Origin of the sequence: Flavonifractor sp. An91 (assembly GCF_002159225.1) — a bacterium.
In the GTDB taxonomy this organism is placed as follows: domain Bacteria; phylum Bacillota; class Clostridia; order Oscillospirales; family Oscillospiraceae; genus Flavonifractor; species Flavonifractor avicola.
The window spans coordinates 1-55,459 of record NZ_NFHA01000020.1; the positions used below are offsets into that span (position 1 = coordinate 1).

At 61.9% G+C, this 55,459-nt stretch carries 58 protein-coding genes and 1 riboswitch (1 of these 59 cut by a window edge); of the genes, 40 read left to right on the forward strand and 18 right to left on the reverse strand.

Features of this window, described 5'->3' with window-relative positions; translation table 11 throughout:
- The 4 genes from nagZ to asnS all read left to right on the forward strand — a co-directional run.
- Window positions 1-1,097, forward strand: a 1,097-nt coding sequence (gene nagZ, locus B5G42_RS11525; RefSeq protein ID WP_140399851.1) for a beta-N-acetylhexosaminidase, incomplete at its 5' end; no start/stop codon positions are given.
- 91 nt (window positions 1,098-1,188) lie between these two features.
- On the forward strand, window positions 1,189-1,575 hold the full coding sequence (locus tag B5G42_RS11530; protein WP_087270502.1) for a hypothetical protein: 387 nt from the start codon (window positions 1,189-1,191) through the stop codon (window positions 1,573-1,575).
- 55 nt (window positions 1,576-1,630) lie between these two features.
- Complete coding sequence (locus B5G42_RS11535) at window positions 1,631-3,079, forward strand: APC family permease (protein WP_087270505.1); 1,449 nt, start codon at window positions 1,631-1,633, stop codon at window positions 3,077-3,079.
- Between the two features lie 48 nt (window positions 3,080-3,127).
- Window positions 3,128-4,522, forward strand: coding sequence for an asparagine--tRNA ligase (asnS, locus tag B5G42_RS11540; RefSeq protein ID WP_087270508.1), 1,395 nt, complete (start codon window positions 3,128-3,130; stop codon window positions 4,520-4,522).
- Window positions 4,523-4,814: 292 nt separating this feature from the next.
- Here asnS and B5G42_RS11545 read toward each other — a convergent pair whose 3' ends face one another.
- From B5G42_RS11545 to B5G42_RS11575, 5 genes are all read right to left on the reverse strand, one after another.
- The gene (locus B5G42_RS11545) at window positions 4,815-6,098 is read right to left on the reverse strand and encodes a glycosyltransferase (protein WP_087270511.1); all 1,284 of its coding nucleotides are present in this window, start codon (window positions 6,096-6,098) and stop codon (window positions 4,815-4,817) included.
- A gap of 69 nt (window positions 6,099-6,167) precedes the next feature.
- Entirely contained in the window at window positions 6,168-7,424 is a 1,257-nt protein-coding gene (locus B5G42_RS18190) for a choice-of-anchor A family protein (protein ID WP_162611096.1), read from the reverse strand.
- Between the two features lie 107 nt (window positions 7,425-7,531).
- Window positions 7,532-7,828: a hypothetical protein gene (locus B5G42_RS11565; RefSeq protein ID WP_087270513.1), complete on the reverse strand. Its 297-nt coding sequence runs from the start codon at window positions 7,826-7,828 to the stop codon at window positions 7,532-7,534.
- 110 nt (window positions 7,829-7,938) lie between these two features.
- Window positions 7,939-9,708, reverse strand: coding sequence for a threonine--tRNA ligase (gene thrS / locus B5G42_RS11570; protein ID WP_087270516.1), 1,770 nt, complete (start codon window positions 9,706-9,708; stop codon window positions 7,939-7,941).
- 742 nt (window positions 9,709-10,450) lie between these two features.
- Window positions 10,451-11,809, reverse strand: a complete 1,359-nt coding sequence (locus B5G42_RS11575; RefSeq protein ID WP_087270518.1) for an MFS transporter — start codon at window positions 11,807-11,809, stop codon at window positions 10,451-10,453.
- A gap of 281 nt (window positions 11,810-12,090) precedes the next feature.
- On the opposite strand from B5G42_RS11575, the gene B5G42_RS18875 reads away from it, so the two are divergent.
- A complete protein-coding gene (locus B5G42_RS18875; protein WP_275532445.1) occupies window positions 12,091-12,219 on the forward strand; it encodes a hypothetical protein in 129 nt (42 codons plus the stop codon).
- A gap of 153 nt (window positions 12,220-12,372) precedes the next feature.
- On the opposite strand, the gene B5G42_RS11580 is transcribed toward B5G42_RS18875, so the two are convergent.
- The 5 genes from B5G42_RS11580 to B5G42_RS11600 form a co-directional block, all read right to left on the reverse strand.
- Entirely contained in the window at window positions 12,373-13,221 is an 849-nt protein-coding gene (locus B5G42_RS11580; RefSeq protein WP_343214223.1) for a 3-keto-5-aminohexanoate cleavage protein, read from the reverse strand.
- Window positions 13,222-13,341: 120 nt separating this feature from the next.
- Complete coding sequence (locus tag B5G42_RS11585) at window positions 13,342-14,352, reverse strand: cyclase family protein (protein WP_087187580.1); 1,011 nt, start codon at window positions 14,350-14,352, stop codon at window positions 13,342-13,344.
- Window positions 14,353-14,404: 52 nt separating this feature from the next.
- On the reverse strand, window positions 14,405-15,334 hold the full coding sequence (locus tag B5G42_RS11590; protein ID WP_087270521.1) for a 3-hydroxyacyl-CoA dehydrogenase family protein: 930 nt from the start codon (window positions 15,332-15,334) through the stop codon (window positions 14,405-14,407).
- A gap of 32 nt (window positions 15,335-15,366) precedes the next feature.
- A complete protein-coding gene (locus B5G42_RS11595) occupies window positions 15,367-16,176 on the reverse strand; it encodes an SDR family NAD(P)-dependent oxidoreductase (protein WP_087187582.1) in 810 nt (269 codons plus the stop codon).
- Between the two features lie 54 nt (window positions 16,177-16,230).
- Window positions 16,231-16,581, reverse strand: coding sequence for a cupin domain-containing protein (locus tag B5G42_RS11600; RefSeq protein ID WP_087187583.1), 351 nt, complete (start codon window positions 16,579-16,581; stop codon window positions 16,231-16,233).
- Window positions 16,582-16,992: 411 nt separating this feature from the next.
- Here B5G42_RS11600 and B5G42_RS11605 point away from each other — a divergent pair, with 411 nt between their 5' ends.
- The 9 genes from B5G42_RS11605 (at window position 16,993) to rsmI (ending at window position 24,024) form a co-directional block, all read left to right on the forward strand.
- Window positions 16,993-17,457, forward strand: a complete 465-nt coding sequence (locus B5G42_RS11605; RefSeq protein ID WP_087270523.1) for a winged helix-turn-helix transcriptional regulator — start codon at window positions 16,993-16,995, stop codon at window positions 17,455-17,457.
- A gap of 156 nt (window positions 17,458-17,613) precedes the next feature.
- A complete protein-coding gene (locus B5G42_RS11610) occupies window positions 17,614-19,536 on the forward strand; it encodes an NAD(+) synthase (protein WP_087270526.1) in 1,923 nt (640 codons plus the stop codon).
- Window position 19,537: 1 nt separating this feature from the next.
- Window positions 19,538-20,134, forward strand: a complete 597-nt coding sequence (locus tag B5G42_RS11615) for a chromate transporter (protein WP_087270528.1) — start codon at window positions 19,538-19,540, stop codon at window positions 20,132-20,134.
- Window positions 20,131-20,694, forward strand: a complete 564-nt coding sequence (locus B5G42_RS11620; protein ID WP_087270531.1) for a chromate transporter — start codon at window positions 20,131-20,133, stop codon at window positions 20,692-20,694. Before B5G42_RS11615 ends, B5G42_RS11620 begins: the two co-directional genes overlap by 4 nt.
- 59 nt (window positions 20,695-20,753) lie before the next feature.
- The gene (gene nrdG / locus B5G42_RS11625) at window positions 20,754-21,281 is read left to right on the forward strand and encodes an anaerobic ribonucleoside-triphosphate reductase activating protein (RefSeq protein ID WP_087270534.1); all 528 of its coding nucleotides are present in this window, start codon (window positions 20,754-20,756) and stop codon (window positions 21,279-21,281) included.
- Window positions 21,282-21,298: 17 nt separating this feature from the next.
- Window positions 21,299-21,925 (forward strand): CatA-like O-acetyltransferase, encoded by a 627-nt coding sequence (locus tag B5G42_RS11630; protein ID WP_087270537.1) that lies wholly within the window; start codon window positions 21,299-21,301, stop codon window positions 21,923-21,925.
- Entirely contained in the window at window positions 21,922-22,533 is a 612-nt protein-coding gene (locus B5G42_RS11635; protein WP_087270540.1) for an NUDIX hydrolase, read from the forward strand. Before B5G42_RS11630 ends, B5G42_RS11635 begins: the two co-directional genes overlap by 4 nt.
- Window positions 22,530-23,174, forward strand: coding sequence for a tRNA1(Val) (adenine(37)-N6)-methyltransferase (locus tag B5G42_RS11640; protein ID WP_087270543.1), 645 nt, complete (start codon window positions 22,530-22,532; stop codon window positions 23,172-23,174). The genes B5G42_RS11635 and B5G42_RS11640 overlap by 4 nt, the downstream gene beginning before the upstream one ends.
- A 4-nt stretch (window positions 23,175-23,178) precedes the next feature.
- Window positions 23,179-24,024 (forward strand): 16S rRNA (cytidine(1402)-2'-O)-methyltransferase, encoded by an 846-nt coding sequence (rsmI, locus tag B5G42_RS11645; RefSeq protein WP_087270546.1) that lies wholly within the window; start codon window positions 23,179-23,181, stop codon window positions 24,022-24,024.
- Window positions 24,025-24,256: 232 nt separating this feature from the next.
- Here the strand turns inward: rsmI and B5G42_RS11650 are convergent, their stop codons facing one another.
- Window positions 24,257-24,499, reverse strand: coding sequence for an AbrB/MazE/SpoVT family DNA-binding domain-containing protein (locus tag B5G42_RS11650; RefSeq protein ID WP_087187593.1), 243 nt, complete (start codon window positions 24,497-24,499; stop codon window positions 24,257-24,259).
- Window positions 24,500-24,715: 216 nt separating this feature from the next.
- On the opposite strand from B5G42_RS11650, the gene B5G42_RS11655 reads away from it, so the two are divergent.
- Together B5G42_RS11655 and B5G42_RS11660 are read left to right on the forward strand one after the other, a co-directional pair.
- Complete coding sequence (locus tag B5G42_RS11655; RefSeq protein ID WP_087270549.1) at window positions 24,716-25,294, forward strand: spore maturation protein A; 579 nt, start codon at window positions 24,716-24,718, stop codon at window positions 25,292-25,294.
- A 2-nt stretch (window positions 25,295-25,296) separates the two neighbouring features.
- Window positions 25,297-25,815 carry a spore maturation protein gene (locus B5G42_RS11660; protein WP_087270552.1) on the forward strand — a complete coding sequence of 173 codons (519 nt, stop codon included), beginning with the start codon at window positions 25,297-25,299 and terminating at the stop codon, window positions 25,813-25,815.
- Between the two features lie 46 nt (window positions 25,816-25,861).
- Here the strand turns inward: B5G42_RS11660 and B5G42_RS11665 are convergent, their stop codons facing one another.
- Genes B5G42_RS11665 through B5G42_RS11675 form a run of 3 tightly spaced genes read right to left on the reverse strand, consistent with a single transcriptional unit; the run spans window position 25,862 to window position 27,960 of the window.
- On the reverse strand, window positions 25,862-26,071 hold the full coding sequence (locus B5G42_RS11665) for a hypothetical protein (RefSeq protein WP_087187596.1): 210 nt from the start codon (window positions 26,069-26,071) through the stop codon (window positions 25,862-25,864).
- Between the two features lie 39 nt (window positions 26,072-26,110).
- Entirely contained in the window at window positions 26,111-27,301 is a 1,191-nt protein-coding gene (locus B5G42_RS11670; protein ID WP_087270555.1) for a nucleoside recognition domain-containing protein, read from the reverse strand.
- A gap of 59 nt (window positions 27,302-27,360) precedes the next feature.
- Window positions 27,361-27,960: a TetR/AcrR family transcriptional regulator gene (locus B5G42_RS11675; protein WP_087270558.1), complete on the reverse strand. Its 600-nt coding sequence runs from the start codon at window positions 27,958-27,960 to the stop codon at window positions 27,361-27,363.
- Between the two features lie 99 nt (window positions 27,961-28,059).
- On the opposite strand from B5G42_RS11675, the gene B5G42_RS11680 reads away from it, so the two are divergent.
- Window positions 28,060-28,938: a DegV family protein gene (locus B5G42_RS11680; RefSeq protein ID WP_087270562.1), complete on the forward strand. Its 879-nt coding sequence runs from the start codon at window positions 28,060-28,062 to the stop codon at window positions 28,936-28,938.
- A gap of 49 nt (window positions 28,939-28,987) precedes the next feature.
- Here B5G42_RS11680 and B5G42_RS11685 read toward each other — a convergent pair whose 3' ends face one another.
- The gene (locus B5G42_RS11685) at window positions 28,988-30,112 is read right to left on the reverse strand and encodes an AI-2E family transporter (RefSeq protein WP_087270564.1); all 1,125 of its coding nucleotides are present in this window, start codon (window positions 30,110-30,112) and stop codon (window positions 28,988-28,990) included.
- A 207-nt stretch (window positions 30,113-30,319) separates the two neighbouring features.
- Here B5G42_RS11685 and nifS point away from each other — a divergent pair, with 207 nt between their 5' ends.
- Both nifS and nifU read left to right on the forward strand, forming a co-directional pair.
- Window positions 30,320-31,519, forward strand: a complete 1,200-nt coding sequence (nifS, locus tag B5G42_RS11690) for a cysteine desulfurase NifS (protein ID WP_087270568.1) — start codon at window positions 30,320-30,322, stop codon at window positions 31,517-31,519.
- Window positions 31,520-31,538: 19 nt separating this feature from the next.
- Complete coding sequence (gene nifU / locus B5G42_RS11695; RefSeq protein WP_087270571.1) at window positions 31,539-31,979, forward strand: Fe-S cluster assembly scaffold protein NifU; 441 nt, start codon at window positions 31,539-31,541, stop codon at window positions 31,977-31,979.
- Window positions 31,980-32,015: 36 nt separating this feature from the next.
- Here the strand turns inward: nifU and B5G42_RS11700 are convergent, their stop codons facing one another.
- Together B5G42_RS11700 and B5G42_RS11705 are read right to left on the reverse strand one after the other, a co-directional pair.
- Window positions 32,016-34,136 carry a sensor histidine kinase gene (locus B5G42_RS11700; protein WP_087270574.1) on the reverse strand — a complete coding sequence of 707 codons (2,121 nt, stop codon included), beginning with the start codon at window positions 34,134-34,136 and terminating at the stop codon, window positions 32,016-32,018.
- A gap of 25 nt (window positions 34,137-34,161) precedes the next feature.
- Window positions 34,162-34,860, reverse strand: coding sequence for a response regulator transcription factor (locus B5G42_RS11705; protein WP_087270578.1), 699 nt, complete (start codon window positions 34,858-34,860; stop codon window positions 34,162-34,164).
- Window positions 34,861-35,201: 341 nt separating this feature from the next.
- Between B5G42_RS11705 and B5G42_RS11715 the strand changes: the two genes are divergently transcribed.
- From B5G42_RS11715 to B5G42_RS11730, 4 genes are all read left to right on the forward strand, one after another.
- Window positions 35,202-35,726, forward strand: coding sequence for a 4'-phosphopantetheinyl transferase family protein (locus B5G42_RS11715; protein ID WP_242958752.1), 525 nt, complete (start codon window positions 35,202-35,204; stop codon window positions 35,724-35,726).
- A 108-nt stretch (window positions 35,727-35,834) separates the two neighbouring features.
- Window positions 35,835-36,923: an MGDG synthase family glycosyltransferase gene (locus B5G42_RS11720; protein WP_087270585.1), complete on the forward strand. Its 1,089-nt coding sequence runs from the start codon at window positions 35,835-35,837 to the stop codon at window positions 36,921-36,923.
- Complete coding sequence (locus tag B5G42_RS11725) at window positions 36,923-37,996, forward strand: lysylphosphatidylglycerol synthase transmembrane domain-containing protein (RefSeq protein WP_087270587.1); 1,074 nt, start codon at window positions 36,923-36,925, stop codon at window positions 37,994-37,996. The genes B5G42_RS11720 and B5G42_RS11725 overlap by 1 nt, the downstream gene beginning before the upstream one ends.
- 90 nt (window positions 37,997-38,086) lie before the next feature.
- A complete protein-coding gene (locus B5G42_RS11730) occupies window positions 38,087-39,037 on the forward strand; it encodes an ROK family protein (RefSeq protein WP_087187607.1) in 951 nt (316 codons plus the stop codon).
- A 49-nt stretch (window positions 39,038-39,086) separates the two neighbouring features.
- Here B5G42_RS11730 and B5G42_RS11735 read toward each other — a convergent pair whose 3' ends face one another.
- Window positions 39,087-39,350, reverse strand: a complete 264-nt coding sequence (locus B5G42_RS11735; protein WP_087270590.1) for a hypothetical protein — start codon at window positions 39,348-39,350, stop codon at window positions 39,087-39,089.
- 139 nt (window positions 39,351-39,489) lie between these two features.
- Between B5G42_RS11735 and B5G42_RS11740 the strand changes: the two genes are divergently transcribed.
- From B5G42_RS11740 to B5G42_RS11820, 17 genes are all read left to right on the forward strand, one after another.
- Window positions 39,490-41,976, forward strand: a complete 2,487-nt coding sequence (locus B5G42_RS11740; protein ID WP_242961212.1) for a cation-translocating P-type ATPase — start codon at window positions 39,490-39,492, stop codon at window positions 41,974-41,976.
- Between the two features lie 2 nt (window positions 41,977-41,978).
- Complete coding sequence (locus B5G42_RS11745) at window positions 41,979-42,431, forward strand: GNAT family N-acetyltransferase (protein ID WP_087270679.1); 453 nt, start codon at window positions 41,979-41,981, stop codon at window positions 42,429-42,431.
- A gap of 48 nt (window positions 42,432-42,479) precedes the next feature.
- Window positions 42,480-42,663: riboswitch (cobalamin riboswitch) on the forward strand.
- Between the two features lie 94 nt (window positions 42,664-42,757).
- Entirely contained in the window at window positions 42,758-43,894 is a 1,137-nt protein-coding gene (cbiD, locus tag B5G42_RS11750; RefSeq protein WP_343286700.1) for a cobalt-precorrin-5B (C(1))-methyltransferase CbiD, read from the forward strand.
- A gap of 46 nt (window positions 43,895-43,940) precedes the next feature.
- Window positions 43,941-44,696, forward strand: coding sequence for a precorrin-4 C(11)-methyltransferase (cobM, locus tag B5G42_RS11755; protein WP_087270596.1), 756 nt, complete (start codon window positions 43,941-43,943; stop codon window positions 44,694-44,696).
- Window positions 44,696-45,682, forward strand: coding sequence for a cobalt-precorrin 5A hydrolase (locus B5G42_RS11760; protein ID WP_242959180.1), 987 nt, complete (start codon window positions 44,696-44,698; stop codon window positions 45,680-45,682). Before cobM ends, B5G42_RS11760 begins: the two co-directional genes overlap by 1 nt.
- The gene (cobJ, locus tag B5G42_RS11765) at window positions 45,679-46,416 is read left to right on the forward strand and encodes a precorrin-3B C(17)-methyltransferase (RefSeq protein WP_087270602.1); all 738 of its coding nucleotides are present in this window, start codon (window positions 45,679-45,681) and stop codon (window positions 46,414-46,416) included. Before B5G42_RS11760 ends, cobJ begins: the two co-directional genes overlap by 4 nt.
- Before the next feature lies 1 nt (window position 46,417).
- Window positions 46,418-47,158 (forward strand): precorrin-6A reductase, encoded by a 741-nt coding sequence (cobK, locus tag B5G42_RS11770; RefSeq protein ID WP_087270605.1) that lies wholly within the window; start codon window positions 46,418-46,420, stop codon window positions 47,156-47,158.
- The gene (cbiE, locus tag B5G42_RS11775) at window positions 47,155-48,348 is read left to right on the forward strand and encodes a precorrin-6y C5,15-methyltransferase (decarboxylating) subunit CbiE (RefSeq protein ID WP_087270608.1); all 1,194 of its coding nucleotides are present in this window, start codon (window positions 47,155-47,157) and stop codon (window positions 48,346-48,348) included. Before cobK ends, cbiE begins: the two co-directional genes overlap by 4 nt.
- Window positions 48,345-49,709 carry a cobyrinate a,c-diamide synthase gene (locus tag B5G42_RS11780; RefSeq protein WP_087270611.1) on the forward strand — a complete coding sequence of 455 codons (1,365 nt, stop codon included), beginning with the start codon at window positions 48,345-48,347 and terminating at the stop codon, window positions 49,707-49,709. The genes cbiE and B5G42_RS11780 overlap by 4 nt, the downstream gene beginning before the upstream one ends.
- Before the next feature lie 177 nt (window positions 49,710-49,886).
- Window positions 49,887-50,945 carry a nicotinate-nucleotide--dimethylbenzimidazole phosphoribosyltransferase gene (cobT, locus tag B5G42_RS11785; RefSeq protein ID WP_087270614.1) on the forward strand — a complete coding sequence of 353 codons (1,059 nt, stop codon included), beginning with the start codon at window positions 49,887-49,889 and terminating at the stop codon, window positions 50,943-50,945.
- A 45-nt stretch (window positions 50,946-50,990) separates the two neighbouring features.
- Complete coding sequence (locus tag B5G42_RS11790; protein WP_087187618.1) at window positions 50,991-51,512, forward strand: bifunctional adenosylcobinamide kinase/adenosylcobinamide-phosphate guanylyltransferase; 522 nt, start codon at window positions 50,991-50,993, stop codon at window positions 51,510-51,512.
- On the forward strand, window positions 51,509-52,276 hold the full coding sequence (locus tag B5G42_RS11795) for an adenosylcobinamide-GDP ribazoletransferase (RefSeq protein ID WP_087270617.1): 768 nt from the start codon (window positions 51,509-51,511) through the stop codon (window positions 52,274-52,276). The genes B5G42_RS11790 and B5G42_RS11795 overlap by 4 nt, the downstream gene beginning before the upstream one ends.
- The gene (locus tag B5G42_RS11800; RefSeq protein ID WP_087270620.1) at window positions 52,273-52,629 is read left to right on the forward strand and encodes a bifunctional adenosylcobinamide kinase/adenosylcobinamide-phosphate guanylyltransferase; all 357 of its coding nucleotides are present in this window, start codon (window positions 52,273-52,275) and stop codon (window positions 52,627-52,629) included. Before B5G42_RS11795 ends, B5G42_RS11800 begins: the two co-directional genes overlap by 4 nt.
- Window positions 52,620-53,216: a histidine phosphatase family protein gene (locus B5G42_RS11805; RefSeq protein ID WP_087270622.1), complete on the forward strand. Its 597-nt coding sequence runs from the start codon at window positions 52,620-52,622 to the stop codon at window positions 53,214-53,216. The genes B5G42_RS11800 and B5G42_RS11805 overlap by 10 nt, the downstream gene beginning before the upstream one ends.
- A complete protein-coding gene (cbiB, locus tag B5G42_RS11810) occupies window positions 53,213-54,190 on the forward strand; it encodes an adenosylcobinamide-phosphate synthase CbiB (RefSeq protein WP_087270625.1) in 978 nt (325 codons plus the stop codon). The genes B5G42_RS11805 and cbiB overlap by 4 nt, the downstream gene beginning before the upstream one ends.
- Before the next feature lie 39 nt (window positions 54,191-54,229).
- Complete coding sequence (gene cobD / locus B5G42_RS11815) at window positions 54,230-55,285, forward strand: threonine-phosphate decarboxylase CobD (protein WP_087270627.1); 1,056 nt, start codon at window positions 54,230-54,232, stop codon at window positions 55,283-55,285.
- Window positions 55,285-55,459: the start of a cobyric acid synthase gene (locus tag B5G42_RS11820; RefSeq protein ID WP_087270629.1), read on the forward strand. Its footprint extends 1,322 nt past the window's final position; only the first 175 of its 1,497 coding nucleotides appear in the window; its start codon is at window positions 55,285-55,287; the stop codon falls past the right edge of the window. Before cobD ends, B5G42_RS11820 begins: the two co-directional genes overlap by 1 nt.

Genomic DNA, 55,459 nt, shown 5'->3' on the forward strand with positions numbered 1-55,459 from the left:
CCCCGGAGCCTACCCCCACCCCTGACCCGGTGGCGGAGGCTCTGGCGGCCATGACCACCGAAGAGAAGGTGGGCCAGCTGCTGGTGGCGGGCATCGGGGGAACTGGGGCCGGTGAGGATGGCCTTCAGGCGGTCCAGGACTACCAGGTGGGCGGCGTGATCCTCTTTGGCCGGAACGTGGAGAGCGCCGACCAGCTGGCGGACCTGACCAACGAACTGAAAGCGCTCAACGGCGACAACATCCCCCTCTTCCTGTGCGTGGATCAGGAGGGGGGACGGGTGGACCGGATGCCCCCGGAGGTGGACGACCTGCCCTCCGCCTATGACTATATCGCCGGCGGAGGCGATCCTCTGGAGCGGGGGAAGGTGCTGTCCGCCCAGTGCGCCGCATTTGGCTTCAATCTGGACTTCTCCACCTGCCTGGACATCTGGTCCAACCCGGACAACACCGTCATTGGGGACCGGGCTTACGGCAGCGACCCCGACACGGTGACCCGGGTGGGGCTGGCGGTGAACGAGGGACTGGAGCAGGGGGGTGTGATCCCGGTGGTCAAGCACTTTCCCGGCCACGGGGATACCAGCACCGACTCCCATGTAGATCTGCCGGTGGTGGACAAGACGGCGGAGCAGCTGAAGGAATTTGAGCTGATCCCCTTCCAGGCAGCCATTGACGGGGGAACCCCCTGCGTCATGGTGGCCCATATCCTCATGACCCAGATCGACCCCGATTTGCCTGCCTCCCTGTCCCCAGAGGTGGTCACCGGCCTGCTGCGGCAGGAGCTGGGCTTTGACGGGGTGGTGTGTACCGATGATCTGACCATGGGCGCCATCTCCAATACCTACGGCATGGGGGAGGCCACCGTCATGGCGGTGGAGGCCGGGTGCGACCTGCTGCTGGTGTGCCATGAGGCGGACAACCTCACCGCCGCCCGGGATGCTCTGCTCTCGGCGGTGGACGCCGGCCGCATCTCTATGGAACGGCTGGATGAGAGCGTCTACCGTATCCTGTCCCTGAAGCAGGAGTACGGCCTTACCAACCACCTGGTGGGCCAGCCGGATGTGGAGACCCTCAACGTCCAAATTGAAGCCATTTCCTGAAGCAAAGTTCCATATGGCGGGGCCGTCTGTCCGAAAACTGTGGACAGACGGCCCTGTTTTCGTTATGATGGAGGTGAAAGGAGAGAGGAGTATGACACGTCGCGGCCCATCTTTTTTAAAATGGCGGGAGACCCTGCCCTATGTGCCCGTTATTCTGGCGCTCTGTCTGGGGGTGCCCTGGCTGCTCCGACAGCTGGAGGGCAGCGGTATGCCCCTGCTGAGCGGCGCCATCTACGCTCAGGTGCTGCTGCCCATTGGCTGTCTGGCTGTGGGGATGTTCCTGGGCAAACGTCGGGGTTTCTGCCCTCTCTACCCGGTACTGTGCGGGGCGGGGACCTTCGCTGCTGTTTTCCTGCTCTACCACCATGACCGCATGGTACTCCTTCTCTTCTGCGGCATTGCCGTGGCCTTCTCCCTGCTGGGAGTGGCGGCGGGGGCCTGGCCCCGGGAGGAGAAGAAGGGGAGGGGCGGAGGTTGAAAGCGCCCCACAACATGATATAATAGGTCTATCTAATGAAAAATGAGGGATCTGGATGGGAAAAACAGGGGGAAAGTCCATCAGCTTTTTCGGCCTGGTGGCCATGGGCATCGGCTGTATGCTGGGCACCAGCTGGCTGCTGCTTACCGGCACCTGGCTGGACACGGCGGGCGGGCCACTGAATCTGGCGGTGGCCTTTCTTTTGTGCATCATCATTGAACTGCCTTTTGCCTTCGCCTACATGGAGGCCATCCCCATGTTCCCCCTGCCGGGAGGCGAGGTGGTGTACTCCTACGCTGCCTTTGGCCCCAGAGGGGGCTTTGCCGTGGGCTGGGCGGGCATCCTCATGAACACCATCGTGTTCTGCTGGGTGGATCTGGCTGCCATCTCCCTGCTGGACGAGCTGTTCCCCGTTCTGAAGGAGACCGCCGTCCTCTACCATGTGGGGGACTTCCCAGTGACTCTGCCCAACCTGGTCCTCCAGCTGCTGCTGGCGGGGGCCATCCTGTGGGTGCAGATCAAGGGGGCCAATGTGTGCGCCTCCCTGGCCAAGATCGCAACCGTGGTGCTGCTGGTCATGTGCGCCGTCGGGCTGGCGGTGTGCTTTGCCCACTTCGACCCGGCAGTGTATGCTTCGGACGGAGGCATGGAGTTTGACTTTGCCGGTTCGGCCTCCCTGCTCTCCCTGTTGGTGTTCTCGGTGGCCGGGTGGGAGACGGTGTCCAAGGCCGCCGCCGACGCCACCGGCCCCGCCGCCCGCAAGGCGGGAGCCGCCCTCATCACCTGCCTGATCCTGGTTACCGGCATTTTGTGCCTGGTGTCCACCGCCGTGGCGGGCTGTATGCCCTGGACCGAGGCGGTGGGCCGCACCGCCCCCTTTGCCGACGTGCTGGTGTCCATCACCGGCCTGCCCTGGGTGCGGCTGTTGTTCCTGGTTACCGCCTTTGTGGGGGCGGTGGGCGTGATGAACTCCACCCTCTACTCCTCCGCCCAGATGCTTTACGGCCTGTCCCGCTTTGCCCTGGTGTCCCGGAAGTTTGCCGTCCTCCACCCCAAGTACGGTACGCCGGTGCGGTGCATCTGCTTCACCGCCGCCTTTGTGGTGCTCACCCCCTTCACCGGCAAGCTGTTCTTCATCCCCTTTATCAATGTGGCCTCTTTGACCACCATTGTCATGTGGGTCATGTCCTTTGCCGCCGTGCTGTGGTTGCGGAAAACCCGCTCCGGCCTCCGTCGGCCGGTGTCCATGCCCGGCGGGAAGGTGACGGCGGTGCTGGGCGTTCTGGCCTCGGTGTTCCTGGCGGGCAACATCCTGCTGCCCATGAGTCCCGGCGCCCTCAGCGGCCTGGAGTACGGCCTGGCGGCGGCTCTGGCAGTGCTGGGCTGGGTGCTCTACCAGTTCCGGGACCGGTCCGTGGGCGCCGCAGAGCAGGAAAAGCTGATTTTCGGGGATCTTCTGGCAGAAGAATTGCCCCCGACCCCTTGCAAAATCAGCAAAAAATGATATACTAATGCCCACTGAGACTATTTTGAGGAATCGAGGAATGTAGCCATGGAACGCACCAAAATCGCGCAGATTTTCGCGGACCAGGAGCAGTTCGGCGGCAAGGAGATCACCGTCTGCGGCTGGGCCCGTACCATTCGTGATATGAAGAGCTTCGGCTTTGTGGAGCTGAACGACGGCTCCTGCTTCAAGAATTTGCAGGTGGTCCTGGACGCCAATGTGCTGGACAACTATAAGGAGATCGCCGGTCAGAATGTGGGCGCCGCCCTCATTGTCACCGGTACCGTGGTCCTGACCCCCGAGGCCAAGCAGCCTCTGGAGATCAAGGCTGCCAAGATCCAGGTGGAGGGCACCTCCACTCCTGACTACCCCCTGCAGAAGAAGCGCCACAGCGTGGAGTACCTGCGTACCATCCAGCACCTGCGGCCCCGCACCAACCTGTTCTCCGCCACCTTCCGGGTGCGCTCCGTGGCCGCCCACGCCATCCACTGCTTCTTCCAGGACCGGGGCTTTGTGTACGCCCAGACTCCGCTGATCACCGCCTCTGACTGTGAGGGCGCCGGCGAGATGTTCCAGGTCACCACTCTGGACCTCCAGAACGTGCCCAAGAACGAGGACGGCACTGTGGACTATACCAAGGACTTCTTCGGCAAGAAGGCCAACCTCACCGTATCCGGCCAGCTCAACGCCGAGAACTTTGCTATGGCCTTCGGCAACGTGTACACCTTCGGTCCTACCTTCCGGGCGGAGAACTCCAACACCCAGCGCCATGCCGCCGAGTTCTGGATGATCGAGCCTGAGATGGCCTTCGCCGACCTGAACGACTATATGGATACCGCCGAGGCCATGATCAAGTATATCATCAACACCGTCATGGAGAAGTGCCCCGACGAGATGAACTTCTTCTCCTCCTTCGTGGACAAGGGCCTGAAGGAGCGGCTGGAGCACGTGGCCAACTCTGACTTTGGCCGCGTTACCTACACCGAGGCGGTGGAGCTGCTCAAGCAGAACAACGACAAGTTCGACTACAAGGTGGAGTGGGGCTGCGATCTGCAGACCGAGCACGAGCGCTATCTCACCGAGCAGATCTTCAAGCGCCCCGTGTTTGTCACCGACTACCCCAAGGACATCAAGGCATTCTATATGCGCCTCAACGACGACGGCAAGACCGTGGCTGCCGCCGACTGTCTGGTGCCCGGCATCGGTGAGATCATCGGCGGTTCCCAGCGTGAGGAGCGCCTGGAGCTGCTGGAGAGCCGCATCAAGGAGCTGGGCATGAACCCCGAGGACTACTGGTGGTACCTGGACCTGCGGCGCTACGGCTCCTGCCGCCACGCCGGCTTCGGCCTGGGCTTCGAGCGGATGGTCATGTACCTCACCGGCGTGTCCAACATCCGCGACGTGGAGCTGCATCCCCGTACTGTGGGCAACGCTGATTTCTAATTTCAAAGGAAAGAGGGCCCCTATGTGGTACTGTTTCGTGCAGCTCCACGTCGGGGCCCCATTTTAAATGGGGCGGCGCTTGCGCCGTACAAGTGTTTTGGCCGTGGGGCAAAACCTTGGCGCAGGGCGGATTCATTCCGCCCGCGCAGGATCAAAAGGGGTCCCCGGACACGCCAGCGTGTCCGGGGCGGAGCTGCATCCCAGAACGGTGGGTAATGCCGACTTCTAATTTCAAAGGAAAGAGAACCCCGATGGGTCGCTGCATCGAGCAGCGTCTCATCGGGGCTCTTTTTTATCCCTCCAGCAGAGGCAGCAGCTGATTGTGGCAGATCCACTCATCGTTGTACTGGTTGCGTACGATGGTTTTGGCGTTCAGGCTCCGGTCCTCCCGCATCAGATTGACGATGGCCCGCCCGTGCTCCTCATAGTAGGCCTGCTCGGAGGGAGAGTAGCTCTCGTGGGTGTCAAAGCCGAAGTTCCGGGCATCCCACCGCATGAAATAGGCCCCCAGGCTCTCTCCCAGCTCCTTCAGGGCGGGGACGGCCTGGTTGAGCACCAGGAAATTGCCCCGGCTGGCGGCCTCCAGCACGGTGAGACCGAAGGACTCGGAGTAGGAGGGGCAGATGAACAGGTTGGACAGCTGGAACAGCTCAAACACCCCCTGCCGGGGGAAGCCGTCGGGGAAACCGATGCCCGAGGTGAAGAGCAGGTCCTCGTCCCGCAGACCGTACTTTTTGCCCTCGGTGCGGATCATGGCCTTGTAGACTTTGGGCGGGATGTCGGCGCTGGGAAAGTCGCAGAAGATGACCTTGATGTCCTGTTCTGTGGCAGTGCGGATGGCGCCCGCCAGGGCGGCCACCTTTTCCAGCCGCTTGCCGGTGGTGAGCCGGGCGGGGTAGACCGCCAGCAGGTCGGGCCGGGTCAGATCCATGTGCCGGGCCACCGTCTGTACCGCCTCGCTCATGGAGGGGATCAGGGGCAGGGTATTGTAGACCACGGCGCACCGCCCCTCCGGCACGTCGTACTGCCGGGCCAGGGCCGGGATGCCCGAGCGGGTGGGGTAGACAAATTTGGTCCGGGGCAGGTCGGTAAACCGGGCGGAGAAGGGGTATTCCATCTCCTGGGGTCGGGCTGCCGGAAAGGAGTGGGTGAAGGCCAGAAACCGCAGGTGGGGCAGCTCCTGCTGTGCCTTGCGGACGGCGATGTTGTGGACCAGGTGCCAGCCCTGGTAGAGAATGTCGTGGAGGATGCACACGTCCACATCCTTTAAATGGGTCACAAAGTCTTTGGCGATGTGGTCGGCCTCCTCAAAGAAGGTGTCGTGAACCTGTCCGGTGGGGGAGGAGTAGTCGTGCCACTGGATGGGCTGCCCGTGGAGGGTGTTGGTGATTTTGACCCACTCCAGCCGCTCATCTGCAAAAATGCCGGTCCGCTCCCCATCGGGGCAGGTTTCACTGACCAGCATTTTCACCGACACCCCGGCCTCCAGCAGCATCCGGATCTGGTCCGCCGCCACATTCACCAGGGAGTAGGTGGGGGACAGGCCGGAAAACATGGTCAACAGGGCCACCTTCATACCAAATACCTCCTTGTCCAGATGGAAAACTGTGGCGCGGCAGAATCCTTTGCCGCGCCACGGTTGGATTTAGGGCATATCGCCGTCACAGAGGCAGTCGTCAAAGAGCTCCAGCTTCTGCTTCAGAATGAGTTCCAGACCGGAGACCGCGTCCACCATGGACTCCACAGACTTGTTGGCCTGCAGAATGGTCTCGGTTCTGAGATCCTCAAAAGATAAGATCTTTTGCAGCTTCTCCCCCTCGGCGTTGAGAATGTGGGACAGGGCCGCCTGCTGGAGGGCCACCGACTCAAACAGGTCAGTGATGGCCTGACTCCGGGGCTGCGGGACCGCCGTGGTGGTGGAAGTGGTGCTGGTGGTGGAAGTGGTAGTCGTAGTGCTGGTCGTGGTACTGGTCGTGCTGGTGGTCGTGGTCGTACTGGTAGTAGTCGTAGTCGTGGTCGTAGTTGTGGTGGAAGTGCTGCTGGAGGTGGTGGAGCTGGTGGTCACCAGACAGCCGGTGGGCTCGGGCAGCTCGCCCTCAAACAGCTCGTTGTGGCTCTCGGCGTTGCCGGCGTAGCTGTCAAAGATGATGTTGCCGTTGATCTGGCTGAAGGTGGTTGCCGCTGCGGCAAAGGGGGCCAGGACGGAGCCGTAGATGGCGGTGGTGCTGTTGGACCAGGTCAGGGCCTCAGGGAAGTTCCACAGGATCTTCCGGGCGTTCTCCCGGGTGGCGGTGATGCCGTTGCGGAAGATCTGGTAGCTGCCGTACAGGATGTTGGTGCTGGTCACATTGATGAGGATGGTGGAATTGATGGGGGCGATGATGTTGATGCCGTTGAGCTGGGCCAGAGACAGGCCGGAGCCGTACAGGTTGGCGCTGTCCAGCTGGAAGATGTTCAGAGTCTCATCGGTGCCGGTGAGGTTGAGCTGGCCGAACACCACGGTACCGGTACCGTTGGCCTCCAGAGAGCCCCAGAAGAGGGAAGCGCATTTCAGGTAGCGCTCCGCCTCGGCAAAGTCGATAGGCGTACCGGTGGTCAGGGCGCCGTTGGGGTTGCCCATGGTGTAGTTGATTACCGTGCTGGTGGGGCTGATGACGGTGTTGCCGCTGGCGTTGGAGCCGCCGGACACGTTGACGGCGCCGCCCACCACAAAGGACGGGTCGGTGCCTGCCGGAGGCAGAGGGGTGATGCCTGCGCCCACGCCGTAGTTGCTCAGCACGGCGTTGTCGCCCACGGCCACCCGGCCCTCTGCGTCGGTGTTGCTCAGGCTCAGATTGCCGAATACGAATACGTTATAGTCATTGGCAAGGCCAAAGTTGATTGCTATAATGGGTCCTCCCATGGTGTGGTATGAGGGTATCTCATGTGTGGTCCATGTTACGCGGCGTATCCCCGTTTGGTTCCAAAAAGGCGGGACTCCATGAAGGAGCCCCGCCTTTGGTGGATTGATTATTCCTGAACAGGCTCCTCGGCGGGCTTGCACAGGCAGCCGTCAAAGACGGACAGTTTGGAATGAAGGATCATTTCCAGTCTGGACACGGCGTTGACCATGGACTCCACCGACTTGTTGGTGGCAAGCAGCACATCGGGGGTGACGTCCTCCAGGGCGACCATCTTCTGGATCTTCTCACCCTCGGCATTGAGGATGTGGGACAGAGCGGTCTCCTGAAGCGCCACAGACTCGATGATATCGGTGATGGCCTGGGTACGGGTAGTGGTGCTGGAGGTGATAACGGGCATTCCCATAATAGCGTATGCTCCTTCAAGTGTATTGAGCGTCTGCTCGCAGTATGCCGGAGAGAAAGGGTGACAAAAAAGAGCGCCCTGCATGATGCAGAGCGCTCTCTGAAAGGGGATCAGATCTTCTGTTCAATGGACTTGGAGTCCACCTCGTCCTTCAGCTGCTGAGCGAAGGCATCCAGGGACATGACGGTCTGCTGGCCATGGCGGTTGCGGACAGCCACGTCGCCGGTCTCGGCTTCCTTGTCGCCCACCACCAGCATATAGGGGACTTTCTCCAGCTGGGTGTCCCGAATCTTCTTGCCGATCTTCTCGTTGCGGTGGTCGGTCTCCACACGGTAGCCCAGCGCATCCAGCTTGGCGGCCACCTGGTTGGCGTAGTCGGCAGCGCGGTCGGTGATGGGCAGCACCTTTACCTGCACGGGGGCCAGCCAGGTGGGGAAGGCACCGGCGAAGTGCTCAGTGATAACGCCGATAAAGCGCTCGATGGAACCCAGCACCACCCGGTGGAGCATGACGGGACGGTGCTTCTGGCCGTCCTCACCGGTGTACTCCAGCTCAAACCGCTCGGGCAGCTGGGAGTCCAGCTGGACGGTGCCGCACTGCCAGGTGCGGCCCAGGGAGTCAGCCAGGTGGAAGTCCAGCTTGGGGCCATAGAAGGCGCCGTCGCCCTCGTTGACCTCAAACTCCTTGCCCATATCGGTGATGGCCTCTTTCAGGATGTTCTGGTTGTGCTCCCACTGCTCCACGGTGCCGATGTGATCCTCGGGCATGGTGGACAGCTCGATCTTGTAGGGCAGGCCAAAGACGGAGTAGACCTCGTCAAACAGCTTGACCACGTTCTTGATCTCGTCCTTCAGCTGGTCCTGGGTCATGAAAATGTGGGCGTCGTCCTGGGTGAAGCAGCGCACCCGGAACAGGCCGTGGAGGGCGCCGGACAGCTCGTGGCGGTGGACCAGGCCCAGCTCACCCACCCGCATGGGCAGGTCCCGGTAGGAATGGGGTTCGCTGGAGTAGACCAGCATACCGCCGGGGCAGTTCATGGGCTTGATGGCGAAGTCGGTGTCGTCAATGACGGTGGTATACATATTGTTCTTATAGTGATCCCAGTGGCCGGACCGCTCCCACAGCTGCCGGTTGAGCATCATGGGGGTGGAGATCTCCACATAACCGTAACGCTTGTGGACCTGACGCCAGTAGTCGATCAGGGTGTTGCGCAGCACCATGCCCTTGGGCAGGAAGAAGGGGAATCCGGGGCCCTCGTCCCGCAGCATGAACAGGCCCAGCTCACGGCCCAGCTTACGGTGGTCCCGCTTCTTGGCCTCCTCAATGCGCTGCAGGTAGGCATCCAGCTCATCCTTCTTGGGGAAGGCGATGCCGTAGATACGCTGGAGGGTCTCCCGGTTGGAGTCGCCCCGCCAGTAGGCGGCGTTGCAGGCGGTCAGCTTGATGGCGTTGCCCTTGATGCGGCCGGTGGAGTCCAGGTGGGGGCCGGCGCACAGGTCGGTGAATTCACCCTGCTTGTAGAAGGAGATATGGGCGTCCTCCGGCAGGTCGTTGATCAGCTCCACCTTGAAGGGCTCCCCCTTCTCCTCCATGAACTTGAGGGCCTCCTCCCGGGGCAGCTCAAACCGCTCCAGCTTCAGCTTCTCCTTGCAGATCTTGCGCATCTCGGCCTCAATCTGCTCCAGGTGCTCGGGGGTGAAGGCGAAGGGAGCGTCCATATCATAGTACCAGCCCTCGTCGATGGAGGGGCCGATGGCCAGCTTCACCTCGGGCCACAGGCGCTTCACGGCCTGAGCCATCACATGAGAGCAGGTGTGCCAATAGGTCTGGCGGTATTCAGGGTTCTCAAAGGTAAATTCGTTCTTGACTTCTTCGGACATAAATAAAACCTCCTTGTAAATTGGGGCGGAGGGTAAAGAAAACGCCTCACCCCTGTCGGTCAGGGGTGAGGCGTAAAAAACGTCCCACGGTTCCACCCTGCTTGCATAGAGCGCGGAGGCACCCGGGAGCAGGTGACTAAGGCCGGAGCGAAGCGAAATACCAAAAAGCAAAAGGGCTTTTTGGTGTTTTGCGCAGTCGCAGGACTTAGGCGCCGTCGCGGAGGGCGCGCAGCGTGACTTCATGCCGCTTGTGACTTTCTGTAACGGGAAAGCCCCGGCCCGGTCGTCCCGGGCGGCTCAGGAGTGGTACAGCCGCTGCGTGTCGTGGAGCCCTTCCACCAAATGGACTCCTCTCTGTCCGCCGCTGTGCGGTTTCTTCTCCGTCGTTGCCATTTTAACAACGAAACTATAGCACCAAACCACACGGCTGTCAAGCCAAAATCGGGGAAAGAACCGGCGAAGGACCGGGAGAAAAATATGGGAATTGAAATTAACAGTTTATTCACAATGAATACACGATTTGGCCTTATTTACAGGGTATGATACAGACAGATTCAGAGATGAATCGAAAGCGAGACCATCCTCCCAAAACCAATTCCTCTCTTATCCCTCTCCAACACCTTTGCAACACACACAACACACACCCGAAAAGCCCCGGCCATACGGCCGGGGCTTTTCGGTATTATAAGAGAAAAAAGAGTGCGCCGCAGAGTAACTGCGGCGCACCCAAGAGAGGGTAAACTTACTTGCCGGGGTGAGCGGCCTTCCAGTCGCGGTTGAAGCGATGCTCGTTGACGATGAGCACCAGCACCACGTTGACCAGAGCCACGCCGGCGAACACCAGATAAGCCATCTTGATCTCGCCGCCGGTCATCTTCTGCACCATGCCATTGACCAGGAAGCACAGAGCAGTGATAGCGCCCTGGATGGGGAAGATCACGCTGTTCACCTTATCGAAGCCCTGACGGCCGAAGATGGAGGTGGGCAGGGAGGTGGTGAAGTTGGCGGAGCCGCCGATGCCCATGGCGATCATGAACAGGGAGACGTACACCAGGGGGGAGGAGCTGTCAGTGGCGCCGAAGTTGCACAGCAGGGCGATGGCATACCAGATGCCGAAGCCAACCATGGTCTTCTTGGTGCCGATCTTGTCATCGATGATGCCGATGATCCAGGAACCGACCACGCCGCCCAGGGCCAGGATGGTCATGACGTTCATAGCGGCCTGGGGAGTGAAGCCCAGCTGAATGTTACGGGTCACCAGCTGGCTCATAACGCCCACAGAGCAGATCTGGAAGAAACCGGTGGTGATAGCGGCCAGCCACAGCTCCTTGGTCTTGAGCAGCTTGCCGGTGGTCCAGCCGCCGTCGCCCTCCACGGCGTCGGTGGTATCGTACTCGTTCTTGTAGACCTCGTCGGAGACGTTGTCGGGGTTGATGCCGCGCTCCTGGGGAGTGTTGCGGATGAAGAGCATACCCAGGATGCCGAGCACGATGGCAGCGACGCCGATGGGCACGATGCCGCCGGGGAAGTTTGCGCCCACGTTGGACAGGTCAGCGCCGCCCACGCTGGTGGCAACAGCGGTGGGAGCGATCAGGATGGCAACCAGCTGCACATAGAAAGCGGAAGCGAAGTTGTGGCCCATGGTGGTGTAGCCCATGACCACGCCCTTCTTCTTGGGGAACCAGGTAGCAACCAGGGTGCCGCCAGCCACATAACCGGCGGACATGATGCTGCCGTACACGAAGCACATCGCAATGGTATATACGGCAATGTTGGGAGCGCTGCAGGCAATGATGTAGGTGATACCGGAGATAATACAGCACACGCCGGAGGTAATGCGGGCGCCAGCCTTGCGGTTGATCTGGCCCACCACGATGAAGAACACCACGCCGATGATACCAGCCAGGGAGTTCATGTTCATGATGTCGCCCTGCTCCAGACCCAGGCGGGCGGCTACGTTGGGGGCGGTGATGTTAGCGCCGTCGTTGCACATACCAACGTACAGGAAAAACATCAGCAGGCAATAGATGATGACAACCCAGCCTGCGCCGAAGTTGACGACGGAATTCTTATTACCGTCGCGGAGATTTTGTTTCGCCATTTATTTTCCCTCATCTCTAAATGGTTTGGATCAGGACAAGTGCCGGCAAGTCCATTCCTTGTTGCAGCTATACTTTATCGATTTGGAGGCTTTTGTGCAATCCCCACAAGTTGGTGAGTTACTAACCAATAAGTACATAGTAACCAAGAAGTAAGTATCTAATTTTGTGTAAATTATATAAAATAATAGTTAAAGATTTGACAAAGAGGTGCGAATAAATTTTAGTATAAATTATGGAATGTTCAGTATGCACAAATTTCGGATATAAAATTTGGAGGCGTATGGCGGCAAACCTGCATAACATGAGGGCGGCGCAAAAAAACGCACAAAAGAAAGCGGTACAGTTGGTCATTGTGCAATGTGTTCAGAAAGAGCGTGAAGGCGCTGTAAACGCGGAAAAAGCCAAATGAGTCATTCTATACACGGGGCGGAAAAACGGCGTACAGAGGCGCTGCGGGCCTCACGGAGAGGACAACTGATAAAAATAAGAAAAGGACCGGGAAACCGGCGCGGCTCCGCCGCGTCGGTATGTTCCCGGTCCTTTTGCAGGAAAACTTGTGAAATTACTTCAGGCTGAGGATCTCGCGGGCCTCGTCGGGCGTGGCAACCTGCTTGCCGAACTCCTCAATGACGCGGCGGGCACGGTCCACGAACTGGACGTTGCTCTGAGCCAGCTGGCCCTTGGCGTACATGACGTTGTCCTCCATGCCCACGCGGATGTGGCCGCCCAGGGCCACAGCGCCGTACAGCATGGTCATGGCGGAGTGACCCACGCCGAAGCAGCTCCAGGTGGAGCCGGGGCAGAGGGACTCCATGGTCTCCTTCATGAAGATCAGGTTCTTCATGGTGCCGGGGATGCCGTTGGCGCAGCCCATGCAGAACTGGAAGTGGAGGGGCCCCTTGAGGACGCCCTTCTTCAGGTAGTACTGGGCGTTGGCGATCATGCCGGGGTCAAAGGCCTCGATCTCGGGCTTAACGCCCCACTCCTGCATATTCTTGCCCAGCTCCTCCAGGAAGGCGGGGGGGTTGAGGAAGAGGGAGGTGTGCAGCCAGTTCATGGAGCCGCAGTCGTAGGAACCCATCTCGGGGCGCAGCTCCTTCAGGTGGATCTGGCGGGTCTCGTCGGTGGCGTTCAGGTCGCCGGAGGTGGTCATGTTCAGGATGATGTCACAGTCGGGGTGGTTGGAGCGGAGCAGCTCCACGGTCTGGCGGAACTTCTCCTTGTCCATGGTGCCCTTGCCCTGGTCGTCGCGCATATGCAGGTGAGCCACAGCAGCGCCGGCCTTCCAGCAGGCGTACACGTCCTCGGCGATCTCAGCGGGAGTCATGGGCACGTTGGGGTTGTTCTCCTTGGTGGGCCAGGCACCGGTGGTGGCCACGGTGATAATAGTCTTATTCTTCAGATCAGCCATGATCGTTCAAAGTCCTTTCTGAATGAGGATACCGCATAAAGCGGCGGGCGACTGCCCGCCGCTTTACGTTCGGCATGGAATGGGATGGAAGGGAATTAGGAAAGTTATTGGAACAAAGGATTACTTGTTGCGGTTGAAGAGCTTCTGCATATACTCCAGGCCGCTGGCGCCGTGGCCGTCCTCATCGGCATAGCCGGTGCCGCCGTACTTGTAGGTGCGGTCGGGCACGGAGGGATCGATGTTCTCCTCGTCGATGTAAGCCACGCAGCGGGACATGGCGCCGTCGCCCATGTACCAGCGCAGGGGGAAGCAGAAGAACTGGAACACGGTGCCGGGCTTGATCTTGTCCAGATCGCCGCCCAGATTCTCAACGCCCACGATGCCGTGGCCCAGCATCTCCTTGTGGCAGGGCTCCCAGGTGCCCCACACGCCCAGGTTCTCCAGCTCGCCGAACTTCTCGTCGTAAGCGGCCTGGCCGTGGATGCGGATGTACTCGAACTTATCGAACTCAGCATAGGCCTCCTCGCCGAAGAGCTCCTTGTACTCCTCGGTGATGGGCTTGCCGGTGGCGCCCAGCAGGTTCATGCGGGTCATGCCGTTGTTGCCCATGGCGGTGTGCAGGGGGTGATCCAGAGCCTGGCCGTCCATAGCCACGCACTTCACGCCGTGCTTCACGAACCACTTGCCGGCGTCGATGCCGGTGCCGATGGCGTAGTGATAGTAAGCCTTGGAGTCGTCGAACAGGCGGTGCATACCGGTGTTCAGGCACAGAACCTTGCCCTTCAGGGAGGCGGGATCCACGCCCCACTTCTTGCAGGCCTCGTCCAGGTGCTTGTCGGTGATCAGGGTCCAGGGCTCCACGTCCAGCTTCAGCACAACAGCCTCGCCGGTGTAGGCGTCGATGGGCATCTCGTGGGTGTAACGAGCGCGGCGGCCGTCGAACTCGTACTCCATGACGTGACGGGGAGCGTCGCAGTGGGTGCCGGTGTGCATGGTGCAGGTGATCTTGGAAGTCAGAACGCCGCCCTTGGCCATGGTGTGAGCGTTGGTGATTTCGGGCTTGTCGAAGTAGGGCCAGCGGGGGATCTCAGCGCTGAAGGGGTGGGTCAGATCAACATAAACTTTACCCATAACAGGTGCCTCCTTAAATAATATACAAATGCTTGTGGATAGGCCGGATGTCTTACTTGCCGTACAGCATCCGGATCAGGTACTCGTTCAGATCGGCGTTGGCCTTGGCCACCTGCTCGGGAGTCCACTTCTGGAAGCCCTCGCCGGTCTTGAAGCCGATCTTGCCTTCATCCCGCAGCTGCTTGAGCAGGGGAGAGGGCTTGTGGGAATCCTCCAGGTCCTGGAGGATGTAGTCGTGGATATTGTAGGTCAGGTCGGTGCCCACCATGTCGGCGTTCTCCATGGGGCCCAGCTGGGGCAGACGGAGGCCGAAGGAGTAGCGGACCGCCTCGTCCACGGTGGCGGCGTCGGCGATGCCGTTCTCCACGATGGAGATGGCCTCACGCCACAGGGCGTGCTGCATCCGGTTGGCGATGAAGCCGGGGACGTCCTTCTTGCACAGCACGGGCTTCTTACCCACGGAGCGCAGGACCTCCATGACAGTCTGAGCGGTCTCGTCGGAGGAAGCGTCGGACTTAACCACCTCCACCAGGGGGATCAGGTGGCCGGGGTTCCAGAAGTGGGTGCCCACGAAGCGCTCACGGTGCTTGAGCTCGGCGGAGATCTCGCTGGGGCTCATCACGGAGGAGTTGGTGCAGAAGATGGTGTCCTCGGCGCAGCGCTCTTCCAGCTTGGCGAAGGTCTCGCGCTTGATCTTCATGTCCTCGAACACGGCCTCGATGACGAAGTCGGCGTTCTTGACGATGTCGCTGTCAATATCGTTGGTGAAGGAGATGCGGGAGAGCCGGTCAGCCAGCTCCTCCTCGGTGATGACGCCCTTCTCCACCAGCTGCTTGGTGTTGGTGCGGATACCGGCTTCCACATCGGTGGGGTACAGGTCGTACATACCCACCTGGAAGTCGGGGTTGGAAGCGAACACGAAGCCGATGTTCTTGCCCATCATGCCCGCGCCGCAGATCAGGATATTCTTAATGTTCTTCATTGCGTTATGCCGTCCTTCCCGTCAAGCGGAAATTACACCACCAGGTAACCGCCGGAGCAGTCGCAGTTGCTGCCGGTGATGAAGTTGGAGGCGTCGGAGGACAGGAACAGAGCGTAGCCAACGAAGTCGTCGGGCTCGCCCAGGCGGCCGATGGGCTCGCGGTTCAGGAAGTTCTTGTACACGGCGGACTCGGGATCGAACATCCACTCGGTCAGGTCGGAGCGGAACACGGTGGGGCAGATGGAGTTGACGTTGATGTGGTACTTGGCGGACAGGTCGCAGGCCAGGCAGGAGACCATCAGGTCAGCGCCGCCCTTGGAAGTGCAGTAACCGGTGTAGCCGGCCATGCCGCGCTTGGAACGCTGAGAGGTCACGATGACCATCTTGCCGCGCTTGGTGTTGTCGGCCTCGTACTGAGCCACCATCTGATGGGCAACGTACTTGGTTACGATGTACACGCTCTTACAGTCAGCGTCCATGATGTACTGCCAGTCGGCAACGGACTGATCCAGCACGTTCTGGGGCTTGTTGTAGCCGTGGGAAACAGCCAGGATGTCGATGCAGCCGTACTGAGCCACGCAGGCCTTCACCAGAGCGTCCACATCCTCTTCCTTGGCGGGGTCGGCCACGAAGTAAGCGCAGTCAATACCCTCGGCCTTGAACTCGTCCTCCAGAGCCTTCAGCTTGGCGTCGTTGCGGCCAGTCATGAAGACCTTGGCACCGGCGTAGCCGTAAGCCTTAGCCAGCACGCAGCCCAGAGCGCCGGTAGCGCCGGTGACCAGGGCCACCTTGTCCTTAACGGAGAACATATTCTCAACGAAATCCTTCTTCACGGGAACCATGATGATTTCCTCCTTATATCGAATGAGTGGTCAAATGTCTGTTCCGCAACCGGATCAGGCGTTGGGGTAGTTGATGATGACCAGCATACGGGCGGGCAGGTTGCTCTCGTTCTTCAGGCCACGGCCCTCGTTGGGGGGGAAGGAGATGGACTCGTTCTTGTGGATGACATACTTCTTGCCGTCCTTATCGGTGACAGTCATCTCGCCCTCCAGGACGTAGTAGACCTTCTCAAGCGGGTTGTCCTCGTAAGCCCACTCAGCACCGCCGCCGGGCAGGAAGGTGGAAACGCCAACCCAGAACTTCTCAGCACCGGTCTCTTCCTTGCCGTGAATACGCATGGCGACGCAGCCGAAGTGGCCGGCGGCCTCATAAGTCTTGAGCTCCTCAACAGTACGCTTAACCATTTGAAATCCGCTCCTTTAAATAAAATATTTCATGTTTTTGGGATCTCTGCCAGGCCCTTTGGCCTAAGCACTTTGTCTGGTTATAGTGTAGCCACGACGCGGCTTTTGTGCAATACGCACAATTATGTAAGTAGGTAACTTGCGGGTTTGCACCCACCGAATGGTAAGTGTCGGAAAGTTGTAAAATTGGACAAAAGGGGCGAAAATAAAATGTGCAAAAAAGCTAAAACGGATGACGGAATGATACACCGTTGTTAAAGCTGCACAAATTCTTTGTTAAAATTTTGGCATACATAACGCGGAAGTCTGGACTGCTATCTTGTGGTGAACTGGCGGCTGTGTTATCATGATATCAGTGGAGCCAGAGCGGCTCCTCTGCGTAAATCCGGGAAGAGAAAGAGGTAACTGCTTGTGTGGAACGATCATTTTGACACACCGACAAATCCCTACCACTATGTGCTGCACTGCATCGGCGGGAAGTGGAAGATGACCATCCTCCATGAGATCCACACCTACGGGAGCATTCGCTTTAACCAGACGTTGAAGGCTCTGCCCATTTCCGAGAAAGTGTTCAGCCAGCAGTTGAGGGAGCTGGTGGAGGCGGGACTGATCCGCCGTATCTCCTACGACACCATTCCGCCCAAGGTGGAGTATGTGCTCACCCCCAGTGGAGAGCAGCTCATCCCCGCGCTGGACGCTCTGTATATCTGGAGCATCCGGCAGATGGACGAACGGGGTATCCCCATCGACTCTGACGCCTTTGTAGTCCATACCTCCAGCAAGTACACCGAGGAACTTCAGGACATTATGGCGGCCAACGATTTTAACCCGGACCGGAAGCGCCAGGGGCGGGACCGGAGCGAGAATCGGGACTGAGCAGCCCCGACCAATTCACAAAGACCCTGCTGAAGCCGGCCTTTGCCGGGTTTCAGCAGGGTTTTGTTTCTCCTGGCCTGGGAGACGTTGCAATCGGGACCGGTTTGGGGTATCATATTCGCTAGAAAAAGATCCTGAGCGAAGGAGGCGCGTGATATGCGCGATGGATTTGTAAAAGTAGCCGCCGGCACCCCCAAAATCCGGGTGGCCGACTGCCGTTATAACGCGGAGCAGATCTTTACTCTCATGCGGGAGGCGGACAAGCAGGGCGTGAAGGTGCTGGCCCTGCCTGAGCTGTGCCTCACCGGCTATACCTGTGCCGATCTGTTTCTTCAGCCCACCCTGCTGAGAGGAGCGGAGGAGGGCCTGGCCACCATTCTGGAGGCCACCAAGAATCTGGATATGGTGGCGGCCATTGGTCTGCCCGTATGGAACAAATGGGACAACAAACTGTATAACTGCGCCGCTGTGATACAGAGCGGAGAGATTTTGGGCCTGGTGCCCAAGACCTGCCTGCCCAACTACGGAGAGTTCTATGAGGGGCGGTGGTTCGCCTCGGGGGCCGGGGTGGAGACCAGAATTCCCCTGTGCGGCCAGGAGGTCTCCCTGTCCAGCAACGATCTGTTTGCCTGCGCGGATATGCCCAATCTGGTCATTGGCGTGGAGATCTGCGAGGACCTGTGGGCCCCTGAGCCTCCCTCCATCCGCCTGGCCCGGGCGGGGGCTACCATCATCCTGAACCTGTCGGCCTCCAACGAACTGGCGGGCAAGGCGGCCTACCGCCGGGGCCTGGTGTCCGGCCAGAGCGGCCGGCTGGTATGCGGCTATGTATATGCCGACGCCGGGGAGGGGGAGTCCACCACCGACCTGGTCTTTGCCGGCCACAACATTGTGGCGGAGAACGGCGCCATCCTGGCCGAGCGCCGGTTTGCCACCGGCCTCACCATCAGCGAGATCGACGTGGACCGGCTGGTCTACGAGCGCCAGCGGATGAATACCTATCGGGCCGATCCTTCCCAGGAGTGCTGGCGGATGTCCTTTGACATGGATCTGGCGGATACCCATCTCACCCGGCCCGTGTCCCCCACCCCCTTCGTGCCCCAGGACCAGAGCGACCGGGCGGAGCGGTGCAACGAGATCCTGTATACCGCCGCCCTGGGCCTGAAGAAGCGGCTGGAGCACACCCACGCCAAGACGGCGGTGGTGGGCCTGTCCGGCGGCCTGGACTCCACCCTGGCGGTGCTCATCACCGCGGTGTCCATGGAGATGCTGGACCGGCCTGCCAGCGATATCATTGCGGTGACCATGCCCTGCTTCGGTACCACTGACCGCACCAAGTCCAACGCGGTGCTGCTGGCCGAGCGGCTGGGCTGCACCCTCAAGACCATCGATATTGGGGAGGCGGTGCGCCGCCACTTCAAGGACATCGGCCAGTCCATGGAGGATCACGACGTCACCTTTGAGAACGGCCAGGCCAGAGAGCGTACCCAGGTGCTCATGGATATCGCCAACCAGACCGGCGGCCTGGTCATCGGCACCGGCGACCTCTCCGAGCTGGCCTTGGGCTGGTGTACCTACAACGGCGACCACATGAGCAACTACGCCGTCAACGCCGGTATCCCCAAGACTCTGGTGCGCCATCTGGTCAGCTTTATCTCGGACGACAAGGAGGCGGAGGACCCCCAGCTGTCCACCGTGCTGGCGGATATTCTGGATACCCCCGTGTCCCCCGAGCTGCTCCCAGCCATCGAGGGGCAGATTGCCCAAAAGACCGAGGATCTGGTGGGACCCTACGAGCTCCATGACTTCTACCTCTACTACGCCATCCGCTGGGGCTTCGGGCCCCGAAAGGTGCTGCGGCTGGCGGAGCAGGCCATGGGCAAGCGCTATGACCGCTCCACCCTCCTCAAGTGGCTGAAGAACTTCTATCGCCGGTTCTTCTCCCAGCAGTTCAAGCGCTCGTGCCTGCCCGACGGCCCCAAGGTTGGCTCGGTGGCCCTCAGCCCCCGGGGCGACTGGCGGATGCCTTCCGACGCCATGGCTTCTCTGTGGCTGGAGGAACTGGAGGGTCTGGAGTAAGGTGAACCTCTATTTCGAATTGTTCTGGACCTTCGCCAAAATTGGCGTGTGTACCTTTGGCGGAGGCTATGCCATGCTGCCCATCCTCCAGCGGGAGCTGGTGGAGAAGCGAAACTGGACCACTGAGGCGGAGATGTCCGACTACTTTGCCATCGGTCAGTGTACCCCCGGCATTATCGCCGTCAATACCGCCACCTTTGTGGGCCATAAATTGAAAGGCCCGGTGGGAGGCGTAGTAGCCACCCTGGGGCTGGTGTTTCCCTGCCTGGTCATCATCATGCTCATTGCGGCATTTCTTCAGAACTTTGCCGAGCTGCCGGTGGTGATCCACGCCTTCAATGGTGTGCGGGCCTGCGTGTGCGCCCTCATCCTGTCCAGCGTGCTCAAGCTGCGCAAGAGCACAGTGGTGGATGTGCCCACCGTGATCATCTTTGTGGTGGTGGCCGTTCTGGCAGTGGCGGGCAACTTTGTCACCTTCCCTGCCGGCACCGCTCTGGCGGCGGTGATGGGTTTTGTGACCTCCCCCATCGTGCTGGTGGTGCTGGCCGGGGCGGCCGGACTGTGCGTCCGGGCCGCCAAGGGAGGGCTGAAAGCATGATCTACCTTCAGTTGTTCTTTGAGTTTTTCAAGGCGGGCCTGTTTGCCATTGGCGGTGGCCTGGCCACCATTCCCTTCCTCACCGACATCAGCGCCCGTACAGGTTGGTTCACCGCCGGGGATCTGGCCAATATGATCGCCATTTCCGAAGCCACCCCCGGTCCCATGGGGGTGAACATGGCTACCTATGTGGGATTCCAAACCGGCGGAATTCCGGGAGGCGTTATCGCCACCCTGGGGCTGGTGTGCCCCTCCATCATCGTCATCCTCATCATTGCCGGATTCCTGAAAAAGTTCCGGGAGAGCCGTGGGGTGGATGCGGTGTTTTACGGCATTCGCCCCGCCTCCACTGCCCTCATTACGGCGGCTCTGGTGGAGGTATGCGCCATTGCCCTGGTAAATACCAGCGTGGCCTTCGGGACGGCGGACTTCTTCCACTGGAAGGGCATTGTTCTGGCGGCAGCGGTCTTTGTCTGCCTCCAGGTAAAGCCTCTGAAAAAGCTGCACCCCATTGTGTTTATCGCCGCCTCCGCGGTGATCGGTGCTGTGTTCCAATTCTAAAGAAGCGGGGGCTGTTGCACCCTGGTGCAGCAGCCCCCGCTTTTTATAGGAGAAATGATATGCGTATTGCCAATGTTGTGTCCGACTCCATTGTGGACGGTCCCGGCCTGCGGTTTACCGTCTTTACCCAGGGCTGTCCCCACCACTGTCCCGGCTGCCACAATCCGGAGACCCACGATCCCGCAGGGGGCCGGGAGGCCACGGTAACGGAGCTGGCGGAGCAGATGCTGTCCAATCCCCTGACCGACGGGCTTACCCTCTCCGGCGGGGAGCCCTTTGACCAGGCGGGAGAGTGCGCCGCCCTGGCGGCCCGGGCCAAAGAAAACGGCCTCAATGTGTGGGCCTATACCGGCTATCGCTACGAAACCATGCTGGAGCAGGGAATGCCGGATGTGCTGGCTCTGCTGGAGCAGGTAGACGTGCTGGTGGATGGGCCCTTTGTGGAAAATCTCAAGTCCTACGACGCTTTGTTCCGGGGTAGCACCAACCAGCGGCTCATCGACGTGCCCAAAAGCCGGGAGGCGGGAACGGTGGTGCTGTGGAGCCGGCCCGATCCGCTGGCTCACTTCACCCGGCCGGAGAGCTGAAAAGAGAGGGAATTGTTATGACACAGGAGATCGATCTGGAGACCTGGGCCCGAAAGGAACACTATGCCTTTTTCGCCCCCATGTCCCACCCCTTTTACAGCCTGACCTTCCCGGTGGATGTGACGGCCCTCCGGCGGCGGTGCAAGCAGGAGGGACTGTCCTTTTACTCCGCTATGGTCTTTGGGGTGACCAAGGCCATGGAGGGGGTGGAGGCATTCCTCTACAAGGACCGCAACGGCAGGATCGTGCGCCATGACCGGCTGGTGCCCAGCTTCACCGACCTGAAGGAGGGCAGCGACCTCTTCCACATTGTCACCCTGGAGGCGGGAGAGGATCTGGCCGACTTCTGCCGCCGGGCCAAGGCCGCCTCGGCGGCCCAGACGGAATTCATCACCGCCGGGCCCTGGGCGGAGGATGAACTGATCTACTTTACCTGTCTGCCCTGGTTCCCCATTACTGCCCTGACCAACGAGCGGGATGTGGTGCCCTGGGACTCGGTGCCCCGGGTAAGCTGGGGCCGCTGGGAGGAGCAGGGGGACAGGACCCTGCTCAGCCTCAGTCTGGAACTGAACCACCGCCTGCTGGACGGCGTCCATGTGGGACGCTTCCATCAGGCCCTCTGTGATTGGATGGAGACGCTATGACCTTATCAGATTTCCGGGCCCGCTGGGCGGGCCATATGCCTGGCATACAGGACGTCAAGCAGCAGTACGCGGTGCTGGTGCCTCTGGTGGATGGGCCGAAGGGGCCCAGCCTGCTCTTTGAAGTGCGGGCCAGCACATTGGCCCATCAGCCGGGGGAGGTATGTTTTCCCGGCGGACGAGTGGAGCCGGGGGAGAATCCCCAGGACTGCGCCCTGCGGGAGACCTTTGAGGAGCTGGCAATTCCGCCCCATGAGGTGGAGACTATTGCCCCCCTGGACCGGCTGGTGCAGCAGGGCAAGTTCGTCATGCATCCTTTCCTGGGGATCGTGAGCCCGGCGGGAATGGCCGCTATGGTACCCAGCCCCGCGGAGGTGGACAGTACCTTTCTGGTGCCGGTAGCCTGGCTCCGGGATCACCCGCCCCAGGTCTACTCCTACGAGCTCAAACCCCAGGTGGCGGCGGATTTTCCCTATGACAGCATCGGTTTTCCCCGGGGCTACCGCTGGCGCAGCGGGGAGACCACCGTGCCCGTCTACGCCTGGCCGGACCGGCCCATCTGGGGCCTTACCGGCCGCATCGTCCGCCACCTGATGGAGGAAATGGCATGAGAGCGCCGGAGCAGCTGGGGCCTTACCGCTATGAGCAGTCGGATACCTGCTTTCCCCTGGGGCAGGACAGTCTGGTCCTGGCCTCCTTTGCCACCCTGCGGCGGGGGGATCGGGTGTGCGACCTGGGCTGCGGCGCGGGAGCCCTGCTCCTGCTGCTGGCGGCCCGGCAATCCACATTGGCCCTGTCCGGTGTGGAAATCTCCCCCGAGGACAGCGCTCTGGCCCGCAAAAATCTGACAGAAAACGGTCTGACAGGGGAAATTTACACCGGCGATCTCCGCCAGGTGTGCAAAACGTTATCTGCGGGAGGGTTCTCTCTTGTGATCTCCAACCCGCCCTATTTCAAGGCGGGCAGCGGGGGAGACGGCGGGGCGGCCCGCATGGAGGAGGCCACTTTGACCGACTGGTGCGCCGCTGCCGGACGGCTGGTGAAAAACGGCGGGCGGTTTGCTCTGGTCCACCGGCCGGAACGGCTGGCGGAGCTCTTTACCGCCCTGCAGGGCGGCGGTCTGGAGCCCAAACGGCTCCAACTGATCCAGCATGACGCCGACACGCCCCCCTCTGCCGTTCTGGTGGAGGCGGTGCGCCAGGGCAGGCCGGGACTGGAGGTCCTGCCCACACTACTGATGAACCGGAGGTAATCCTATGGCCGGCATTTTATATCTGGTACCCACCCCCATCGGCAATTTGGGGGACATTTCCCAGCGCATCGCGGACACTCTGGAGTCGGTGGACTTTATTGCTGCCGAGGACACCCGGGTGACCCTCAAGCTGCTCAATCACCTTGGGCTGAAAAAGCCCCTCATCTCCTACTACCGCCACAACACCGAGGCGGGGGGACAGGCGGTGCTGGGCCGCCTGCTGGCGGGGGAGAGCTGCGCCCTGGTTACCGACGCGGGCACCCCGGCAGTGTCCGACCCCGGCGAGGACCTGGTGCGGCTGTGCGCCCAGAGCGGGGTGGAGGTGGTGGCCATTCCCGGCCCCTGCGCCCTCATCACCGCTCTGTCGGTGTCCGGCCTGCCCACCGGCCGCTTTACCTTTGAGGGCTTTCTGGCCATGAACAAGAAAAACCGCCGCGCCCACCTGGAGGAGCTCCGGCAGGAACAGCGGACCATGATCTTCTATGAGGCCCCCCATAAGCTGAATGCCACCCTGGCCGACCTGGCGGAGGTGTTTGGACCGGACCGGCGGATCTCCCTGTGCCGGGAGCTGACCAAGCTCCACGAGGAGGTGCGCCGCACCACTCTGGGGGAGGCGGTGGCCTGGTATGAGGAAAACCCGCCCCGGGGAGAGTTTGTCCTGGTGGTGGAGGGGGCGGCGGAGAGCGCCAAAGAGACCCCCACCCTGGAGCAGGGCCTGGAGCGGGTGGCCCAGCTGCGGACCGAAGGGCTGTCCCTGAAGGATGCCGCCCGGCAGGCCGCCAAGGAGACCGGTTTGCCTAAGAATGAGCTGTACGGCAGGGCGATGAATGAAAAAACGCCGTTATGCTAATGAGAGGAATTGAATATTACAAAACGTATTTTTTGGAGGCGTTCCAAAAATGCTGAATCAGCAAAAAAACGGTCGAATCGCCGGGAAAACAGGGAAAAAGATGGGAAAAAACAGCACAAAATTGCAGGAATCTTTTAACCTGTGTTAATCGTATAATTATTAACAGTAATGGAAAAAGAAAGGGACTCCCCGGCAAAAACGCCAGAGGAGTCCCTTTTTCTTTCAACTCGGATTACTTCAGCTGAAGCTCACGAATGCAGTTGGTGCAGACGTTCTTGCCCTTGAAGTTGATGACATCCTTTGCATCATCGCAGAAAATGCAGGCAGGCTGATACTTTTTCAGCACAATGGAAGCACCGTCCACATAGATCTCCAGAGAGTCCTTCTCTGCGATATCCAGTGTGCGGCGGAGCTCGATGGGCAGAACGATGCGGCCCAATTCATCTACTTTACGTACGATCCCGGTTGACTTCATAAATGCTACTTCCTTTCCCTATTAGTTTCCAATTATTCCCTTCATTAACTAGAAACTGACACAATTATAACACAACGTATTGTTCTGTCAAGCAATGTTACAAAAACTTCATATATTATCTGCCATTTTTCGCCTTGGAATTGGGTATCTTTTCCGAAGCTGGATCGTATAGATAGTCTGAACTGGAAATTTGGACAGGGAAAGGGGCGGACAGCCATGGCAATGGCGGCGATCTGGACGGGCATGGTGGTGATTTCCATCCTGTGTGGGCTGGCCACGGGGAACGGTCCGGCGGTGGGAGCGGCGGCTCTGGAGGGAGCCGGGGCGGCGGTGGATCTCTGTCTGGCCATGGCGGGGGTGCTCTGCCTGTGGATGGGAGTTATGGAGATCATGAAGCGCTCCGGCCTGTCGGCGGGTCTGTCCCGGCTGCTGCGCCCGCTGCTGGGGCGGCTCTATCCGGAGTTTGCCCGGGACCGGGAGGTAATGGATTGTATTTCCGCCAATGTGTCGGCCAATCTGCTGGGGCTGGGCAATGCGGCCACTCCTTTGGGCATTCAGGCCGCTCAGAAGATGAGCCGCCACAGGCCGGGGGTGGCCTGCGACGGGATGTGCATGCTGGTGGTGTGCAACACCGCCTCCATCCAGCTGATCCCCACCACTGTGGCAGGGGTGCGGCTGGCCGCAGGATGTGAGACCCCTTTTGATATTCTGCCGGCGGTGTGGCTGGCCTCCGCCATTTCGGTATGCGTGGGCATCCTGGCGGCCAAGGTGCTGGCCCGGCTGTGGAGGGACTGAGCATGGATACCTTTTTCACCATGCTGGTGCCCCTCATCATTGGAGTGGTGGCCCTGTGGGGTATGGCCCGGAAGGTGGACGTCTACAGCGCCCTGCTCTCGGGGGCCGGGGAGGGGCTGAGCGTGCTCATCCGCATTGTTCCGGCTCTGGTTGGGCTGTTGACGGCGGTCTATATGCTCCGGGCTTCCGGAGCCCTGGAGCTGGCCGCCCAGGCGCTGGCCCCCCTGCTTACTGCCGTGGGCATCCCGCCGGAGACGGTGGGCCTGATGCTGGTGCGGCCGGTGAGCGGCTCTGCTGCCCTGGGCGTGGGAGCGGAGCTCATCTCCACCTACGGTCCTGACTCGGAGATAGGCCGTACCGCCGCCGTTATGCTGGGGTCCACCGAGACCACCTTTTACACCATTGCCGTGTACTTCGGGGCGGCGGGCATCGTCAAAACCCGCTATGCCGTCCCCGCCGCTCTGTGCGCTGACCTGGCGGGCTTTCTGGCTGCCGCCTGGGCGGTGCGTCTGATCTTCTGAGACAAAAAACCGGGACCCGCTGCTTGAGCAGCGGGTCCCGGCCTGTTTACAGGGAGAAATCTTCGTCTTTCAGTTTATCCAGATTGAGCGTCACCGGCGGGGTAGGTACCCGCTTCAGCGGATCATACCGGAAGGCCCGGCAGCTGCCCCCAGGGGAGACCACACCCTTCTTGACGCAGAGGATCTGCTCCTCGTCCAGCTGAGTGCCCCGTTGACAGTAGCAGCAGCGGGGTTCGATATCCTTTTGGAACAGCATGGAATCCCTCCTGTCCTTATATAAATTCAGTACCTGTCATTATACCACGGGCTTGCGGCGTTTGCCAAGGCTTTTTCGTGAACCCAGGGCTGCTGCCAGCAGAAAGCCCAGAAAGATCATCCAGGCGGCCAGGATGGAGGCGGTGAGGGCGCCGTGAAACTCCATACCGGCGATGCCGGCCACCTGATCGGCCAGGTAATTGGAGACGGGGGCGTTGAGGGGGACAAAACGGACCAGAATGCCGATGAAAAGGGCGGACAGACCGCCGTGGAGCAGCTTGCCTACCAGGTAGGTGCCCACCGACAGGCCGCTGCCCCCGATGAAGGAGAGCACCTGACAGTGGACCGAGATGCCTGCCCAGCCCAGCATAAAGGCTGCCATGGTCAACCGGCTGCTGAGGGCGCCTCCCTCCGACAGGGTGGACACCCCGGAGGAGATCTCCAGCGCGCCGGTGAGCAGCCGCTGGGCCCATTCCGGCGTCAGGCCGAAGGGGGCCAGCACGGTGCCCAGCGCCTGGGCCAGACCGGGCAGGAAGCCGGAGCGGATAAGCAGCTGGATGACCACCGTAAAGAACACCACAAAGGCGCAGATATTTAAGGTAGAGAGAAAGGCGCTTTTCACCGAGCCGGTAAAGGCGGTGGAAAAGCGCTGGGCCTGAAACTGGGGCGCGGGACGGGTGGATTTCCCTCTGCCGCTGTCCTCGCCGGCCTTGTAGAAGCGGAAGAGCAGCCCCACACATACCGAGGCCATGGCATGGGCCAGGTAGAGAAGGACTCCCACCGTACTGCTGGCGAAGATACCCGCCCCCACCACGCCCAGGATAAAAGCCGGGCCGGAGTTGTTGCAGAAGGCCAGCAGCCGCTCCGCCTCGGTGCGGGTACACATCCCTTTCTCATAGAGGCTGATGGCGGTCTTGGCCCCCACCGGATAGCCTCCCACAAAGCCCAGGGCAAAGGCGGAGGCACAAGCTCCGCTGACGTGGAACAGAGGGCGCATGATCCCCTCCAGCAGCCGGCCCAGGTAGCGGGCCAGGCCCAGCTCCACCACCAGGGAGGAGAGCACAAAAAAGGGAAAGAGCGAGGGGATGATCACGTTGTAGCACAGCTGGAGGCCGGTGCGGGCCGCCTCCATGGAGGGCTTGGGGTAGAGCATCAGCGCCAATGTGGCGCACAACAGAACAAGACCCAGAATCAGATCGCGGACTCTGGCTTTGGACAGCAGCCGGGACATGGCACACACCTCCTTCACAGATGGGTATGCGCCATGGGGCCAAAAGTTGCCTGTCTCCCTCAGCCGGTGCGGAACACATGGCTGAAGAGGGTGTAATCCTGCTCCAGTTTGGTCAGCAGGCGGTAGGAGCCCCGGTGGAGGGTCCAGTCAATGACCACGCCCCGGAAATGGCGGAGCAGAAAATCGGCGGTCCACTCCGCCGACCAGCCGGGCAGCAGTCCGCCCTCCGCCTCCGCCTGGGCCAGGCAGCCGGCCATAGCCCGAAGGGTGAACCGGCTGGAGTCCATGGAGGAAGTGTCGTCGGGGGCGTCCAGACGCCGTTGATAATACCGGGCCACCAGCTCCCAGCCCAGGTTTTCCAAAAATTCCGCATAGTTGGTCATGAGCCGCCACAGGCGGCGGGCGGGGGGATCGTCCTCATGACCCGCCAGGCACTGCTCCAGATAGGTGTCCAGGGGGGCGAAACCCCGGGAGAGCAGATCCTCCTTGGAGCGGAAGTGGTGATAGAATGCTCCGGTGGTGATGCCCGCCTGCTGGCAGATCTCCCGGATGGATACCTTGTCAAAGCTCTGCTTTCGGGACAGATCCATGGCGGCCTGCAAAATGGCCTGTTCGGTCTGCCTGGCCTGCTCTTTTCTGCGGGTCCGATAGTCCTCCATTGGCTTCCACCTCTTGACAGCAGCGGCTCTTTGCCGCTATAATTTAAGTAGTCACATAACGACGTTATGTCAGTTTCGCAATATTGATTATAGGGTAGGATGATCAACTTGTCAAATGTACAGAAGATCGCGCTGCTTACCGATTCCACCGCCGACCTGTCCCCTGCGCTGCGGGCGGATAAGCCCATCTATACGGTGCCCCTGAAGATCGTCTGCGACGACGGAGAATACTCCGACGGAGTGGACATCTTTGCCAAGGATGTGTATGACCGCCTCCATCGGGGAGAGCTGCCCCGCACCTCTCTGCCTGACGGCGGCAGCATCAGCGACACCCTGGACCGCATCAAGGCCGACGGCTATGAAAAGGTGCTGGCCGTCATGCTTTCCTCCGGGCTGTCGGGCACCTATAATATGGTGCGCCTCCAGGCGGAGACCCGGAAGGACCTGGACATCGCCGTGTTCGACTCCAAAAGCGGCTCCCTGGGTATGGGGATCATGGTGCTCCAGCTGTGGGAGGACATTCTGGCCGGGATGGACTGGGACACTTTGGTGAGCCACTGGGTACCCAAGCTGATCGAAAATACCTTCCCCTTCTTCTCGGTGGACACCCTGGAATACCTGAGCAAGGGCGGGCGGATTGGAAAGGTGGCCGCCTTTGCCGGTACCCTGCTGAGCATCAAACCGGTGATTTCCTTTGCCTCCGACGGCCAGCTTCAGAGCGTGGCCAAGGTGCGGGGCCGCCGGCAGGTTCAGGACAAAATCCTGGAGCTGATGGAACAGCACATCCGGCCCGGCGTCCGGTACAACCTGGGCATTGCCAACGGCGGCGCGCCCGAGGAGATGGCGGAATTTGCCGTCCGGATGAAGGAGCGCTTCCCCGACGCTGTGCATATGTGGGAGGGCGAGATTGACGCCACCCTCAGCGTGTACATCGGCGACGGTGTGCTGGGGGGCGGCATCCAGATTCTGGAGGATTGACAAGTACAAAAAAGCCTGCTGCTGCGGCAGCAGGCTTTTTTTATGGTTTTCAGGCCTGGTCCGGGGGTCCCAGGCGCTTGTGGATGTCCCGGCGGAGCAGGGTGTAGATCACCGAGGCGATGGGTACGCTGATGAGCACACCCACCAGGCCCAGCAGGCTGCCGCCCACGGTAACGGCGGCCAGCACCCAGATGCCGGGCAGTCCCAGGGAGGTACCCACCACCCGGGGATAGATCACATTGCCCTCCACCTGCTGGAGGATAATAAGGAAAATCACGAAAATAAAGGCCTTCAGCGGGGAGACCATCAGCAGCAGGATGGCGGATACGATGGCGCCGATGTAGGCGCCCGCTACCGGGATGAGGGCGGAGGCTCCCACCGTGACGCCGATGAGGGGGGCGTAATCCGGCTGGATAAAGAGCATTCCCAGGGAACACAGGCTGCCCAGGATGCAGGCCTCGATACATTGACCGGTAACAAATTTGGTGAAGGTGGCGGCGGTGAGGGAGACCACGTCCGAGATGGGGCCGGCCACCTTGGCGGGAACATAGGCCTTCAGCAGCCGCCGGCACTGGCCCAGCAGTTTGTCCCGGCCGGAAAGCATATAGATGGAAAAGACCAGGGCCAGCACGCCGGTGACCAGAATGGAGACCAGACCGGTGGTGAACTCCACCAGCCGGGGACCCAGGTTGGACAGGATGTTCAGGGCGTTTTTGAGCACACCCTCCAGGGTGGTGTTCAGGCTGGACAGGTCCAGCTGCTCGATGTCCAGGTGCAGGTATTCCAGCAGCTGGTTGATGGAGTTCTGGGCGTTGGTGATGTAGCCGCCCAGATTGAGCACAAAGGTCTGGATGCTCTCCACCAGCTTGGGCAGCACGAAGGAGAACAACGCCACGATCAGGAGGATGAGGGCCAGATAGGCGGTAAGCACCGCCAGCGGGCGGGCGGCCCCCCGGGCGGGTGTTTTGTCCAGCCCCCGGCTGTACAGCCGGTAAAAGAACTGACAGGGCCGGTTGAGGATAAAGGCCAGACAGAAGCCGATGATCAGCGGCTTAAAGACCGCCAGTAAAGTGCCCAGCACACCGCCGATCACATCCAGACGGGCCAGGACCATAACCAGCAGGACTGCGTATGTAATAATGAGCAGGATACTGCGGAAGAGTTTCTTATCCATGTGAAACCTCGATTTCTTTACAGGAACTGGTGACTCCACTATAGCACCCTCGCCGCATACCGTCAACGGGAAAGCAGGATCTTTAAGAAAATTTAATTAGCGGCCGAATCAAATGCGGCCGGAAGATTTTGCTTGACAAACAAAGTGAGATTTCGTATAATCTAGTAAACAGATAGGAATTAAGTAGATTCCGGAAAGGAGCCACCGATGTCTGAAAAATTTGTCTACGCTGATCATGCGGCTACTACAGCCGTTACCGATACCGCTCTTGCCGCTATGCTGCCCCACTTTACCCGGGATTATGGCAATCCCTCCAGCCTGTATCGCTTTGCCCAGGAGGGCAAGACCCATCTGGAGGAAGCCCGGGCTCAGGTGGCCGCCTGCCTGAACGCAAAGCCGGAAGAAGTCTATTTTACCTCCGGCGGCACCGAGGCCGACAACTGGGCCCTGCGGGGGGTGGCCGAACTGATGGCCCTCAAGGGCAAAAAGACCGGCCATATCATCACTACCGCCATTGAACACCACGCCATCCTCCACACCGCCCAGTGGTTGGAGAAGCAGGGCTATGAGGTGACCTACCTGCCGGTGGACGGGGACGGTCTGGTGGACCCCGCCAACCTGGAACAGGCCATCCGGCCGGATACCATCCTGATCTCCGTCATGGCCGCCAACAATGAGATCGGCACCATCCAGCCCATTGCGGAGATCGGCGCCATTGCCAGAGCCCACAAGGTGCTGTTCCACACCGACGCCGTCCAGGCGGTGGGCCACATCCCGGTGGATGTGGAGGCGTGGAATGTGGACCTGCTCTCCCTGTCCGGCCATAAGTTCGGCGGACCCAAGGGGATCGGGGCCCTGTATATGAAAAAGCCCCTCCGGCTGCCCGCCCTCATCCAGGGCGGCGGACAGGAGAAGGGCCGCCGCTCCGGCACCGAGAACGTGCCCGGCGCCGCCGGTATGGCCGCCGCTTTGAAGGAGGCGGTGGACCACCTGGCCCAGGAGTCCGCCCGGCTGTCCGCCCTGCGGGACAAGCTCATCGCCGGCCTGTCCGTACTGCCCTATACCCGCCTCACCGGGCATCCGGTGAAGCGGCTGCCCGGCACCGCCTCTTTTGTCTTTGAAGGTGTGGAAGGTGAGGCCCTGTTGCTCCATCTGGACGCCAAAGGAATCTGCGCCTCCTCCGGTTCGGCCTGCTCCTCCGCCTCTCTGGACCCCTCCCATGTGCTGCTGTCCATCGGACTGCCTCACGCCATTGCCCACGGGTCCCTGCGGCTCTCTCTGGGAGCGGAGAATACGGAGGAGGATGTGGATTATATCCTGAAAGAAGTACCCGCCGTGGTAGCCTACCTGCGGGAGATGTCCCCGGTGTGGGACAAGGAAGCCCAGAAACCCACCTGGGAACTGTAATTGGAAAGGAGCAACTACAATGCTGTATTCAGATAAAGTGATGGACCATTTTGAGCATCCCCGCAACGTGGGAGAGATCGAGAACGCCGACGGGGTGGGCCAGGTGGGCAATCCCAAGTGCGGCGATATCATGAAGATGTATCTGAAGATCGACGGCGACGTTATTACCGACGTGAAGTTCAAGACCTTCGGCTGCGGTTCCGCCATCGCCACCTCCTCTATGGCCACTGAGATGATCAAGGGCAAGACCATTGCCGAGGCCATGACCCTTACCAACGCCGCCGTGGCTGAGGCCCTGGACGGGCTGCCCGCCCACAAGATGCACTGTTCTGTGCTGGCGGAGGAGGCCATCAAGGCGGCGCTGGCCGACTACTATCAGAAGAAGGGAGAGCCGGTGCCCGAGTCCCTTAAGCTGCCCTGCGACTGTGAGGATGGGCACTGCTGCTCCTCCTGCGGATAACGAAGAAGTCCTGCCGTGAAAACGGCAGGACTTCTTTTATGCGGGCGGAGGAAGCTGGGGTTCCGCCTCCCCCTCCGGCGGGGGAGCCAACTGGAAGGTGACGGTGGCCTTAAACAGATCGCCGTCGATGCTCAGATCGAACTGTCCGTGCTGCAGCTCGGTAAGGCTGCGGGCAATGGACAGCCCCAGGCCGGAGCCGTCGGTGGTGCGGGAGGTGTCTCCCCGGACGAAACGCTCCATCAGCTGCTCTGGGGGGATGTTGAGCTGCTGCCGGGAGATGTTTTTCACCGAGAATACGGCGCTGTTATCCCGGCGGGTGATCTCCAGATAGACCCGGGTGCCCTCCAGGGCGTACTTGTTGCAGTTGGACAGCAGGTTGTCGATGACCCGCCACAGGTGGTGGCCGTCCGCCATGATCCATACTTCTTCTTCCGGATAGAGGGTGACCACGGCCAGATTGCTCTGGGCAAATCGCTCCTCGAATTCACCCAGAGCCTGCTGGACCAGCTGCACCATACCCAGCCGCTCCAGGTGGACGGGCAGGGTGCCGGTGGAAGCTTTGGAGGCCTCCACCAGATCCTCGGTCAGCTTTTTCAGCCGCTGGCTTTTCCGGGTGAGTACCTCGATGTAGGACTGGATCTGGGGATCGTCAATGGGCTGCTTCTTCAGCAGGTCCACATAGTTGATGATGGAGGTCAGAGGGGTTTTCAGGTCGTGGGATACGTTGGTGATGAGCTCCGCCCGGAAACGCTCGCTGCGGATGCGCTCATCCACTGCCTGGCTAATGGTGCCGCCCAGGTCGTTGAGCTGCTTGGCGTGCTGGGCCAGGTCGTGGTACAGGCCCCTGGTGTCGATCTTGAAGCTGGGGTCGCCGCCCAGGATGTGGTCGGCGCCCTGGCGAACCCGGTGCCACTGGATGGCCCAGCGGCACAGCAGCCACAGCACCAGGCCCTGATAGACCGGAACAAGCACTATGGTGAGGGCGGTGAGGTAGGTACCCACCAGATAGAGCAGAAAGAGCACGATGACCCGCCCGGTCAGGGGCCAGCTGTGGGCGGCGTTGCGGATCGCCCGACCCAGTACCTGGATCAGCCGCCAAACAAGGGTGTTGGTCCACAGGGTTTTGGTGCGGATGCGGGTCATAAGGGTGAGCAGGGAGGAGAGCAGACACAGACCCACCCCGCTGGAGACGAGGGCCAGCCCCACCACCACATCGGTGGACGGGCCGTTGGAGTTAAGGGCCACTGCCATGGGATCGCCGCCGGTCAGCAGCAGGATGATGACCCAGAGTTCCAGCAGTACCAGCAGGTCCAGCGGAATGCGGTCAAACCGGCTGGGGATGATGTCCTCTCTGCCGAGACGGCGTCCTACCACCCGGCATAGAAAGACGCAGGCCAGCACGCAGGATACGTCCAGCACTACGGTGAGCACCGCCAGAGCGGGCAGGTACCTGGCATATTCGCTGAAATCCTGGAAGCTGTCCCAGAACTCATCGTGGACTGACAGGGGATAGGCCACGCCGTATTCAATGGCCAGCTCCGTATAGAGCAGGCGGCTGTCCTGGGCCTGGTTGTAGTCCCAGGAGTTTCCGTTAAAGGTGTAGCCGTATTGAGCTGCCAGGGCGGCGTCGGTAGGGGTGAGCAGCTGCTCGGTGCCGTTGTCCAGCACCACATAGAGCAGATAAAACTGCTTTTCTCCGTTCCATACAAAGTAATCCTTCCGGCGCTCGCCGCCGTCGTTGTAGGTGACGTCAATGGAATCCCGCAGGACGGTATGGACGCTGCTTTCCACCGTCTGGCCATCCTCCAGATTGGAGTAGACCAGCGCGCCGCTGTCATTGCGCCGGATGGTAAAGCAGAAATTGGTGCGCTCGCTGTCCAGAGCGTATTCCAGATCGCTGAGGCGCTGTTGGTCCAGGTAGGACAGCGGGGCTTCCCAGGCCTGATACTGGAGCAGCCGGGCCAGTTCTTCCACCGGTACCATACAGTTGCTCATGTATTGAGAACAGGCGTTGCTGGAGTAGTAGCCAACGCCGGTCCACAGGGTGTCCCACTGGGAGAGGATAAACAGAGTGGCCCAGAAGCCCCCAACGCCGGTGCCCAGGGCCAGAAGGAAGGCGATCGCCTTCACCACCAGCCGGGTCCCCAGTTTTTTCATGGTGTTTCCCCTCCTTTTGAATGGGTCAAAGCTTTTCCATCTTGTAGCCCAGCCCCCACACCACTTTAATGTACCTGGGGTTGGCCGGATCGATCTCGATTTTTTCTCTCAGGTGACGGATATGGACCGCCACGGTGTTCTCCGAACCCAGGGAGGGATCGTTCCATACCAGCTCGTAGATCTGGCTGGTGGAAAAGACCCGGCCGGGATTTTTCAGCAGCAGAAGGAGGATGTTGTACTCCAGAGGGGTCAGGTTCACCCGGTCCCCATCCACGGTGACCGACTTGGCGCTGTCGTCCAGAGCGATGCCGCCGTTGGTGAGCAGCTGGGTGTTCTCACTGGCGCCGCTTTTGCCGCCCAGGCTGGTATAGCGCCGCAGCTGACTTTTCACCCGGGCAATGACCTCGATGGGGTTGAAGGGCTTGGTGATATAGTCGTCGGCGCCGATGTTCAGTCCCAGAACCTTGTCGGCGTCCTCACTTTTGGCGGTGAGCAGGATAATGGGAACGTTGAACTTTTCCCTCAGCTTGGCGGTGGCCCGGATGCCGTCCAGGCCGGGCATCATGATGTCCATCAGGATCAGGTCCACCGGCTGGGCCTCCGCCGCCTTGACGGCCTCCAGCCCGTCGTAGGCCTTGACGGTGCGGTAACCTTCGCTGGTCAGGTAGATGTCCAGGGCGGAAACAATGTCGCGGTCGTCATCACAGACGAGAATGGTATACATAGGCTCACCTCGTATGCTGTAAAGAATAGCAGACGTCTTTTAAGGGCGGAACGGGAATTTGTTTAAAAAGCCTTTAAGAGCGTCTGGTCTGATGCGTATTATATCTTATTGTACCTCCAACCACCGGTAAAAGCAAATGCAGGGGTAAATGGCCTCTTCTTCTTTTTCAATGAAGAGGAAAAAACTGTGAAAAATGGTATCATGACGTAAAAAGGACTTGCGGATTGGGAGACGGACGGATATAATGATGAATAAACGCATATTGCGGCGTCCCTGCCGTGCCGTGAAGCGGCCGGCGGGGCTCGCCGTCTTTTTGTGGCTGCGGAAGGAGGCGGGCAACGATGGTGCTCCGGATGGAGAATGGCGACGCCTGGGCGCTGCTCGCCCGTCTGATCAGGGAGAACTTTGGCCGGACGGAACTGCCCCGGGTGGCCCGCATGGAGTCGGGGAAGCCCTGGTTTCCGGATGTGCCCGGCCTGCACTTCAACCTGAGCCACAGCGGCGGCCTGGCCCTGTGCGGGGCAGATGAGGCTCCGCTGGGGGTGGATGTGGAGCGGGTGCGGCCCCGGCGGGCAGGATTGGCCCGTTATGTCCTCTCGGAGAAGGAATTTGCCTGGTTCCAGGACCGGGGGGGAGACTGGGGAAGCCTGTATACCCTGTGGACCCTGAAGGAGGCCAAGGTCAAGTGCCTGGGGACCGGCCTGCGTCAAGCGCCCCGGACCATTGGCGTGCCTCTGCTGGAGCCGGGACAGACGGGGGAACAAGACGGCCTGCGCTTTGGGGCCTACGCCGGTCCGGACTGGCGGGCGGCGGTGTGTACTGCTGGAAAAGAGCCCCTGCCCAGGCAGGTCTGGGCGGGAAAGTGACAATCTGTTTCTTTTTCTTAATATCTTTTTAAGAAACAGGCTCTGATTTTCTAAAAGAACACCCGCTATACTTGACCATGAGAAAGAGTATCGTGAGGAGGGAGCAGCGTGAATATCCTGATCGTAACGGGTAAGTTCGGCATGGGCCACTGGTCGGCCTCCATGTCCCTGCGTCAGCAGCTGCTGCGGGCTTTCCCGGAAGCACAGGTGGAGGTCATGGACCTGATCGCCTATACCAACCACAACTCCGAGTCCATGTACAAGTGGTTCAATGTCCTGGTGACCCGGGGCAGCGGACTGTTCAACCTTTATTATAAGTTTACCCAGAACAAGGATTCCGACGAACGGCCCCTGAATGATGAGCAGTGCCCCGACCGGGTGGAGGAGCTCTTCGAGCGCAAGCGGCCCGATGTGATCATCGCCACTCATCCCATCTGTGCCCGCATTGTGGCCCGCTGGAAGAAGGAGACGGGGAGCAGCCTGCCCATGGTGACCTGCGTCACCGACCTGACCAGCCATTCCGAGTGGATCCACCGGGTTACCGACTGCTATCTGGTGGGTACCGAGGAGATCAGGGAGCGGCTGGCGGCCAAGGGGGTCAGCCGGGACATCATCTATGTCACCGGAATTCCCGTCCGGGCGGAGTTTAAGCTGCCCGTCCACCGGGGCGACCGAAAGGAACGCAACCTACTCATTATGGGCGGCGGCCTGGGCATGATGCCCCGGAAGGATTCCTTCTATGAGGCGCTGGACACCATGCCTGGCGTACATACCACCATCATTACCGGCCGTAACCAGAAGCTGTACGACCGGCTGGTCAACAAATATGAGAACATCCGGGTGATCGGCTTTACCGACCGGGTCTATGAATATATGGCCTGGGCCGACCTGGTGCTCACCAAGCCCGGCGGTATCACCATGTTTGAGAGCATTTTCTCCGAGCTGCCCATTCTGGCCTGGGAGCCCTTCCTGGAGCAGGAGAAGAACAACGCCCGTTTCCTGGTGAAGCGGGGACTGGGCCGTGTGGCGGCCAAGGAGCCCGACGAGTGCCTGACCGCCATTCGGGAACTGATTTATGACGACTATACGCTGGCCGATATGTCGGCCAAAATGCACGCATTGAAAGAACAGCTGGAGCAGGAGAGCCTGACCCATATCCTGGCCCGGCTCACTGCGGGAAAAGGGGTGTGCGCCTGATGGACAAACGGAAGAGTTTGGTCGGTATCGGGCTGATCCTGGCCCTCATGGCCTTTACCGGCTATATGCTGCTCCGGGATATGTCCTTCTCGCGGCTGGCCAGCACCCTGCGGCAGCTCAATCCCCTGTGGCTGCTGGTGGGGCTGGGCATGATGTTCGTGTTTGTGGGCAGCGAGGCCCTGTGTTCCAGGATCGTTTTGGGGCGTCTGGGCCATAAGGTGCGCTACCGCCGCTGTCTGGGTTATTCCTTTGTGGGCTTTTATGTCAGTTCCATTACCCCCTCCTCTACTGGCGGTCAGCCGGCTCAGGTCTACTATATGTCCAAGGACAATATCCCGGCGGCCCACGGCGCGCTGAATATGATGCTCATCGCGGTGTGTTATCAGGCGGTGGTCATCGTCTATGCTCTGGCGGCGGCCCTGACCCACTTTTATCTGGTGCAGAATCTGGGGAGCGGTCTGGGACTGCTGCTGCTCTACGGTGTGGTGGTCAACGGAAGCCTGACGGTGGGAATGCTCTCCCTCATGTTCCTGCCCAACGCTGCCCGCAAGCTTACCGGCGGCGTGCTCAAACTGCTGGTGAAGGTGCGCATCATCCGCAATGGGGACAAGGCCCGCCAGCGGCTGGAGAAGCAGATGGAAGAGTACCACAAGGGCGCCCAGTGCGTCAAACAGAATCCGGGTATGATGGTGGGCCTGGTGCTCATCACCATCATCCAGCTCACCGCTCTCTTCTCCATTCCTGTGGCGGTATACTACGCATTCGGCCTGTCGGGCGCCAGTCCGCTGGAGATCATCGCTACCCAGGCGCTGGTGACCCTGGCGGTGGCCAATCTGCCGCTGCCCGGCGCCGTGGGCGCCTCTGAGGGCGGCTTTGTGACCGCCATGGCCCTCTTCTTCGGTTCCAGCCTGGTGACGCCTGCCGTGCTGGTGTCCCGGGGCATCAGCTTCTACTCCTTCCTGGTGATCAGCGCCATTGTCGCGCTGGCGGTCCATCTGCGGACCCGCCGCCAGCGGAGAATGGAGGATTCCACCCCTTACCCTAAGCAGGCCCGGGGGCCTATCGTGACCTGAAAAACGGCGTCCTATGGACGCCGTTTTTTCCTCTTGTGCCGCCGGGCCGGGTGCATTATAATCAGGGAGAAGAACAAAGGAGGCGGGATGATGTACTATTTGGGGATCGATCTGGGCGGCACCAACGTGGCTGCCGCTGTGGTGACTGAAAACGGTGAACTTTTGGGCAAGGTCAGTCTGCCAACCCCCCGGGGTGTGCCGGCGGAACAGGTAGCCGATCAGATGGCGGCAGCCTCCCGGGCGGCGGTGGAGCAGGTGGGCCTGTCCATGGATGATATTGAGTCGGTGGGCATTGGTTCCCCTGGTACCATTGAGCCTGATACCGGCGTGATCCGGTTCTGGTCCAACCTGGACTTTTCCAATGTGCCCCTCACCGCCCTGATGGAGGAGCGGCTGAATAAAAAGATCTACCTGGAGAACGACGCCAATGCCGCCGCTCTGGGCGAATTTGCCGCCGGCGCCGGCAAGGGCAGCCAGTCCATGATCGCCATTACCCTGGGTACCGGTGTGGGCGGCGGCGCTGTCCTCAACGGCAAGCTGTATACCGGCTTCAACTACGCCGGCATGGAAGTGGGCCACTTTGTCATCGAGCACGACGGCCGGCTGTGTACCTGCGGCCGGAAGGGCTGCTTTGAAGCCTACTGCTCCGCTACCGCCCTCATCAAACGCACCCGTGAGGTCATGGAGGAACACCCCGACTCCAAGCTGTGGGAGTTGGCGGGCACTCTGGAGGCGGTCAACGGCCGCACCCCCTTTGACGCCGCCGCCCTGGGCGACGCGGCCGCCGGAAAGGTCATCGATGAGTATGTGGATTACCTGGGCTGCGGTGTGGCCAGCCTGGTGAACATCTTCCAGCCGGAGGTGTTCTGCATCGGCGGTGGGCCCTCCGCTCAGGGGGAGACGCTGATGGCTCCCGTGCGCTACATCCTGAATCGGGAGGACTACGCCCGCAACAGCGTCCACCGTACCCGGCTGGTGCGGGCGGCTCTGGGCAACGACGCCGGTATCATCGGCGCGGCCCTGCTGCCCCTTTTCCGATAAGTCCAAAACAGGGCCCGCCATCCGGCGGGCCCTGTGCTTTTGGGGCGGCTCACTCCACCGGCTCGTAGCCGTCGCAGCAACAGTCGGACTCTTCCTGCTCCTTGTCATCCTCCGGCCGGGGAAAAGCCAGCAGGGACAGACCGAACAGCGCAGCCGCCCCCAGAGCAATGATCTGAAGCCGGTGTTCCTCCAGCCAGGGACGGCGCTCCTCCAGAGCAGGCAACTTGAGGGCGCCCGCGTACAGCAGAGCCGCGCCGCCGCCGCACAGTGCCAGCCGGAGCAGGACGTGCATCTTGTCTGAAATGGGCTCCATGGATACCCCTCCTTTGATTCCAGTATAGCGGAGAAGGAGGGCCCCCATGACCCCGGTTTAAGAAATTGTGGAGAATTGGTTAAGATTTATCCGGCGGCCTTGTATGTGCCGGAAAAATCGGCTATAATGTGACAAGATTTTGGAAATTGTCCGTCCTGAGGACGGAATTTACAGTATTGAGGGCGACTACATGAAAGGCAAGCAGAAACAGCATCCATCTCCCCAGCCCGTCCCCCGTCCTCGCCGGGACGTGCCCCGGGTGAGCGCCGATCCCAATCTGGGCCTGACCATGGTCCAGGTGCGGGAGCGCCAGCAGAACGGCTGGGCCAACGATCCGGTGGAATCCCCCACCAAGACCGTAGGCCAGATCGTGCGCGCTAACGTCTTTACTTTCTTCAATTTTATTTTTGTGGTGCTGGCTGCTTTGCTGATCTTTGTGGGATCGGTGGAGGATCTGCTGTTCCTGCTCATCGCCATGGCTAACACCGGTATCGGCATTTTGCAGCAGCTGCGCTCCAAGCAGACCATCGACAAGCTGAACCTGTTGGCCGCCCCCAGGGCCAATGTGGTGCGGGAGGGGCAGCTGGGCTCGGTGCCCGCCGCCCATCTGGTGCGGGACGACGTGGCGGAGCTGGCCTCCGGCGATCAGATCCCCGCCGACGCCACGGTGCTGGCCGGTCAGATCCAGGTCAACGAGGCCCTCATTACCGGCGAGGCCGATGCCATCATCAAGCGGCCGGGAGACGCCCTGCTCTCCGGTTCCTTTGTGGTGGCGGGACGCTGCCGGGCCCGGCTGGACCGGGTGGGGGCCGACTCCTACGCCGCCCGCCTTACCCTGGAGGCCAAAAAGGACGTCACGGTGGGCAAGAGCGAGATGATGTCCTCTCTGGACAAGCTGATCCGGGTCATCGGTATCCTGCTCATCCCCATCGGCATCGCCCTGTTTGCCAAGGAATTTTTCATCGTGGGCCGCACCTTCCAGGAGACGGTGGTGTCCACGGTGGCTGCCCTCATCGGCATGATCCCCGAGGGTCTCTACCTGCTGACCAGCGTGGCTCTGGCGGTGAGCATGATCCGGCTGGCCCAGGGCAAGGTGCTGGCCCAGGATATGAACTGCATCGAGACCCTGGCCCGGGTGGACGTGCTGTGTGTGGACAAGACAGGCACCATCACCGAACCCCGGATGGAGGTGGGGGAGGTGGTGTACCTGGACCCGGAGAAGTACGCCGAGACCGAGGTCACCGAGATCCTCAACGCCTTTTATCAGGTTTCCGAGGCGGACAACGATACTGCCCGGGCCATGCAGAAGAAGTTCCACGGCCGGTCGGCCTGGCACGCGGAAAAGACCATCCCCTTCACCTCCGCCACCAAGTGGAGCGCCGCCGTCTTTCCCGGCCACGGCGCCTATCTGGTGGGCGCTCCCGAGTTCATCCTGGGGCCCCGGTACGGGGATCTGAAGGAGCAGGTGGACCCCTGGTCCGCCAAGGGCTACCGGGTGCTGTTGGCCGCAGAATACCAGGGGATGCCCGACCAGAAGGGGCTGGACCCCCGGCGGGTGTGCCCCATGGCCCTGGTGCTGCTGTCCAACCGGGTGCGGGAATCGGCGCCCAAGACCTTCCAGTTCTTTGCCGAGCAGAAGGTGGCCGTTAAGGTCATTTCCGGCGATAACCCGGTGACGGTGGCCGAGGTGGCCCGTCAGGCGGGCATCCAGGGGGCGGACCGCTATGTGGACGCCGCCACCCTCCACTCCGATGCCGACATGGACCGGGCGGTGCGGGAATTTACCGTGTTCGGCCGGGTCACCCCCGACCAGAAGCGCAAGCTGGTCCAGGCCCTTCAGCGGGCGGGCCACACCGTGGCCATGACCGGCGACGGCGTCAACGATGTGCTGGCCCTGAAGGACGCCGACTGCGGCATTGCCATGGCTTCCGGTGCGGAGGCCGCCTGCCACGCCGCTCAGCTGGTGCTCCTCAACTCCGACTTTGCCGCCATGCCCAAGGTGGTGGCCGAGGGCCGCCGGGTCATCAACAACATCCAGCGTGCCGCCGCCCTCTATCTGGTGAAAAACATCTTCTCCTTCTTCCTGTCCATCATCTCCCTGTTCGCCACCTTCCCCTACCCGGTGACCCCGCTGCAGATCTCCTTCCTCAGCGCCGTCACCATCGGCGTGCCCTCCCTCTTCCTGGCTCTGGAGCCCAACCACGCCCTGGTAAAGGGAAAATTTCTCACCAACGTGTTCCGGGCAGCCCTGCCCGGCGGCCTTACCGACCTGATCATCGTGCTGGGGCTGGAGGCCTTCTATCTGGTGTTCGGCTTCACCACCGACGAGCTGTCCACCATGTCCACCATTCTGCTGGTGGTCATCGGCCTGCTGGTGCTCTATCAGGTGTGTAAGCCCTTCGACTGGAAGCGGCGGGTGCTGATGATCGCCATGAGCGCCTCCTCCGCGGTGGCCATCATCTGGTTCGGGGCCAGCTTTGGCCTGAGCCAGCTGACGATTCAGTCCTTCCTGGTACTGGTGGTGTTCCTGGGCCTGTCCTACCCGGTGATGAACGTGCTGCTGAAGGTATGTCAGTACGGCGCCCTGCTGTGGGACAAGGCCAGACATATGAGGCGCCGCACATGAGTCTGACGGTACGGCCCTACCGTCCGTCGGACTGCCCCATTCTGGCGGAGCTCTTTTATCAGACGGTCCATGGGGTGTGCGGGCGGGATTATACCACACAACAGCTGGATGCCTGGGCCGACGGACAGGTGGATCTGGCGGCCTGGGATGCCTCCTTTCAGGCCCACACTACTTTGGTGGCGGAGTGGGACGGGATGGTGGCTGGCTTTGCCGATCTGGCCGACGACGGCTACCTGGACCGGCTCTATGTCCATAAGGATCTCCAGGGCCGGGGGATCGCCACCGCCCTGTGCGATGCCCTGCCCGGCGCCCGGCTGACTCACGCCTCTCTCACCGCCCGGCCTTTCTTTGAACGCCGGGGCTGGCAGGTGGAGCGGGAGCAGCAGGTGGAGCGCCATGGGGTCAAATTGACCAATTTTGTCATGGCACGGGAACCGGCCTGTGCGCCCATATGACAAGAAATTACCTTTACTTTTCCCCTGAACCCTGATATAATGAGCGGAGAATTGAATTGTATCCGCAGTTGCGGCAGTGCCGCGAAAGGGGAAGCCGGTGTAAATCCGGCGCAGTCTTACCTCTACTGTAAGCGTGGACGAAGGCGCGAATACCATTGGCCCGTGGGGCTGAGAAGGTGCGCCGGAGGAGGAAACGCAAGCCAGGAGACCCGCTGCAGGGATACCGTATTGCGTAGCTCTGAGGTGGAGAGGTGCGGCATTTTTTCATTGAAAAAGGCCCTCCCCAAAGCTGGGGAGGGCCTTTTTGTGTCGAAGGAGGCGGTCTGGTGCTGGAACTGTATATCCCGGTGGGGAACAAGCAGCTGCGCTGCGGCTATACCACCGGCACTTGTGCCGCCGCCGCTACAGCCGGGGCAGTCCGGTTGCTGCTTACCGGGGAGGCTTTGCCCGCAGTGCGGGTGGATACCCCTGCGGGGATCGCGGTGGAGGTTGAACTGCTGGAACAGTCCGCCGGAACCGGCTGGGCCAGCTGCGCCGTCCGGAAGGACGGCGGGGACGACCCGGATGTGACAAACGGAACCCTGATCTTCGCACGGGCGGAAAAGACCGACACCCCCGGCATCACCATCGACGGCGGTACCGGCGTGGGCCGGGTGACCCGGCCCGGACTGGACCAGCCGGTAGGCGCAGCTGCCATCAACTCCACCCCCCGGATGATGATCCGGCACCAGGCGGAGGAGGAGATGGCCAGGGCGGGCTATACCGGCGGACTGTCCATTACCATTTCGGTGCCGGAGGGAGAGACGCTGGCCGCCCACACCTTCAACCCCCGGCTGGGTATTGAAGGGGGCATCTCCATCCTGGGTACCAGCGGCATCGTCCGCCCCATGAGCGAGGCCGCCCTCATTGACTCCCTCTACCTGGAGCAGGATATAGCCAAAGCCGCAGGCGTGACCGATCTGCTGGTCACCCCCGGCAACTACGGGGATTCCTTCGCGGAGGGGACTCTGGACCTGGACCTGACCCATCGCTGCACTTGCAGCAACTATCTGGGTCACGCCATCGACCACGCTGCCGGGCTGGGCTTCCGATCCTTCCTGCTGGTGGGCCACCTGGGCAAGCTGATTAAAGTGGCGGCGGGGAACATGAACACCCACTCCAAGGTGGCCGATGGCCGGCGGGAGACCCTCACCGCCCACGCTGCCCTGGCGGGCGGGAGCCCGGCGCTGCTGAAAGCCCTCTTTGCCTGCCCTACCACCGATGCCGGGGTAGAGCTGCTGAAAGAGGACGGGCTGCTGGAGCCGGTGATGGCCTCCATCGCCCAGGCTCTGGAGGAGGTGCTGCACCACCGGGCCGGGCCCGACCTGGCCATTGAGGCGGTGTTCTTCTCCAACCAGTACGGACTGCTGGGAAAGACAACAGGGGCTGAAAACTTGCTGGCTCTGCATCAACATCAATCGTAGGGGCGACTTTTACGGCCGTCCGCCGATACAGATAGGAGTTTCGATTATGGTACATTTCATCGGCGCGGGCCCCGGTGGGGCCGATCTCATCACCGTGCGGGGAGCTAAGCTGCTGGGGGAGGCGGATGTCATCATCTATGCCGGTTCCCTGGTGAACCCCGCCCTGCTGGATTATAAAAAGGAGGGCTGCCAGGTCTATGACAGCGCCAAGATGACCCTGGAAGAGGTCATTGAGGTAATGAAGGACACCGAGGCCAGGGGGGGCACCACTGCCCGGCTCCACACCGGCGATCCCTCTCTGTACGGCGCCCACCGGGAGCAGATGGACGAGCTGGACAAACTGGGTATCTCCTACGACGTGACCCCCGGTGTGTCCTCCTTCTCGGGAGCGGCTGCTGCCCTCTGCGCGGAGTATACTCTGCCCGATGTATCACAGTCGGTTATCATTACCCGCATGGCGGGCCGTACCCCGGTGCCCGAGGGGGAGCAGCTGCGGAAGATGGCCTCCCACGGCTGCACCATGGTGCTCTTCCTGTCCACCGGCCTGCTGGAGCAGGTGGAGGAGGAGCTGATGGCGGGGGGCTATGCGCCCGATACCCCGGCGGCCATCGTGTACAAGGCCACCTGGCCGGAGGAGAAGGTGTACCGCTGCACCGTGTCCACCCTGGCGAAAACCGCCAAGGAGAACCATGTAACCAAGACGGCCCTCATTACTATCGGTTATTTTCTGGGGGATGATTACAAGCGGTCCAAGCTGTACGACCCCACCTTTACCCATGAATTCCGGGAGGCCAGCAAGTGATGGCGGCCATCATTGCCTTTACCCGGCGGGGGGCGGCTTTGGGCCGTACCCTGGCTGATGCGCTGGAGGCCACCCTCCATGTGCCTGCCCGGTTCGCCCCTGAGGTGGGGGCGGAGGCCTATGACAGCCTGGAGGGCTGGACGGAAAAAGCCTGGGCCGAGGCGGACGCCCTCCTCTTTGTGGGAGCGGCGGGCATCGCCGTCCGGGCCATTGCCCCCCATGTGAGGGATAAATTTACCGACCCCGCCGTGGTGAGCGTGGACGAGGCGGGGCGGTTTGTGATCCCCCTGCTGTCCGGTCATGTGGGAGGGGCCAATGAGCTGGCCCTGAAGGTGGCCGCCCTTACCGGCGGTCAGGCGGCGGTGTCCACCGCCACCGACGTCAACGGCCTCTTTGCTGTGGACGTGTGGGCCAGGGAGCGGGACATGGTCATTACCGACCGGGTGCTGGCCAAGGAGATCTCCGCCGCCCTGCTGGAGGGGAAGCCGGTGGGTTTTGTCAGCGACTTCGGCCACCCCTGCCCGGCGGGACTGACTCGCGGCCTGGCGGAGCTGGGGGTGTGGGTCACCTACCGGCGGGGAGAGGGGCCCTTTCTCCGCACCCTGCGGCTGGCCCCCAAGGGACTGATCCTGGGCATCGGCTGCCGGAGAGGAACTCCTATGGAGACCATCCGGGCGGCGGTGGAGGAGGCCCTGTCCGGCTATGAAGCCCAGTCGGTAACCCAGGTGGCCACCATTGATTTGAAACAGGACGAACCAGGCCTGCTGGCCTTCTGTGCCGCCCACAACCTGCCCCTGGCCGTCTTTTCGGCGGCGGAGCTGGAACAGGCGGAGGGAGCCTTCACCCCGTCTGCCTTTGTGGCCCATATCACCGGGGTGGACAACGTGTGCGAGCGGGCGGCAGTGTGTGCCGGAGGGACTATTCTGGTGCCCAAGCAGGCAAAAAACGGCGTCACCGTGGCGGTGGCGGGAAGGAAGATCCTATGAAAAAAGTAACTGTCATCGGACTGGGCCCCGGCGGGGGCGCCGACCTCACCGGACGTGCCCGGGCCGCCCTGGAGGGGTGCGACCTGATCGTGGGTTATACCGCCTATATCGAGCTGGTCAAGCCTGATTTCCCTGAAAAAGAGGTGCTGTCCACCGGGATGCGCCGGGAGGTGGACCGCTGCCGGGCTGCCGTGGAGGCCGCCCTCACCGGCAAGGATGTGGCGGTGGTGTGCTCCGGCGATTCCGGCGTGTACGGCATGGCGGGGCTCATCTACGAGGTGGCCCAGGACTATGAGCCCATCGAGATCGAAGTGGTGCCCGGCATCACCGCCGCCTGCGGCGGCGCCGCCGTGCTGGGCGCTCCTTTGACCCACGACTTCGCGGTGATCTCCCTGTCCGATCTGCTCACCCCCTGGGAGAAGATCGAGAGGCGTTTGACCGCCGCCGCCCAGGCGGACTTCGTGATCTGCCTCTACAACCCCTCCAGCCGGAACCGGCCCGACTATTTGCAGCGGGCCTGTGATATCCTGCTGCGGGACAAGGACCCCAACACCGTGTGCGGCACCGTCCGCAACATCGGCCGGGAAGGGGAGGAGGGCAAGATCCTCACCCTGGCCCAGCTGCGGGACACCCACGTGGATATGTTCACCACCGTGTTCATCGGCAACAGCCAAACCAAGGTGCTGGGCGGTAAGATGGTAACCCCCCGGGGCTACCTCCGGCGGGGGGAATAAGATGAACATCCTGCTCTTCGGCGGCACCGGCGAGGGGAGAGAGTTGGCCCAGTGGCTGCTGGGTCAGAAGATTCCCACCCTGGTGTGCGTGGCCACCGACTACGGCGAGACCCTGCTCCCCCCCCAGGCGGAGGCCCATGTGGGCCGGATGGACCGGGGGGAGATGGAGGCTCTGATGGCCTCCCGCCCTTTCACCCATGTGGTGGATGCTACCCACCCCTACGCCGTGGAGGTGACCGCCAACATCAAGGCGGCGGCGGAAGGGGCCGGTCTGCCCCTCCTGCGGCTGGTGCGCCAGTCCGACGGCGAGGATCTGTGCCACAAGGCGGGAGACATGGCCGGGGCGGCGTATATGCTGGAGCGGCTGCCGGGTAATGTGCTGCTCACCACCGGCAGCAAGGAGCTGGACGCCTTTGCCAAGCCCGGCCTGGTGGAGCGGTGCTATCCCCGGGTGCTGCCCATGGCGGACTCCCTGGACCGCTGCCTGAAGCTGAGCTTTCCGCCCAAGAATATCATCTGTATGCAGGGCCCCTTTTCCAAGGAACTGAATGTGGCCCTGCTGAAGCAATATCACATCAAGACCCTGGTGACCAAGGACACCGGGGGCTACGGCGGTTTTCGGGAGAAGGCGGAGGCCGCCCGTGAGGCGGGGTGCGCCCTGCTGGTGGTGGAGCGGCCCAACCAGGAGACCGGGCTGACTATGGAGGAGATCCAGGAGAGGCTGAAGGAGGAACGGGCATGAAAGTCTATCTGATCGGGGTGGGCATGGGCGCCCCCGAGACCATGACGGTGTGGGCGCTGGAGGCCGTCAAGGAGTGCTCCACCCTGGTGGGCGCGCCCCGGCTGCTGGAGCCCTTCCAGGAGAGCCATACCTGCGTCCCCCTCATCGCCGGGAGCGACATCGCCGAATACATCGAAAAGCAGCAGGAGGGCCCCATCGGAGTGCTCCTGTCCGGGGACACCGGCTTCTACAGCGGAGCCAAAAAACTGTGGACCCTGCTGGGCAACCACGAGGTTATTACCATCCCCGGCATCTCTTCCCTCAGCTACTTCTGCGCCAAGCTCCACACCAGCTGGCAGGACGTAAAGATCGTCAGCGCCCATGGCCGCAGCCACAACGTGGTGGGGGAGATCCAGCGCAACAGCCGCACCTTTGCCCTCACCGGCGGCGCCACCAAGGCGGAGGACATCTGCAAGGAGCTGACCCGCCGGGGGCTGGGTGGGGTCACTGCCTCAGTGGGGGAGCGGCTGAGCTACCCCGACGAGCGGGTGGTCACCGGTACCGCGGCGGAGCTGGCGGAGCAGTCCTTTGCCGACTTGTCGGTACTGCTGGCCGAGAACCCCGACCCGGTGGTGCGGCCCTTCAACTCCCCCGGCCTGCCCGACGGGGCCTTCCTCCGGGGGGACGTGCCCATGACCAAGGAGGAGGTGCGCACCCTGGCCATCTCCAAGCTGCGGCTGGAGGAGCACCATGTGGTGTGGGACGTGGGGGCAGGTACCGGCTCGGTGTCGGTGGAGTGTGCCCTGGCCTGCCCTGCCGGGCAGGTGTATGCCGTGGAGAAGAAGGAAGAGGCCGTGGCCCTGCTGGCGGAGAACAAAGCCCGGTTCCACACCGGCAATCTGGTGGTGGTGCCTGGTACCGCCCCAGCGGCGTTGGAGGACCTGCCTGCACCCGACCGGGTCTTTCTGGGGGGTACCTCCGGCGAGCTGGAGGAGATTTTGAATCTAATTTTCCGTAAAAATCCCGCCGCCCGGGTGGTGTGTACCGCCGTCACCCTGGAGACGGTGGCCGAGGCCGCCCGGCTCTTCGCCCCCTTGGAGGGGGCTGATATGGTGCAGGTGGCCGCCACCCGCACCCGGCAGGCGGGCCGGTATCATCTCATGGACGCCCAGAATCCGGTGTGGATCTTCTCCGGGGAGGGACGGCCATGAGTACCCCCCGGTTGCTGCTATGCGCCCCCGCCAGCGGAGGGGGTAAAACCACGGTGACCTGCGCCCTTTTGCAGGCCCTGATGGATCGAAAGGTAAATCCTGTGGCCTTCAAATGCGGCCCCGACTACATCGACCCCATGTTCCACAGCAAGGTCATCGGGGCCAAGAGCCGCAACCTGGATCTGTTCTTCCTGGGGGAGGACCGCACCCGGTCCCTGCTGGAGCACAACAGCGTGGGGTCCGGCCTGGCCCTCATCGAGGGAGTCATGGGCTACTACGACGGCATCGCCATGAGCCATGAGGCCAGCGCCTACCATCTGGCCAAAGCCACCCGCACCCCGGCGGTGCTGGTGGTGGACGGCCGGGGGAGCGCTCTCACCCTGTCCGCCGTGGTCCACGGCCTGAAAACCTTCCGGCCGGACAGCGGCATCCGGGGCGTGATCCTCAACCGGGTGTCCCCCATGCTCTACCCCCGGCTAAAGGAGTGCATTGAGGCCGAGACCGGCGTCACGGTGTACGGGTTCCTGCCCAGCCTGCCCGACTGCGCGTTGGAGAGCCGCCACCTGGGCCTGGTCACCGCCGACGAGGTGGCGGGCCTGAAGGAGAAGCTGAAAAAGCTGGCCGCCCAGGCGGAGCAAACCATGGATCTGGACGGCCTGCTGGCCCTGGCCGCCTCCGCCCCCGACCTGGACGCCGGGCCTCTGGACCTGCCGGAGCCGGTAGAGGGTACGCCGGTCATCGCGGTAGCCCGGGACAAGGCATTCTGCTTCTACTATGCCGACGGCCTGGAGCTGCTGGAGAAGCTGGGAGCCAGGCTGGTGGAGTTCTCCCCTCTGGAGGACCAGGCTCTGCCGGAAGGCACTTGCGGCCTCTACCTGGGGGGCGGCTACCCGGAGCTGCTGGCAGAGCAGCTGAGCCAAAATACCGCCATGTTGGCCGCCATCCGGGACGCGATGGCGGGTGGCCTGCCCACCGTGGCCGAGTGCGGCGGCTTCCTCTACCTCCACGAGATGCTGGAAGATACCAACGGAACAGACTGGCCCATGGCGGGGGTGATCCCCGGCAGGGCCTGGAATACCGGCAAGCTGGGCCGGTTCGGCTATGTGACCCTCACCGCCCGGACCGACGGCCTGCTGTGTCAGGCGGGGGAAGAGCTGCCCGCCCACGAGTTCCACTACTGGGACAGCCAGCACCCCGGCGACAGCTTCCGGGCCCAGAAGCCGTTGAGCAATCGCGGGTGGGACTGCGGTGTTCATGCGCCTACGCTGTACGCCGGTTTTCCCCACTTTCATTTCTGGGCCAGACCTGAGATGGCCCGCAATTTCGTGGCGGCGGCCCGCCGCTATAATCAAACAACCTGAAAAGAATTGAAATTCTTTTCAGGTGCTGCGGCATATTTGCCGCAGCAGACCGCTGGCAGCGGTCTTGGTTTATATTTCATAGTCAAATACAGCGTGTTTTACACGCAGGCGGGCTGTGCCCATCTGAAAATAGCTTTGCTATTTTCAAGATATTTGACTATATAAGGAGGAATCGCTATGACACTGGAAGAAGTGGTCCGTTCCATTACCCCCGCCGATCAGAACGCGGCGGCACAGGCCAAGGCCCGCTGGGACTCCATCGCCAAGCCCCTGGGCAGTCTGGGCGCCCTGGAGAGCGCGGTAATCCGCATGGCGGCCATCACCGGCACCCCCAATGTGGACATCTCCAAGCGGGCGGTGGTGGTGATGTGTGCCGACAACGGCGTGGTGGCTGACGGAGTCACTCAGACCGGGCAGGAGGTTACCGCCATCGTGGCGGAGAATATGTCCACCGGTGACACCAGTGTGTGCGCCATGGGCCGGGCCGCCGGGGTGGAGATCGTGCCGGTGGATATCGGCGTGGCCACCCCCCTCCATGGAGAGAGGATCTTGCAGAGAAACATCCGCCGGGGCACCGCCAACCTGTCCCAGGGTCCCGCCATGACCCGGGAGGAGGCCGAGCGGGCCGTGCTGGTGGGTGTGGAAGTGGCCCGAGAGCTGTGTGACGGCGGCGTCAAACTGCTGGGCACCGGCGAGATGGGCATCGGCAACACCACCACATCCTCCGCCGTGGCCGCTGTATTTTTGAATAAAGAGCCGGAGGTCATGACCGGCCGGGGCGCCGGCCTGTCCAGCGAGGGCCTGGTGCGGAAGATCCACGCCATTGAGCGGGGCATCGCCGTCAATCAGCCCGACCCCAGTGATCCCATCGACGTGCTCCACAAGGTGGGCGGCCTGGATCTGGCGGGCCTGGCGGGTGTGTTCCTGGGCGGCGCTCTGTGCCATGTGCCGGTGCTGGTGGACGGCTTTATCTCCTCGGTGGCCGCCCTCATTGCTGCGCGGATCTGTCCCACCTGCAAGGATTATATGCTGGGTTCCCACGCCTCCGACGAGCCGGCCAGTAAGCTGGTGCTGGGCGAGCTGGGTCTGGAGCCCTTCCTCTACGCTGGTATGCGGCTGGGAGAGGGCACCGGCGCGGTGGCGGTGATGCCCCTGCTGGACATGGGCCTGGCGGTGTACCGGGAGATGGCCACCTTTGAGGCCGTGGACATTGAGGCCTACCAGCCCCTGAGCTGAGGCGGGCGACCATAAAGGCCGTCCCTACGAAATGGAGAATGCGTTATGCTGATCTTAGTCTCCGGCGGCTCGGCCAGCGGGAAGTCGGAATTTGCCGAATCTCTGGTGACCTCCTCCGGCCTGGAAAAGCGGATCTACCTGGCCACCATGCAGGTGTGGGACGCCGAGAGCGTCCGCCGGGTGGAGCGCCACCGGCAGATGCGGGCCGGTAAGGGCTTTGAGACGGTGGAATGTCCCACCAATCTGGCGGACATCATATTGCCTCCCGGCTGCGCCGCGCTGCTGGAGGATCTGTCCAACCTGTGCGCCAACGAGTACTTTTCCCCCGACGGAAAGGACGGCACTCTGGACCGGGTGCTCTCCGGCATCCGCCGGGCGGCGGAGCAGGCGGAGCTGCTGGTGGTGGTCACCAACGAGCTCTTTTCCGACGGCATGGATTACGACCCCGTCACCCTGGACTATCTGTCGGTGCTGGGGGAACTGAATCGCCGGGTAGCCGCCCTGGCGGGACAGGTCTACGAAGTGGTGTGCGGCATCCCCGTGGCGTGGAAAGGAGAACGTGCGTGAAAAGTCTCATCATTGCCTTTGCCATGTACTCCAAAGTGCCTATGCCCCGGGTGGACTGGGAAAAGAAGGCCCTGTCCTGGGCCCTGTGCTTCTTCCCTCTGGTGGGAGCGGTTATCGGTGCGGTGCTGTACGGCTGGATGGCCCTGGCCCGGTACCTGGGCTTCGGCCCCCTCTTCTTCGCCGCCTTCGCCCTGCTCATCCCCATCGCCCTTAGCGGAGGCATCCATCTGGACGGCTTCTGCGACACCTGCGACGCCCTGTCCTCCCACCAGAGCCGGGAGCGCAAGCTGGAGATTTTGAAGGATTCCCACACCGGGGCCTTTGCCATCATCTGCTGCGGGCTCTACCTGCTGGTGTTCTTTGCCTGCTGGAGTGAGGTGGCGGCATCGGGACGGGCCGCCCTGGTGCTGGCGTTGGGGCCGGTGCTCTCCCGCAGCCTGTCCGGCCTGTTTGCCGTTACCCTGCCCAACGCCCGGGGCACCGGCCTGCTGGCCACCTTTACCGGGCCTATGGACACCGCCAAGGCCCGTGGCGTCATGGTGATCTGGGTGGTGGCCTGCGTGGCTGCCATGCTGTGGTTGGATCTGTGGACCGGCGGCGCCGCCCTGCTGGGGGCGGGACTGGCCTGCCTGTACTATCGGGTCATGAGCGCCCGACAGTTTGGGGGCGTCACCGGCGATCTGGCTGGCTTCTTCCTCCAGATCTGCGAGCTTGGCATGGTGCTGATGGTGGCTGTGGTCCAGAAAATCGAGGTGTTGGTATGATACTTATCGTTGGTGGCGCAGGCCAGGGAAAACTGGACTATGTGCTGCAAAAAACCGGATATACCCCAGACCAGGTGGCCCATACCCCGGAGGAGGCCAAAAGCAAGCCGATTTTTGACGGCCTGGAGCAGTGGCCCCACCTGGACGAGGAGGAGCTGCTGACCGCCAATCCGGACCTGATCCTCATCTGCGACGAGGTGGGCTGCGGCGTGGTACCCATCGACCCGGCCCAGCGGGCCTGGCGGGAGGATGTGGGTCGGCTGTGCTGCCGCCTGGCTAAGCGGGCGGAGCGTGTGGAGCGCATTTTCTGCGGCCTGCCCATGACCCTGAAAGGAGACAAACCATGGAACTGATCCTCATTCGGCACGGAACCACCCAGGGCAACCTGGAGAAGCGCTTTGTGGGCACTTTGGATGTACCGCTCACTCCCCAGGGGGAGGAGCTGGCCCGTAAAGTGGGGCCCACCCTGCCCAAGGTGGAGCACATCTACCGATCCCCCCTGATGCGGTGCCGCCAGACGGCAGAGCTGCTGTGGCCGGGGGTGGAGACCACCGTGATCGAAGAGCTGCGGGAGACCGACTTCGGCCCCTTTGAGGGCAAAAACCACAAGGAGCTGAAGGACGATCCCCTGTATCAAGCCTGGATCGGCCAGCCCGGTACCCACCTGAACTTTGCCGCCATGCCGGTAGGGGAGACCGCCGAGCAGGTGGTGGAGCGGGTATCCATCGGCCTGGGGAAGCTGGCCAGGGACGCCGCCGCCCGCGGCTTTAACCGGGTGGGCGTGGTGTCCCACGGCGGGGCGCTGATGGGCCTGCTGTCCAAGTATGGCCGCCCGGAACGGGAGTATTACGGCTGGATGTGCCCCAACTGCGGTGGCTTCCGTATGGCCCTGGACCCGGACACCCTGGAATTAACGGTGCTGGAGGAGTACAAGGGATGAGTTGGTGGATCAGTCATTTGACGGCGCTGCTCATTGGCTTCTGCCTGGACCTGCTGCTGGGGGACCCCCACTGGGCTCCCCACCCGGTGCGGGCCATCGGTGCCCTGATCTCCGGGTTGGAAAAGGTGTTGCGGAAGCTCTTCCCCAAGTCCCACGGTGGTGAGCTGGTAGGGGGCGTGGTGCTGGTGCTCCTCACCCTGGCGATCCCCACCGGCCTGACGGTATTGCTGCTGTGGGGGTGCTGGCTGGTCAGCCCCTGGCTGGCTCTGGCGGTGGAGAGCGTGATCAGCTACCAGCTGCTGGCCACCAAGTCCCTGTCCGTTGAGAGCCGAAAGGTATACGATGCTCTGAAAACCGGAGACATGGACAAGGCCCGGTACGCCGTCTCTATGATCGTGGGCCGGGACACCGACCGGCTGGACGAGGCCGGGGTAACCAAGGCGGCGGTAGAGACGGTGGCGGAAAACGCCTCCGACGGGGTAATCGCCCCCCTCATCTTCCTGGCCATCGGCGGCGCGCCCCTGGGGATGTTCTACAAGGCGGCCAACACCATGGACTCCATGGTGGGCTATAAAAACGACAAATATCTCTACTTTGGCCGGGCGGCGGCCAGGTGGGACGATATTCTGAACTTCATTCCCGCCCGCATCTCCGGTGTGCTCATGTGCCTGGGGGCTGTGGCGGCGGGGTACGATGGGAAGAATGCCTGGCGCATTTTCAAGCGGGACCGGAAAAAGCACAAGTCCCCCAACGCCGCCCACACCGAGGCGGTCTGTGCCGGCGCCCTCCAGCTTCGGCTGGTGGGGCCCAGCTGGTACTTCGGCAAGCTGGTGGAGAAGCCCTACATCGGGGACGATCAGCGGCCCCCTGAGCCCCTGGATATCCTGCGGGCGGGCCGGATCCTGTACGCTACCGCCTTCTTCGCCCTGCTGCTCTTCTGCGGGGTGCCTCTGTTGATTTTATTGTTCCCCTGAGGGCGGATGCCCACTTTGTCCACGAAAAGGAGCGTTGTTATGCCAGTCTACACCCACGGCGGGGATATCCTCACCGCCCAGGCCGCCTACGGCGGGGAAGTCCTGGACTTTTCCGCCAACCTGACCCCCCTGGGAATGCCTGCCCCGGTGGCGGAGGCGGTCCGGCAGGCGGCGGACCAGTCGGCCTGCTACCCGGACCCCCTGTGCCGGGACCTGCGGCGGGCCATTGCCGCCCATGACGGAGTGGGGGAGGAGCAGGTGGTATGCGGCAACGGCGCCGCCGACCTGATCTTCCGATTGGTGTTTGCGCTGAAACCGAAAAAAGCTCTGGTTACCGCCCCCGCCTTCTCCGAATATGAGGAGGCCGTGACCTGCGTGGGCTGCCAGGTGGCCCGGTATACCCTGGACCAGAGCAGGAACTTCGACCTGGACGCTGGCTTCGTGGACGCCATCGAACCGGGCATCGACCTGGTGTTCCTGTGTACCCCCAACAACCCCACCGGGCGGTTGATCGGCCAGGACCTGCTGGGGGCTGTGGTGGAACGGTGCGGCGCTGTAGGCGCGGTGCTGGTGGTGGACGAGTGCTTCCTGCCTCTGGCCACCGGCGGGCCGGGGCTGGCCCCCTGGCTGGCCAACCACTCCCATCTGGTGCTGCTGCGGGCCTTCACCAAGAGTTACGCCATGGCGGGGCTGCGGCTGGGCTACTGCCTGACGGCCAACCAGGGACTGCGGGAGCAGCTGGGCAGATTCGCCCAGCCCTGGAGCGTGTCCACCCCCGCTCAGGCGGCGGGTGTGGCCGCCCTGACCTGCTGTCCCCACTGGCCGGCGGAGGGCAGGCGCCTTGTGGAAAACTCCCGGCCCGGTCTGGCCGCCGGTCTGACGGCGGCAGGCTGTACCGTGATTCCCGGGCAGGCCAACTATCTCCTGTTCCGGCTGCCCGGCGTAGCCGATTTGAAAGAGAGACTGCTGGAGCGGGGGGTGCTCATCCGCTCCTGCGCCAACTACCACGGTCTGGGCCCCGACTGGTATCGGGTGTGCGTCCGGGGCGAAGAAGAAAACCGGCGGCTGCTGGCCGCCCTCAGCGAGGTGCAGTGATGGCAAAGGCAATTATGATCCAGGGTACCGCCTCCAACGCCGGCAAGTCTCTGCTGGCGGCAGGGTTGTGCCGAATCTTCAAGCAGGACGGCTACAAGGTGGCCCCCTTCAAGTCCCAGAATATGGCCCTCAACTCCGCCATCACCCCGGTTGGGCTGGAGATGGGCCGTGCCC

Bases quoted from the DNA above. Each gene is read 5' to 3' on its own strand.
- B5G42_RS11700 (WP_087270574.1), bottom strand. From the start codon at position 34,136: ATGAAAAAACTGGGGACCCGGCTGGTGGTGAAGGCGATCGCCTTCCTT.
- B5G42_RS11640 (WP_087270543.1), top strand. From the start codon at position 22,530: ATGAGAGCGCCGGAGCAGCTGGGGCCTTACCGCTATGAGCAGTCGGAT.
- B5G42_RS18875 (WP_275532445.1), top strand. From the start codon at position 12,091: ATGGCGGCAAACCTGCATAACATGAGGGCGGCGCAAAAAAACGCACAA.
- B5G42_RS11630 (WP_087270537.1), top strand. From the start codon at position 21,299: ATGACACAGGAGATCGATCTGGAGACCTGGGCCCGAAAGGAACACTAT.
- B5G42_RS11650 (WP_087187593.1), bottom strand. From the start codon at position 24,499: ATGAAGTCAACCGGGATCGTACGTAAAGTAGATGAATTGGGCCGCATC.
- B5G42_RS18190 (WP_162611096.1), bottom strand. From the start codon at position 7,424: ATGGGAGGACCCATTATAGCAATCAACTTTGGCCTTGCCAATGACTAT.
- B5G42_RS11780 (WP_087270611.1), top strand. From the start codon at position 48,345: ATGAGTACCCCCCGGTTGCTGCTATGCGCCCCCGCCAGCGGAGGGGGT.
- B5G42_RS11705 (WP_087270578.1), bottom strand. From the start codon at position 34,860: ATGTATACCATTCTCGTCTGTGATGACGACCGCGACATTGTTTCCGCC.
- B5G42_RS11790 (WP_087187618.1), top strand. From the start codon at position 50,991: ATGCTGATCTTAGTCTCCGGCGGCTCGGCCAGCGGGAAGTCGGAATTT.
- B5G42_RS11590 (WP_087270521.1), bottom strand. From the start codon at position 15,334: ATGAAGAACATTAAGAATATCCTGATCTGCGGCGCGGGCATGATGGGC.
- B5G42_RS11725 (WP_087270587.1), top strand. From the start codon at position 36,923: ATGGACAAACGGAAGAGTTTGGTCGGTATCGGGCTGATCCTGGCCCTC.
- B5G42_RS11660 (WP_087270552.1), top strand. From the start codon at position 25,297: ATGGATACCTTTTTCACCATGCTGGTGCCCCTCATCATTGGAGTGGTG.
- B5G42_RS11565 (WP_087270513.1), bottom strand. From the start codon at position 7,828: ATGGGAATGCCCGTTATCACCTCCAGCACCACTACCCGTACCCAGGCC.
- cobJ (WP_087270602.1), top strand. From the start codon at position 45,679: ATGAAAAAAGTAACTGTCATCGGACTGGGCCCCGGCGGGGGCGCCGAC.
- B5G42_RS11680 (WP_087270562.1), top strand. From the start codon at position 28,060: ATGATCAACTTGTCAAATGTACAGAAGATCGCGCTGCTTACCGATTCC.
- nifS (WP_087270568.1), top strand. From the start codon at position 30,320: ATGTCTGAAAAATTTGTCTACGCTGATCATGCGGCTACTACAGCCGTT.
- B5G42_RS11655 (WP_087270549.1), top strand. From the start codon at position 24,716: ATGGCAATGGCGGCGATCTGGACGGGCATGGTGGTGATTTCCATCCTG.
- nifU (WP_087270571.1), top strand. From the start codon at position 31,539: ATGCTGTATTCAGATAAAGTGATGGACCATTTTGAGCATCCCCGCAAC.
- B5G42_RS11530 (WP_087270502.1), top strand. From the start codon at position 1,189: ATGACACGTCGCGGCCCATCTTTTTTAAAATGGCGGGAGACCCTGCCC.
- B5G42_RS11545 (WP_087270511.1), bottom strand. From the start codon at position 6,098: ATGAAGGTGGCCCTGTTGACCATGTTTTCCGGCCTGTCCCCCACCTAC.
- asnS (WP_087270508.1), top strand. From the start codon at position 3,128: ATGGAACGCACCAAAATCGCGCAGATTTTCGCGGACCAGGAGCAGTTC.
- cbiE (WP_087270608.1), top strand. From the start codon at position 47,155: ATGAAAGTCTATCTGATCGGGGTGGGCATGGGCGCCCCCGAGACCATG.
- nrdG (WP_087270534.1), top strand. From the start codon at position 20,754: ATGCGTATTGCCAATGTTGTGTCCGACTCCATTGTGGACGGTCCCGGC.
- cobT (WP_087270614.1), top strand. From the start codon at position 49,887: ATGACACTGGAAGAAGTGGTCCGTTCCATTACCCCCGCCGATCAGAAC.
- B5G42_RS11805 (WP_087270622.1), top strand. From the start codon at position 52,620: ATGGAACTGATCCTCATTCGGCACGGAACCACCCAGGGCAACCTGGAG.
- B5G42_RS11600 (WP_087187583.1), bottom strand. From the start codon at position 16,581: ATGGTTAAGCGTACTGTTGAGGAGCTCAAGACTTATGAGGCCGCCGGC.
- thrS (WP_087270516.1), bottom strand. From the start codon at position 9,708: ATGTCCGAAGAAGTCAAGAACGAATTTACCTTTGAGAACCCTGAATAC.
- cobD (WP_087270627.1), top strand. From the start codon at position 54,230: ATGCCAGTCTACACCCACGGCGGGGATATCCTCACCGCCCAGGCCGCC.
- B5G42_RS11580 (WP_343214223.1), bottom strand. From the start codon at position 13,221: ATGGCTGATCTGAAGAATAAGACTATTATCACCGTGGCCACCACCGGT.
- rsmI (WP_087270546.1), top strand. From the start codon at position 23,179: ATGGCCGGCATTTTATATCTGGTACCCACCCCCATCGGCAATTTGGGG.
- B5G42_RS11730 (WP_087187607.1), top strand. From the start codon at position 38,087: ATGTACTATTTGGGGATCGATCTGGGCGGCACCAACGTGGCTGCCGCT.
- B5G42_RS11635 (WP_087270540.1), top strand. From the start codon at position 21,922: ATGACCTTATCAGATTTCCGGGCCCGCTGGGCGGGCCATATGCCTGGC.
- B5G42_RS11595 (WP_087187582.1), bottom strand. From the start codon at position 16,176: ATGGTTCCCGTGAAGAAGGATTTCGTTGAGAATATGTTCTCCGTTAAG.
- B5G42_RS11620 (WP_087270531.1), top strand. From the start codon at position 20,131: ATGATCTACCTTCAGTTGTTCTTTGAGTTTTTCAAGGCGGGCCTGTTT.
- B5G42_RS11665 (WP_087187596.1), bottom strand. From the start codon at position 26,071: ATGCTGTTCCAAAAGGATATCGAACCCCGCTGCTGCTACTGTCAACGG.
- B5G42_RS11685 (WP_087270564.1), bottom strand. From the start codon at position 30,112: ATGGATAAGAAACTCTTCCGCAGTATCCTGCTCATTATTACATACGCA.
- B5G42_RS11800 (WP_087270620.1), top strand. From the start codon at position 52,273: ATGATACTTATCGTTGGTGGCGCAGGCCAGGGAAAACTGGACTATGTG.
- cobK (WP_087270605.1), top strand. From the start codon at position 46,418: ATGAACATCCTGCTCTTCGGCGGCACCGGCGAGGGGAGAGAGTTGGCC.
- B5G42_RS11535 (WP_087270505.1), top strand. From the start codon at position 1,631: ATGGGAAAAACAGGGGGAAAGTCCATCAGCTTTTTCGGCCTGGTGGCC.
- B5G42_RS11670 (WP_087270555.1), bottom strand. From the start codon at position 27,301: ATGTCCCGGCTGCTGTCCAAAGCCAGAGTCCGCGATCTGATTCTGGGT.
- B5G42_RS11610 (WP_087270526.1), top strand. From the start codon at position 17,614: ATGCGCGATGGATTTGTAAAAGTAGCCGCCGGCACCCCCAAAATCCGG.
- B5G42_RS11735 (WP_087270590.1), bottom strand. From the start codon at position 39,350: ATGGAGCCCATTTCAGACAAGATGCACGTCCTGCTCCGGCTGGCACTG.
- B5G42_RS11585 (WP_087187580.1), bottom strand. From the start codon at position 14,352: ATGGGTAAAGTTTATGTTGATCTGACCCACCCCTTCAGCGCTGAGATC.
- B5G42_RS11675 (WP_087270558.1), bottom strand. From the start codon at position 27,960: ATGGAGGACTATCGGACCCGCAGAAAAGAGCAGGCCAGGCAGACCGAA.
- cobM (WP_087270596.1), top strand. From the start codon at position 43,941: ATGGTACATTTCATCGGCGCGGGCCCCGGTGGGGCCGATCTCATCACC.
- B5G42_RS11715 (WP_242958752.1), top strand. From the start codon at position 35,202: ATGGTGCTCCGGATGGAGAATGGCGACGCCTGGGCGCTGCTCGCCCGT.
- B5G42_RS11575 (WP_087270518.1), bottom strand. From the start codon at position 11,809: ATGGCGAAACAAAATCTCCGCGACGGTAATAAGAATTCCGTCGTCAAC.
- cbiB (WP_087270625.1), top strand. From the start codon at position 53,213: ATGAGTTGGTGGATCAGTCATTTGACGGCGCTGCTCATTGGCTTCTGC.
- B5G42_RS11760 (WP_242959180.1), top strand. From the start codon at position 44,696: ATGGCGGCCATCATTGCCTTTACCCGGCGGGGGGCGGCTTTGGGCCGT.